The sequence below is a fragment of the Pseudomonas izuensis genome (assembly GCF_002356535.2).
GTDB lineage: Bacteria > Pseudomonadota > Gammaproteobacteria > Pseudomonadales > Pseudomonadaceae > Aquipseudomonas > Aquipseudomonas izuensis.
The window spans coordinates 115,001-172,671 of the sequence record NZ_AP017423.2; the positions used below are offsets into that span (position 1 = coordinate 115,001).

Here is a 57,671-nt window from a genome sequence, read left to right on the forward strand (position 1 = left end):
TAGGTAGCGCCTCATGTATCACTGTAGGGGGTAGAGCACTGTTTCGGCTAGGGGGTCATCCCGACTTACCAAACCGATGCAAACTCCGAATACCTACAAGTGCCGAGCATGGGAGACACACGGCGGGTGCTAACGTCCGTCGTGAAAAGGGAAACAACCCAGACCGTCAGCTAAGGTCCCAAAGTTATGGTTAAGTGGGAAACGATGTGGGAAGGCTTAGACAGCTAGGAGGTTGGCTTAGAAGCAGCCACCCTTTAAAGAAAGCGTAATAGCTCACTAGTCGAGTCGGCCTGCGCGGAAGATGTAACGGGGCTCAAACCATACACCGAAGCTACGGGTATCACGTAAGTGATGCGGTAGAGGAGCGTTCTGTAAGCCTGTGAAGGTGAGTTGAGAAGCTTGCTGGAGGTATCAGAAGTGCGAATGCTGACATGAGTAACGACAATGGGTGTGAAAAACACCCACGCCGAAAGACCAAGGTTTCCTGCGCAACGTTAATCGACGCAGGGTTAGTCGGTCCCTAAGGCGAGGCTGAAAAGCGTAGTCGATGGAAAACAGGTTAATATTCCTGTACTTCTGGTTATTGCGATGGAGGGACGGAGAAGGCTAGGCCAGCTTGGCGTTGGTTGTCCAAGTTTAAGGTGGTAGGCTGGAATCTTAGGTAAATCCGGGATTCCAAGGCCGAGAGCTGATGACGAGTTACCCTTTGGGTGACGAAGTGGTTGATGCCATGCTTCCAAGAAAAGCTTCTAAGCTTCAGATAACCAGGAACCGTACCCCAAACCGACACAGGTGGTTGGGTAGAGAATACCAAGGCGCTTGAGAGAACTCGGGTGAAGGAACTAGGCAAAATGGCACCGTAACTTCGGGAGAAGGTGCGCCGGTGAGGGTGAAGCACTTGCTGCGTAAGCCCACGCCGGTCGAAGATACCAGGCCGCTGCGACTGTTTATTAAAAACACAGCACTCTGCAAACACGAAAGTGGACGTATAGGGTGTGACGCCTGCCCGGTGCCGGAAGGTTAATTGATGGGGTTAGCTAACGCGAAGCTCTTGATCGAAGCCCCGGTAAACGGCGGCCGTAACTATAACGGTCCTAAGGTAGCGAAATTCCTTGTCGGGTAAGTTCCGACCTGCACGAATGGCGTAACGATGGCGGCGCTGTCTCCACCCGAGACTCAGTGAAATTGAAATCGCTGTGAAGATGCAGTGTATCCGCGGCTAGACGGAAAGACCCCGTGAACCTTTACTATAGCTTTGCACTGGACTTTGAATTTGCTTGTGTAGGATAGGTGGGAGGCTTTGAAGCGTGGACGCCAGTTCGCGTGGAGCCATCCTTGAAATACCACCCTGGCAACTTTGAGGTTCTAACTCAGGTCCGTTATCCGGATCGAGGACAGTGTATGGTGGGTAGTTTGACTGGGGCGGTCTCCTCCTAAAGAGTAACGGAGGAGTACGAAGGTGCGCTCAGACCGGTCGGAAATCGGTCGTAGAGTATAAAGGCAAAAGCGCGCTTGACTGCGAGACAGACACGTCGAGCAGGTACGAAAGTAGGTCTTAGTGATCCGGTGGTTCTGTATGGAAGGGCCATCGCTCAACGGATAAAAGGTACTCCGGGGATAACAGGCTGATACCGCCCAAGAGTTCATATCGACGGCGGTGTTTGGCACCTCGATGTCGGCTCATCACATCCTGGGGCTGAAGCCGGTCCCAAGGGTATGGCTGTTCGCCATTTAAAGTGGTACGCGAGCTGGGTTTAGAACGTCGTGAGACAGTTCGGTCCCTATCTGCCGTGGACGTTTGAGATTTGAGAGGGGCTGCTCCTAGTACGAGAGGACCGGAGTGGACGAACCTCTGGTGTTCCGGTTGTCACGCCAGTGGCATTGCCGGGTAGCTATGTTCGGAATAGATAACCGCTGAAAGCATCTAAGCGGGAAACTAGCCTCAAGATGAGATCTCACTGGAACCTTGAGTTCCCTGAAGGGCCGTCGAAGACTACGACGTTGATAGGTTGGGTGTGTAAGCGCTGTGAGGCGTTGAGCTAACCAATACTAATTGCCCGTGAGGCTTGACCATATAACACCCAAGCAATTTGCGAACTCGAAAGAGACCAGATTGCGGTGTGTGAAGACGAAACGAACCGAAAGTTCGACGCTCGCAAAACACCGAATTCTATCACCTGCCCAATTTGCTGAAGCGCGGCCCGCTGGCCACGATTCGGTACCCGAATTTCTTGACGACCATAGAGCATTGGAACCACCTGATCCCATCCCGAACTCAGCAGTGAAACGATGCATCGCCGATGGTAGTGTGGGGTTTCCCCATGTGAGAGTAGGTCATCGTCAAGATTAAATTCCGAAACCCCTATCTGCGTATGCAGGTAGGGGTTTTGTTTTAGTAGAAGTCACCAATTTTCACCGGAACGTTATACTTGTAACGGGCTGGTCACAGAATTTCTTGACGACCATAGAGCATTGGAACCACCTGATCCCATCCCGAACTCAGCAGTGAAACGATGCATCGCCGATGGTAGTGTGGGGTTTCCCCATGTGAGAGTAGGTCATCGTCAAGATTAAATTCCGAAACCCCTGTCTGCTTGCGCAGACAGGGGTTTTGTCGTTCTGGGCTGCAAAAAAGCCAACCCTTGTTCAGCGGTTGGCCTTGTAGAGAAAACCGGGTGCCTGGACCCGGTAGCTCACCATCGCAGTGACATTACGCTCTGCCTTAAGCAAACATCTTCAACACGTTGTTCATCGCATCATCGGCAAAGCCCTGTACGAAATCCTTGAACCCCGGCAGAGCTTCGGCGCCTCCCTGTGCCGGTTCTGCGATGATGGTCCAGGTCGCCTCGGATTTGCCCGCACCCAGCGATTTAACCTGCATCGCCGCCCACAAGTTTGCGACACCCAACGTGTTGTAGATGGTGGTCCAGGTCATGTTCAGGGCCTGGTCGTCGCGGGAGTTGAGTTGCTCGACCACCAGGTTGCCGTCCTTGAAGAACTTCTTGCGCAGGGACGACACGCCCTCACCGGTCATCTCGATGTGCGACAGTGCAGGGATGAATCGATCGAAGCCGGCAAAGTTACCCACAACGGCCCAGACCTGCGTGGTGTCGGCAGGGACTTCCACCGAAGACACAACGTGGCAGCCTTGCGGATTCTTGATCAGGGTATCGGGTTGCAGTGTGCTCATGGTTTTGCTCCGTTCTTGGTTGGGGTGGATCAGATGAAATTGATTTCTTTGAGGTAGTCGCAGCCGCGACGCAGGAGCGCCGGGGATTTTTCCGGATAGCACGCGCCCATCTGCCGCACGCCGGCCTGGGCGTTGTCGTGGCCGATCATCGAGATGTCCCCGATGTCTTCCTCGAAGCCGTTGAGGTAGAAACCCAATACGCCAAATAACGCGTTGTCGCTGTCGACCCTGCCCAGTTGTTGCTGCCAGTCGGCGACGCTGACCATGGAAAACGCCCGACCGGCTTCACGAAAGGACGCCACATAGTTGTCCCAACTCAGTGGCTCGGGGTTGTGCAGGTTGAACACCGCTTTTTCCGGCTGATAACGGCTGGCATGGAAGGCAATGAAGCGGGCGAGGAAGTCCACCGGCATCAGATCGAAGTTCAGCGTGAACTCCGGCACCTGACCGAGCTGGATCGAGCCCTTGAGCATCAGCATCAAACGGTTCTTGTGCGGCTGGCACACACCTGTGAGGCTGTTGAAGCTGATGTTGCCGGGCCGATAGAGATTGACCCGCACACCGCGCTCCCGCGCGCGCTCGAGGACCCGCTCGCCCACCCATTTGGACAGGTTGTAGCCATTCTTGATGTAGATCGGCGGGGTTTGCGCGGCGGGCAGCTCAAGCACCTTGCCATCGGCGGACATCGTGCTGGAGGCCGAGAGTGTCGAGACGAAGTTGAAGATCTTTTTGCTGCGTCCTTCACACAATCGCAGGCACTCGAAAATCGGTTCGACGTTGTCCCGTGCCAGTGACTCATAATCGAGCACGTGATTGACGTTGGCGGCGTTGTGCACCAGTGCACCGAACTCACGATCAAGGCGCTCGTAAACTTCGTCGGTCAGCCCCAGTTGCGGGCGCGTGATGTCCGCCGCGTAAACCCGCACCCGACTCAAATCCAGATGCTCCAGCCGGTTCTCCACTAACGCCTGAGCGAAGCGCTCGGCAGCCGATTGCCCGTTACCGTCTCGGACCAGGCAGGCAACTTCGGTGGCACCCCACGCCAACAGTGCTTCGACGATGTGGACGCCGACAAAGCTGTTGGCACCGGTGACGATCACCTTATGCACATCGCCCATGCGGCTGACGGGCAATGGCTGCACCTGAAGCTCGCGCGAGGCATCGGCCAGGGCTCTTTCGCTCAACACCTCTTCGCTGCCGGAGCCACGCACCAGTGTTGCCAGTTTCGCGATGGTAGGCAGTTCGATGAAGCGGTTGATCGAAATGCTGCGGCCGAATTCTTCGCTCAAGCGCAGGAGCATTCGTGAAAGCAGGATCGAATGACCGCCGAGATTGAAAAAACTTTCGTCAGTGGAAATATCGCTGGCCGGCAACTCCAGCAGCTCGGACCAGATCTCCAGCAACAAGGTTTCATCGGCGCTGACGGGCAAGCGGCGCGTAGCCTTTTCACTGATGCTGACCGGCAGTTCCAACAGCGCCTTACGATCGACCTTGCCGCTGCTGGCGTACGGCATGCTCGCCAGCTCGGTCCAGGCGCCGGGCTGCATGTAGTCCGGCAGATAGTGCAGGGCGTGGGCCTTCAGCGCTTCGCGAGCGGCGCCGGGCCGGTTCTCTCGAGGTTGGGCGAGGAAAGCCAGAATCCGTCGCTGGCTGTCGATCACCACGGCCACCTGACCGTACAACTGGCTGTCGCGCAGGCAGCGCTCGATCTCTTCCGGCTCGACCCGAAAGCCGCGAATCTTCACCTGATTGTCGCGCCGGCCGCACAGTTCGATTCCGCCAGTGGTCCACTTCGCCATGTCGCCCGTGCGATAGGCGCGCAGGCTCTGGCCATCGGGCAGGGTCAGTTGCAGGTAGCGTTCGGCGGTTTGTTGCGGGTTGTTCAGGTAACCCAGGCATACTCCGGGCCCGACGATGAACAACTCACCGACGGTCTGCTCGATCACCGGTTGCTTTTCCTCATCGAGAATCAGCACTTGGCTGTTGGCGATCGGACCGCCCAGGGTTCGATTGTGATCGCCGGCCTGCAGTTGCCGTGCGGTAATCAGCACGGTGGCTTCGGTGGGGCCATAGAGGTTGTAGAGTTGGCCCTGACGGGTCAATTGCTCGATGACCCAGGGCTCGCAGACATCACCTCCCGTCATCACGTGATCGAGGTTGCACAGTTGCTCCAGCGGCAGAACGCTCAACAACGCGGGCGGCAGAAAGGCGTGGCTCAGGCGTTGGTGACGAATCAGATCCACCAGTTGCAGCGGATCGCGCCGCTGGTCTTCACTGGGCACGATCAATTCGGCACCTTGCAGCAAGGTCGGAAAAATATCGATCAGCGACGAGTCGAAACTCAACGATGAAAATTGCAGCGCCCGACTCTGTTCGGTGAGCTGCACATAGTCGACGTACCACGCGGTGAAGTGCGCGAGGTTGGCCTGGCTGAGCAGCACGCCCTTGGGATGGCCGGTGGTGCCCGAGGTGTAGAGCGCCATGCACGGCGCGTCGAGATCGGGGCGATGGCGCATCAGCGGTTGATCAGGATTCAACGCTTCGGCGTCGATAGCGCTGATATCCAGGCTCGGCATCTGCGCCGCCAGCGGATGCTGCCCATCATGCAGCAGCAATACCGCACCGGCGTCCGACAGGATGTACTGCTGGCGTTGCAGTGGATGGCTCGGCTCTAGAGGCAGGTACACCGCACCGCTACCCAAAATCGCCAAAATCCCCGCATACAACGCACTGCATTTCGGCAGGCAGATGCCGACCACTCTCGGGCCGTCATGCTGATCGAGCAAAGGTTGCAACCGCTGCTGAACCGCGCGGCTCAGGGCATGCAACTGGCGATAGTCGAGAGCGCTGCCGGCTACGTTCAATGCCGGTCGCCCGGCGAACTGAATGAAGCGCTGTTCAAGGCGCTCGATCACTGGCACCCGGGCGAGCTCCAGCAGCCGAGGATCTGCCGTTGCATTGAGCTGATGGACGAAAGCCAGGCTGTCGAGAAACAGCAGGTTTTCGACTCTTTCGAAATGTATGGAGGTGAGCGGTTCGGCAAGCCGAAAATACTCGGCGTCCCGCGAGTAGCGGCTGACCAGCAACGCCACATGGTCCACCAGTTCCGCCACAGCGCGCAGGCGCAGCACCTGACCGTTGCCTGAAGGTTCATCGGCGATCGGCACGCGAGTGAGCAACGTGGAATCGGCAGTGCATAACAGATCCAGCGATGGCAGGCCCGAAGCGCGTGGCAGGTCGATGCCCAGTTGCAACGTCAGGCGCGGTACATCAATGAATATCTGCCCATCCACGCTGGCATCGTCGATCACAAGGTCGGCGCGGGCCGGTGCCTGCTCGTCCAGCGCCTTCATCCGTGTCAGTGCATGACCGTGTTGTTCGAGCTCCAGCCTCAGGTCGGTCAAGGCCTGGCTTCGTCCAATGAGCAAAATATCGAGACGTCTCATGGTGTGCTCCTCGTCAAATCAGGTAGTCGTCCAGGGTGCTTTGCACGCACGGCGAATCCAGCAGCGAACTGCTACGGAAGAACCGCACGATGTTGGCCACCAGCGGATGATGGCGATTGATCGGGAAAGCCAGCCCCGACACCTCGCTCCTGAGGGCGTGGCGTGCGGCGGCGCTGATCGGCAAGGCATCGATCAGGCGGAAGTCGAAGGACTTCTGGATGTCGTTGGTCAGGTAATGGCCGATGAACACCGGCAGGATTTGCGCGATGCACTGGCGGTCGTCCTCACTCGCGGTGTGCCAGTAGATGCGCACCATCCGCGCCCAGAATCCGGAGTGCCGGCCTTCGTCGAGCAAATGGTCGGCCATCAAGCCCTTGATCGATTGCTTGACGGTGTCGTCCTTGGCGAACGCGGCGACATCGCCAGTCACGGTGTTCTCGGCAATCGCCACGCAGATCAGCTCCACGGCGCTGCGCAGGTGGGGTGGCGCAAGTGCGACGGCCGCTGGAATTGCCCGGCTCAGTTCGATTTCGTCGGGCAGGTCGATCGGTGTAATACCCGTCATGGCGATGGTCTGCTGCATGAAATCCATGGCCACCAGCGCGTGGTAATCCTCATCCACCACCACGGTCATGGCGTCGTAACGGCAAGCGAGCGGAAAGGGCACGTCGAAGCGATTCTTGGCGATGCTGCGGGCAGTCTTGTCGACGATCTCGGTTTCGAAAATCACCACGTCGTTGATGAATTTGTAGAGTGTCTGCACCAGGGCAAAGTCGCGCTGTTGCGGGCATTCGCGCAGAAACGTCTGGCTGAGCACCAGTGGTTGGCGGCTCAAGGGGTAGATCAGCTTGTCATCGTTCTCCAGCACGCGACGCGGGCGGGTGCGGATGGTGGCGCGGCTTTCCCAGGCGTCGGCGAACGACAGGTAGTCGGCAGCGTTCATGCGTTCACCTCCGCCAGTGGTTCGCTCATGCTCAGGCGTAAGCCATCCCACAAGGCGATACGACTTTCCACCGCGGCGATGGCGCTGGCATAGACGTCTTCCTCCCGTTGCGGGTCGCCATCGACCAGCCGGGCGAGAAGTTTTTCCGCGGCAGGACCGTGGTCTTCGGCGTCGACCTCAATGTGGCGTTCGAGGTAGTAGCGAAAGGTCGGGGCCTGTTCGATGCCGATGCCCCAGTCATCGAGGATGCGTTGGAACATCTGCGGAATCACACTTTCGCGACCATGCAGAAACGCTGCCGCGACGCTGTGGCCCGGGGCATGCAGCGCGGTGTGCAGCGTATGGCGCACGAATCGCGCCGCCGCCGGGTCGACGTCGACACTTTGCAGCGCTACGTCATAACTCACGCCTTCCTGTTGCAGCGCCACGAAGCGTTCGACGGCGGCGGTGCTGGCACCGACTTCACGCATGGCATCCAGGTACAACTCGAAATGGCTGTAGTGTCCCCGGGTCGGGCGGTCATCGGACTCTTCACCCAGCACGATCTCATTGATCAGTCGCGCTGCCTGCGGATCACTCGGTGGCAACCAAGGCAGGTGCGTGCAGGTCAGCTCCTGTTGCAGTCGCTTGGTTAATGACATGAAGTCCCACACGGCAAAGACATGGGTTTCCATGAAGCGTTGTAAGACGGCCAGCGAGTGGATTTCGGAGAAAATCGGGTGTGCACTCAATTCGGATTTTTTTTGTTCGAGATATTCTTTAGTGGGTTTCATGAGCAAGCCTTTTAAATAGTCGAATGTCAGCGGTGATCACGGCTGGTTGATGTTTTAAGTTTTCTGCTGGCGAGCGGGTGCCTCAAACCAATCGATCTCTGATAGTTGGTTTCAGAACGGGTATTAATGGTTGTTCGGCCAGCATTCATTGGCGGCGTAGAAAAGTTAGTACACAAATAAAGTGCTGATCAAGTTATTTTATTAATATTTATTTGTTTAACTTTCTCTGGCGTGACAAGTTCCAATAAAACTTTTCATATAAGTTTTATTTGGGTGTAGTTACTCCTTCCGTCTTATATAAGCCAGAATTTAAATGAAGAGTGAATGCCTCACTCGAAGCAACTTTCCAATGGAATCCGTCGAGGTGATCTGAGGGGGATGGAAGTTGGCCGGGGCAATGCCGTGTTCTTCCGTTCCCGTGACAAGGCTCCTTCCGTAGGTTCCTGGTGCGGGGACTGCGCCACTGTTGCGGTGCGTCACCCATTCATTGGTTGTCGGCACCCCAAGAGTGAGCGTAATTCAAGGCAGCCGCTATCACCGGGGCGTGCGAGTCGGGGGAGGGTTTATAGGAGGGAAAAATGTAAGCGGATAGTTCGCCGAACTGGTTTTTTGCAGGAGCAAGCGGTGCGGCGATCCGACTTGCTTCTGCAGGTTCGGGGCGTGTGCTCTACTTCGAGGTGTTTCTGTTCTTGGCTTCAGGGCTATTGAGGTAGCGTGTAATGACCTCGACCCCTCGATTGAGATGATTTTCGAGCAGTTTCACGGAACCTTCGACGTCCCGGTTTTCGGCGGCGCGCAACAGGGCCCGGTGATCTTCCTGGGATAACTTGCCCAAGCCCATGGCTTCCAGATTGAAGCGCAGAAAACGTTCTTCCTCGTTCAGCCCATCTTCGACCAGTTTCAGCAGCCGTTTATTGGGTGCCTTGCAGTACAGTGACATATGGAAAAGACGGTTGAGCCGGCCGATTTCCGTGTAGTCGTGTTCCGTTTCCAGCTCGTCGATGTAGCGGGCTGATTGTTCGAGATCCGCCGTATCCAGCAGCGGGACCGACAGCCTCAGTGCCTCGGACTCCAGCAGGATCCGCAGGGCATAGGTTTCCGCGGCATCGCCCTGAACCAGTGGTGCGACCACGGCGCCTTTATGGGCAATCACGTTGAGTAATGCTTGTGCTTCGAGTTGGCGCAAGGCTTCGCGCACCGGCATGCGGCTGACACCAAACAGGTCGGCCAGATCTTGTTGGCGCAGTGCAATACCGCAAGGCAGGCGGCCATCGAGAATAGCCGAACGCAAGGTTTCTTCGATAACCGAGCGAGCCAGGTGCGCGGGAATCGGCCCGTTGACCTTGATACTGCTGAGAGGGTTGGGCTTTTGTGTCACTACAACGCACCCTGATTGACTGAATAATTTTGGATCCAACTGACACTAGTAACAGCCTGACGGCTTGTCAAACGCGCAACAGAGCGCCTTTCCTTCAGTTTAGCGCGCCATCGATGATCTCACCGTGCCATTGTTTTTTAACAGGCTACCCTACACCATCAACCGACTCCCATTTGCCTACCCTGGATGCCTTCCGTTGGCGGTATGTTTCCCTGCTTCCCGGATTTTGCGTTGGCTGTGCGGCGCATTGCTGCTGGCCGGTGTGATGCTGGGCGATGTACTGGGCGATGGGCAGGCCGATTGGGACTTTTCCCTGATCAGCCGCCGGGCGCAGGCATTGTACGGGCCTTTGGGCGAAGGACAGCAGCGTATTGATGATTGGAAACACTTGTTGGCCTCCCAGAAGCAGGTCAGCGAGCTGGAGCAACTGAACCGGGTCAACCGGTTCTTCAATCAGCGAATGCGCTACGTCGAGGACATCGACCTCTGGCACCAGGTCGATTACTGGGAGACCCCGATCGAAGCCTTGTGGAAAGGTGCCGGCGATTGCGAAGACTACGCGATCGCCAAGTACTTCAGCCTGCGCCATCTCGGCGTTGCCAGCGACAAGTTGCGCATCACCTATGTAAAGGCGTTGCGCCTGAATCGCGCGCACATGGTGTTGACCTACTACGCAAGCCCCGACGCCATGCCGCTGGTGCTCGACAGCCTGATCGACACGATCCAGCCGGCCAGCCAACGTACGGATTTGCTGCCGGTCTACGCTTTCAATGCACAAGGGTTGTGGTTACCGGGTGCCAAGGGCAACCAGAAGGTCGGTGACACCAAGCGCCTGTCTCGCTGGCAAGACGTGTTGAAGAAAATGCAGGCAGAAGGATTTCCGGTCGAGACGATTAATTAGGAGCACGCCCACAGATGTCTTTGTTCAAACAGCTGTTGATCGCAATCTGTCTGTTCCTGGTCGTCGCCTTCACCGGCAGCTTCATGGTCAGCCTGGAGAGTTCTCGTACTCAGTACGTCAACCAGTTGCGATCCCACGCCCAGGACGCCGCGACGGCGCTGGCGCTGTCCCTGACACCGAACATCGATGACCCGGCAATGACCGAATTACTGGTCAGCTCGATCTTCGACAGCGGTTACTACGCGAGCATCCGGGTGGTCGACCTCTCCAACGACAAGACGCTCGTCGAGCGCAGCGGTATCCCGGCAGATACCCGTGTACCGGGCTGGTTCGTCCGAATGATCGGCCTTGAACCTGCCGGCGGCGATGCGATCGTCAGTCGCGGCTGGGAGCAGGCTGCGCGGGTCGAGGTGGTCAGCCACCCGATGTTCGCCCTGGCCAAGCTGTGGCAGAGCGCGCTGGGCAGTCTGGTGTGGTTACTGATCTGCGGCGTGGTCAGTGCGATTCTGGGGGCGCTGTTGTTGCGTCGGCAATTGAAACCGCTCGATTACATGGTCCACCAGTCCCATGCCATTGCCCGCCGCGAATTCCTCAGCCTGCCGCAACTGCCGCGCACGCCTGAACTGAGGCGAGTGGTGCAGGCCATGAACCAGATGGTCGAGAAGCTCAAGGCATTGTTTCAGGAGCAGGCCGAACGCAGTGAAAAACTGCGGGTCGAGTCCTATCAGGACAACCTGACCGGGTTGGCCAACCGTCGCTATTTCGAGATGCAATTGAACGCTCGGGTGAGCAATCCTGAACAGGCCAGCTCTGGTTACTTGCTGCTATTGCGGGTTCAGGATCTGGCGGGCCTCAACCAGCGCCTGGGCGGCCAACGCACCGACGAATTGTTGCGGGCGGTTGGCGAGCAGCTGTCGCGCGAATGCGCCCGCTATCCGGCAACGCAAAACCTCGTTACGCGGATTCGGGGTGGCGAATTTGCCGTGCTGGCGCCGGGGCTGATGCGCGAAGAAGCGCTGCAGCTGGCGCAGCACCTCGACACGGCCCTGACCAGCCTGCATGCGACCGGCGCCACCGACGTGGCCTCGGTCGCCGCGATCGGGTTGGCGCCGTTTGTCCATGGTGATGCGCCGCAAGCGGTGCTCGGGCTGGCGGATCAGGCATTGGCGCAGGCCGAAAGCAAGGTCGATTCGAATTGGGTCTGTCTGGATCATAGCGCCCTGGCCGGTGTCGGCGATGATCATCATGCCTGGCACAACCTGCTGGATCGGGCGCTGAAGCAGCGGCAGTTCGCATTGTTTTTCCAGCCGGTGGTGGCCAGTCAGGACACACAACAGGTCCTGCACCACAAAGTACTGTCGCGCCTGATCGACGATCAGGGCCAGAGCATACCGGCGGGGCGCTTCCTGCCGTGGCTGCAGCGGTTCGGCTGGGCCGCGCGGCTCGATCGTCTGATGTTGGAGCTGGTGCTCGAGCAAATGGCCGATCATGAAGAGTCGCTGGCGCTGAACCTGTCTTCAGCCACCCTGGAAGATCCGCAGGCATTGAATGCGCTCCTTGAGCTGCTGCGTTCGCATTCCAGCCTGGGACCACGGCTGACCCTGGAAATCGGTGAAGAACAATTGCCGGGGCAAGCCATGCTTGAGGACCTGACGCGGCGATTGCGTGGGCTGGGGTTCTCGTTGAGCCTGCAACATTTCGGCGGGCGTTTCAGCATGATCGGCAATCTCGCCCGGCTCGGGTTGGCGTATCTGAAAATCGACGGCAGCTACATCCGCGCAATCGATCAGGAAAGCGACAAGCGCCTGTTCATCGAAGCCATCCAGCGTGCGGCGCATAGCATCGATTTGCCGTTGATTGCCGAACAGGTCGAAACCGAAGGTGAGCTGGCGGTGATTCGGGAGATGGGGGTGTATGGGGTTCAGGGGCGGTTGGTGGGGGGGCCGAAGCCTTGGCAGTAAGGCTTGGAATTTGAGCCGCATGTGATGCCGCCATCGCGGGCGAGCCCGCTCCCACAGATTTTGCGTCGAACACAAGTCCTGTGATCGCCACCACTCCCTGTGGGAGCGGGCTTGCCCGCGATGGCGACGGCACAGTCAGCGAAGAAGTTGAAACCTTCAGATATACCCCTCTTCATCATCATCAACCAAATGACTCAACCCGCCCAACGCCTCCCGGGCCTGGGTCCGGTCCATGAGCTTGGCTTGTGCAGGATCCGGCAAGTCAGTGACCAGGATCACGCCTTTGCTGATCAACACTTCGATCAAGTCGTCGAGTACCCGGATCATTTCCAGGTCGCTCTGCTGGAGCTGCTTGAGTTGTTTAATCTGCTTGAGCTGTTTGAGGCTGGTGGCCATGACTTCATTGGCGAACCAGGCCTGGAGGTCAGGGTGGTCGGTCGGCAGCGTTTCCGTGGATTCGGCGTAGGCTTGTGTTTCGACGCGCGTCAGTTTTCCTTCTGCATTGCGTTGCACGTAGAACATGGAGCATCCCTCGGAAGTGAATCGCGTCATGCTGTCAGCCAGCATAGTCAATATCGCGCCAGTAAATGGCACCTCTCACATCCCGCTCAATAACTCTCGCACTAAAGGTTCGCGGATCGTTGCTGTCTGTTTATAACTAACACATTGATTTAAAACATATATGTCTAAACCGCCAAAAACGACACCTATAACGATAGTTCAAATGGTCCGCGAATTGCTTTGCAGGTTCACGTTATCTTCGGATTGCCGTCCATCCACCGGACTGCCATCTGGCGTAAATCATGTGCGCCGTTGTAAGCCTTGCCGGATAATCCCGCGCCGCCGCTCAGCCCCTGTATTCAGCAGCCTGTAGCGAATGCGGGGCCGCCGACTCCAGGCAGGATGCGCCAAATAAAAATAGGTGGGTTCGTCAATTTTATGGCGATAAAAAAGGTTTTTTTAATCGCAACCAACTATTACACTTGCAGCATTCAAAATATTGACGATATCATTTTGATGGCTTGCTTCGATGAACTTGAGCGACCTGCTCCCTAATATGCCAGCGCCTCGGATAGTCCTTTTATGAATCGTACAGACGATATATCGAATCTATTCAACAGGTTCGGAGCAAGTGCGGACAGTTATCTCGAGTTCGGCAGTCATTTCGAATACAAGGAAAAGCCGCTGGCGCTGGTCCCGACCGCGCCGGAACCTGCACCTGTCGTTGAAATCGATCAGCCGCTTGCTCAGCTCGACGATGCAGCGCCCGTGGTTTCGATCAAGGGTGCCGAGGCGCAGTTGTTGTCCGTTAAACCCCGGCAGGCCGGTGCGCCGCTTCGCCATTTGCTGGCCGAAGTAGCGCTGGCGCGTGAGGCTGAAGCGCAAGCACGCAATGAGGAGGCGCTGCGCCAGGCACTGCCACACGGTCGCCCAGCCAAGACCCGAGCCCACGTTATTGCGCTCGTATCGGCCAAGGGCGGCGTGGGTAAAAGCACGCTGGCCTCCGCGCTGACCACCTCATTACGGTTGGAAGGCGGCCAGACACTGGCCATCGATCTCGATCCGCAAAATGCCTTGCAACATCATCTGGGCGCCGAGCCGGATGTTTCAGGCATGGGCAATGCCAGCCTCAAGGGTGAAAACTGGAAGGCGCTGCTGCTGGCGGGACCTGCAGATTCGTTACTGCTGCCGTACGGTTCGGTGACCGAAGACGAGCGACGGACGCTGGAACGTTATATGGAACACGATCGTTACTGGCTGGCGCGCCAATTGGCGAGCATGGACCTGGGCGAAAACGATCTGGTGATTCTCGATACACCGCCAGGTCGCACCACTTACCTGGATCAGGCCTTGACGGTGGCGGACCAGGTGCTTGTCGTCGCGACTGCCGATGCGGCGTGCTTCGTTACGCTGGACCAGACGGAACGTTTACTGGGCGAGCGCGTGGCTCGCGACATGGCGCCACTGTGCAGCTACGTGATCAATCAGTTCGACAGCTCTCGCCAGTTTTGCCGGGATATGCACGAAGTGTTCAAGCGTCGCCTCGGTTCACAGCTGCTGGGCGTCGTGACACTCGACCACGCCATCGGCGAGGCATTGGCCTATGGCCAGAACCCGCTGCTGGAGGCCGAGTCGTCCCAGGCCTGCCAGGACATGCTGACGCTGGGTGACACACTCAAGGCGCAGTTGAAGTCGATGGACGTTGCAGAGTCGTTTGCCTCGTGATGAACACTTCAGTTCCGGATGCGGCCGTCCAGAGCCGCCCACAGCACTGGGCTCAAGCTGTCTCTGATCGGTTGAGCAGTCTGCCAACGATATGGCGTCGGGTGTTGATCGCAAGCATGACCGTGTTTTGCGGTCTGCTAGTGCTGTTCATCATCACGGTACCCTTCGAGCTGTATTCACAGTGCATTTTTGCCCTTGGCTGCTTTATCGCGGCCATGGTGTTGCGCAAGATTCCCGGACGCCTGACGGTGCTGATGCTCATCGGGCTGTCGCTGACGGCTTCCCTGCGCTACATGTACTGGCGACTCACCTCTACCCTTGGGTTCGAGGGCTGGGTCGACATGTTGTTCGGCTACGGCCTGGTCCTGGCCGAGTTGTACGCCTTGATCGTGCTGCTGTTCGGTTACCTGCAAACCGCGTGGCCGCTGCGCCGTAAACCGATCTTGATGAGCGGCCCTCCCAGTGAGTGGCCGACCGTCGATGTATTCATCCCGTCCTACAACGAAACCCTCGACATCGTGAAGGTCACGATCTTCGCTGCCCAGGCCATCGACTGGCCCCAGGACAAACTGCGCGTCCATGTGCTCGATGACGGTCGCCGCGAAGATTTTCGCGAGTTCTGCGAGCAAATTGGCGTGGGTTACATCGTTCGCGACAACAACCGCCATGCCAAGGCAGGCAACCTCAATGAAGCGCTGAAGGTCACCAGCGGCGAGTTCGTGACGATTTTCGACGCAGACCACGTGCCGACGCGCTCTTTCCTGCAGGTCTGTGTCGGCTGGTTCATCAAGGACCCGAAGCTGGCGATGCTGCAAACGCCGCACTTTTTCTTCTCGCCCGACCCGTTCGAGAAAAACCTCAACACCTTCCGTTCCGTGCCGAACGAGGGCGAGCTGTTCTATGGGCTGGTGCAGGATGGCAACGACCTGTGGAACGCGACGTTCTTCTGTGGATCCTGTGCGGTGATCCGTCGGGCGCCGTTGCTGGAAGTCGGTGGCGTGGCCGTCGAGACCGTGACCGAAGATGCCCACACCGCACTCAAACTGAACCGTGCCGGCTACAACACAGCTTATCTGGCCATTCCTCAAGCGGCTGGCCTGGCGACCGAAAGCCTGTCGCGGCACATCAGCCAGCGGATTCGCTGGGCACGGGGCATGGCGCAGATTTTCCGCACCGACAATCCGTTGTTCGGCAAAGGGCTGAGCCTGGGGCAGCGGGTGTGCTACGTGAACGCGATGCTGCACTTTTTCTACGGCCTTCCGCGCCTGGCGTTCCTTACAGCGCCCTTGGCCTTCCTGTTTTTCGATGCGCAGATTTTCCACGCCTCGGCCTTGATGATCACCGCCTATGTATTGCCGCACATTCTCCATGCCAGCCTGACCAACTCCAGCATTCAGGGGCGCTTTCGCCACTCGTTCTGGAACGAGGTCTACGAGACAGTACTGGCCTGGTACATCATGGGCCCGGTGCTGATGGCGCTGATCAATCCCAAATTCGGTGGTTTCAACGTGACCGACAAGGGCGGGGTGATCGACAAGAAGTATTTTGAATGGAAGTTGGCCCGACCCTACATCGTCCTGCTGCTCCTGAACTTCGGCGGCCTGATCTATGGCGGTATGCGCCTGATGGAGGGCGCCGAAGGCGCAACGACCACGATCCTGATCAACCTGGCGTGGACGGTCTACAACCTGATCATCACCAGCGCCTCGGTGGCGGTAGCCAGCGAAACCCGGCAGGTACGTTCCGAGCCTCGGGTGGCCGCTGTCTTGCCGATGCGCCTGACCCGTGCCGATGGCACTACGATCGAAGGCACGACCCAGGACTTCTCGCAAAAAGGACTGGGTTTCCGTTTGCCCGATGACCTCGACCTTCCCAAGGGTGAGCGCGTACAGATCTCGCTTTTCCGCAATCAACGACTCAGTGTGTTTCCCGCCGTGATCGTGTTCAGTCGCGAGGGGTTGTTGGGGGCGCAGTTCGATCAATTGTCCCTGCGTCAGCAAAGTGAGCTGGTACGCCTGACGTTCTCGCGAGCCGACACCTGGGCTGCGACCTGGGGCAGCGGTCAGGTCGATACGCCACTGGCCGCCTTGCGGGATGTCAGCAGCATTGGCCTGCGCGGTATCTACGAACTTTTCAAAGCAACGCTCATGGAAGTGCAGCACCTGTTCCGCAGTCGCCGAGCCTCCCCGCCCCCCCTGGAAAACGTTTTGGACAAGTGATGAATTCGAAGTCTTTCGCTTTCGGTATCCTGCGCGACCGCGCATTGACACGCCTGACGTGCGCCTTCTTGGCGTTGGGTGGGGCTGCTACGGCATTCGCCGAGACCGCGCCGGTGGGTGTTGCGCCGGGGGGCAATGGTTACAGCGTGAGCCTCAAGCAGTTGGGCCGCAACTATCCGATGAGCCTGCACGGCGTGGAGTCCACCGATAGTGTCAATTTCGATGTGCGTGCCGATTCGATCGTGACCGGCGCCAAATTGAAGTTGCAGTACACCTATTCGCCGGCGCTGCTGGCCGATCTGTCGCAGATCAACGTCATCGTCAACGATGAAGTGGCTGCAAGCCTGCCCCTGCCCAAGGAAAACGCCGGGCAACTGCAATCGCAGGTGGTCACTATTCCGGCGCACCTGATCACTGAATTCAATCGCTTGAGCCTGCAATTCGTCGGTCACTACACCATGGGGTGTGAAGACCCTCAGCATTCCAGCCTGTGGGCGAAGATCAGCAACGCGACGGAGCTGAGCATTGACGTGTCACCGCTGGCCTTGCCCAACGACCTGTCGATCATGCCGCTGCCGTTTTTCGATCGCCGCGATGCTCGTACCTTGAGCCTGCCATTCGTGTTCGCCGGTGCACCGGACAACACCGCCCTTGAAGCCGCTGGCGCACTGTCGTCGTGGTTCGGTGCCCAGGCCAGTTATCGCGGCGCGACGTTCTCGACGCGCTTCAACCAGATTCCGGTCAGCGGTAATGCCGTGGTCATGCTCAGCGGGCCGGACGCACTGCAGCTTGGCGCGCTGAACCTGCCTGCGGCCAAGGGCCCGACCCTGACGGTCATGACCAACCCCAATGACGCCAACGGCAAGTTGCTGGTGATCACCGGTCGCGATACCCGTGAGCTCAAGACCGCGGTCACGGCATTGGTCCTCGGCAGCCAGGCGCTGTCGGGCAGCAGCGTGGTGATCGATCGCCTCGATACGGTGCAACCGCGCAAGCCTTACGACGCCCCGAACTGGTTGCCGAGCGATCGCCCGGTCAAGCTCGGCGAGTTGCTGCCGGCCAAGCAATTCAACGTCTCCGGCTACAACCCGGGCGACATTACCGTGCCGCTGAATTTCCCGCCGGACCTGTTTACCTGGCGTGACGAAGGTGCGCCGCTGAACCTCAAATACCGTTACACGCCGCAGGAAAAATCGACCAATTCCTCGTTCATCGTCAGCTTCAACGATGGCTTGATTCAGTCGCAAAACCTGTTGTCCCAGGACAAGCTCGACAGCGGCGTACTCAGCGCCCTGAAAGGCAATGACACCCTGGGTCGCGAAACCCGCGTGCGCCTGCCATTGAACTCGGTGGCCCTGCAATCGCGCCTGCAACTGCGCTACATGTTCGATTACATCAAGCAAGGCGAGTGCGGCGACATCATCATCGACAACATGCGCGGCAGCGTCGATCCGGAATCGACCCTCGACTTGAGCGGCTACGACCACTTCATGGCGATGCCGAACCTGGGCGTGTTCAAGGATGCAGGTTTCCCATTCACCCGCCTGGCCGACCTGTCGCAAACGGCCGTGGTGCTGCCGGATAACGCCGGCGCGCCGGAGCTGGATGCTTACCTGACGGTGCTTGGCCGCTTTGGCCAATCCACGGGTTACCCGGCAACCGGCGTGTTGGTGACGCAGGCCGCGCAGCTCCAGGCAGCCGCCGACAAAGACCTGCTGGTGCTGGCTTCCGGCACAAACCAGCCGTTGCTGACACAGTGGGCTGATCACCTGCCGGCAACCGATGCCGGCGGCCAACAGAGCTTCCATCTGTCTGACCTGCCAATGCGCATACGTGACTGGATCAGCCCCGACCCGGACGCCAATCAGCGCAAGGCGCGTCTGGCCATGGCTTTCTCCGGGGGTGAGCGCAGCACTTATTTGACCGGTTTCGAATCGCCGCTCAAAAGCGGTCGCAGCGTCGTGGTGATCGCCAGCGGTCAGCCGGCAGGCCTGGCTGAAGCAACCAGCGCCCTGATCGGCGGTGAAGATTACGCCCAGTCGATCCAGGGCAGCCTGGTGGTGGTGCGTGGCAAAACCATCGAGCCACTGGTGGCGGAAGAGCAGTACTACGTTGGCAACCTGGGGCCGTTCAAGTCCGTGCAATGGCTGTTGTCGCGCCATGTGGTGTTGACGATGCTGCTGACCGGTCTCGGAGTGCTGTTGCTCAGTTGCCTGGCTTACCTGGCGTTGCGTTCCCGTGCCAAACAGCGGTTGGGTCACTGAAATCGCCATGACCACCCTCGTCACCCACCGTTGCAAACTGACATTCGTGCGCCGCTGGCGCCGGGCCGCGCTGTGGCTGGCGGGCGCGCTGGTGTCACTGAGCCTGACGCCGGCCATGGCGGCTGACGCGGCCGCGTGCACCAGCGGCGACTGGCCGCTATGGCAAACCTATGCCGCACGCTTCGTCCAGAACGACGGGCGCCTGCTGGAATCCAGCCTCGAACGCAATCACAGTACGTCCGAAGGCCAGTCCTACGGCATGTTGTTCGCCCTGATCGGCAATGACCGCGCGCGCTTCGATGCCTTGTGGAAATGGACCGCCGACAACATGGCCGGCTCTGACATCAACAGTCGTCTGCCAGGCTGGTTGTGGGGGCAGGGCAAGGACGGCGCCTGGCAATTGCAGGACGCCAATTCGGCATCGGATTCGGACTTGTGGATTGCCTACGCCCTGCTCGAAGCCGCGCGGTTGTGGCAGCGCCCGGACTATCGCGAAGACGCCTTGCACCTGCTCAAGAACATTGAAGGCCAACTGGTAGTGAACCTGCCGGGTCTGGGAAGAATGGTGCTGCCCGGACCGGAAGGTTTCGTACAGCCCGATCATCTATGGCGCCTGAATCCGAGCTATTTGCCGCTGCCGCTGCTGCGCCGACTGGCCAAGGAAGCGCCAACGGGGCCGTGGAAGGAAATCGCCGAAAACACCTTGAAGATGGTCAGCGCTTCGAGCCCCAAAGGCTATGTGGCGGACTGGATCGGTTACCGCGCGACCGCACCGAAAGCGGGGTTGTTCGTGGTCGATCCGGTCAAGGGCGAGTTGGGCAGCTATGACGCCATTCGTGTCTACCTGTGGGCCGGCATGACGCCCAAGTCCGATCCGTTGGCTGCCCCGCTGCTGGCGCGTCTGGAAGGCATGTCGAACAGCACGGCCTCCACCGGTGTACCGCCGGAAAAGGTTCACGTCATCAGCGGCGCGCTCGAAGGTCAGGGGCCGTTCGGGTACTCTGCGGCGCTGATTCCTTACTTCCAGGCCAAGGGCCAGCCGTGGTTGGCCGAGCAGCAGCAACGTCGCGTCGAAGAAGCTTTGAATGCGGCGCTGGCCAAGGCCGACGGCGAACGGGCCGAACCGCTCTACTACAACGCCATGCTCAGCCTGTTCGCACTGGGCTGGGCTGAAAAACGCTATCAGTTTCGTGATGACGGAACACTCAAATTGTCTTGGGAGACGTCATGCACCCGCGCCGTCACACGCTAGCCATCGGTATTCTCACCGCCCTTATCGGCACCGCTGCCCACGCAGAGACCAACGAGGTGCAGGCGCGGCTGATCGAGCAAGGCCAGTACTGGCAGACCCGCGATAACGCATCGCGTGCCGCCGAGGCCTGGGAAAAAGTCCTGCGCCTGGACCCCAACCAGGCTGACGCGCTTTACGGCATGGGCCTGATCGGCGTCAAACAGAACAAACCCGAGCAGGCTCGGCAGTACCTGGCACGCTTGCAGGCGTTGTCACCACGACCCTGGCTGGCGGCGCAGCTGGAACAGGACATTGCCCTGACCGATCCGCAGAACATGGCCCTGCTCAATGAAGCCCGGCGCCTGGCCGATGGCGACCAGCGTGACCAGGCCACCGTCGTGTTCCGCAAGCTGTTCGCCGACCGCATACCCGAAGGCAAGGTCGGCCGTGAGTTCTACACCAACCTGGCTTTCAACGACGCCAGTTGGCCCGAGGCGCGCGCGGGACTCGAACGGTTGCTGCGCGAAACGCCGAATGACTCGATCGTGGCGTTGTTCCTGGCCAAGCATCTGGTGCGCCACGAAGACAGCCGCCCGGAAGGCATTCGTGCCCTGGCCAGGCTGTCGACCCGCACGGACATTGCCGGTGACGCCGACGAGAGCTGGCGCCTGGCATTGGTCTGGACCGGGCCGCCGAACGCCGCGCAGGTGCCGTTGTTCGAAGAGTTCCTGAAGGCGCATCCGGACGACCAGGAAATCCGTGATTTGCTGAACAAAGGCAAATCGCAGTCGGCCACCGCCGGTGGTTCGGGGTGGCAGCAAGATCCACTGGTGGCGCGTGGGCTCCAGGCGCTGGAGAAGGGGGATCAGGCCGGAGCCGAGCAGGCGTTTGCCGCCCGCTTGAAAAACAAACCCGACGACGCCGATGCCCTCGGCGGCCTGGGCGTGGTGCGTCAGCAACAGAACCGTTTCGGTGAAGCCGAGCAGTTGCTCAACCGCGCCATCGCCAATGGCGGGACGCGCTGGAAGCCGGCCCTGAACAGCGTGCGCTATTGGGCATTGCTGCAACAGGCCCGCGACCAGGCCAGGACGCAACCGGCCAAGGCACAAGAGAGCATTGCCCAGGCCATGCGCCTGAACCCCAACGGTGTCGATGCACGCCTGACCCTCGCCGACATCCAGGCCCAGGCCGGGCAACTGGATGCCGCGCAGGCCAATTACCGCCAGGTGTTGAACGTGCAGCGCGGCAACCCTCAGGCCGTTCAGGGGCTGGTCAACGTGCTGGCGCAAACCGGTCAGGCGGATGAAGCCCTGCGCTTGCTCGACACCCTGACACCGGACCAGCAGGCCGAGATGGGCGGCAGCGCTCGTCTGCGCGCATTGCGCTCCACGCAAGCGGCCAAGCTCGCTGAACAACGCGGTGATACACGTGCTGTCCAGCAAGCCCTGGCGCAAGCGGTGCTGGACGACCCGGACAACGTCTGGACCCGTTTCGACCTCGCGCGTCTGTACCTCAAGGCCGGCGAATCGCAGAAAGCCCGCGACCTGATCGACAGCTATTTGAAGGCCCATCCGGGCGACATCGATGCGCTGTACACCAGCGCCTTGCTCTCGGTGGAAATGGAGCAGTGGAACGCTGCGCAAGCGAGCATCAGCCGTATTCCGGCCGAGCGCCGCACTGCGGACATGAATGCGCTGGCCGACCAGATCACCCTCACGGTGCAGATCAAGCTGGCGTCGAGCATCGCCAAGCGTGGACAGCGCCAGGAAGCCCTGGCCTTGCTCGATCGTTTGCAGCCCGTGGCCAGCCGCAGCCCCGATGGCATGGCGACCCTGGCATCGGCCTATGTCGATGCCGGCGATTCGGCACACGCACAATCGATGATGCGTGACGTGATTGCCCAGACGGCGACGCCGTCCGCGGACCTGATGCTGCAATACGCCAACCTGCTGCTCAAGACCGGCGACGATGCGCAGGTCAATTCGATCCTGCACGGTCTGCAAAACCAGCAGATGAGTGTGGCCACACGCAAGCGCTTCGATGACGTGCTGTATCAATACCGAATCCGCCAGGCCGATATCCTGCGCGAAAACGGTGACCTGGCGGGCGCCTATGACACCCTGGCGCCGGCGCTGGCCTCGCGCCCGGGGGACGTGGGTGCCGTTTCGGCGCTGGCGCGGATGTATGCCAGCAATGGCAACAATGCCAAGGCATTCGAGTTGTACAAACCGCTGTTGCAGCGTCAGCCCAACGACCCGCAAATTTTGCTGAATGCCGCCGATGCGGCGGTGCAGGCCCACGACATCGGCTATGCCGACCGTGCGCTGGAGCAATTCCTCAAGCTGGAAACCTACGATCCGCAATCGCTGACCGAAGCGGCACGGATTTACCGCAGCATGGGCAAGTCCAGCCAGGCGACCGAGTTGCTGCGCAAGGCCGTGGCCATCGAACAGAGCGAGCAGAAACGCAGCCTGACGGCCCAGGCCAGCAGCCTGAATGTCGCGCCGAACCCGTTCGTGGGCCAGCCGGGCCAGCGCAATCAGGTGAGTCGCGTGCCCGTGGATACCATTCCAGCCCCGGCGCAGGCGCAACTGGAAGGTGCGGCGCCGGTCCTGCTCGCCAGCAATGGCGCGGTACCCGCCGATGCCTATCCGGGGCAGGCGCAACCGCGTGTGGCGGCCACAGGTACCGGACGCCAGGCGTTGCCCGCCGGACGCTTCGCCGGTGCCACGGGTAACCCGTTCGCACCGCAGGGAACGGTCAACGTGGCCGTCGATCAAGTCAGTTCGGCCCAACGCGCCCTGGACAACATTCTTCAGGAGCGCAGCGGTTACGTGACTCAGGCCGTGACGATTCGCAGCAATGACAGCGAGTCGGGGCTGAGCAAGATGACTGACGTTGAAACGCCGCTGGAGATCAACCTGCCGTCCGGTGAAAACCGCTATGCCGTGCGTGTAACGCCGGTGTCACTGAATGCGGGCAGTGTCGGCAGCGATTCGGCCGCCCGATTCGGTGGCGGTGGCGCATCGCCCGACGGCACCGGTTCCCAGCGCGATAAAGGGGTCGGTCTGAGCGTGGCCTATGCCCGCCCGGATGAAGGTATCAAGGCCGATGTCGGCACCACGCCGATCGGCTTCAAGTACAGCACTGCGGCCGGCGGTGTGAGCGTCGATCGGCCATTCTCCGACAACGCCAACATGCGCTACGGCGTCAACGTCTCGCGGCGTCCGGTGATCGATAGCGTCACCTCATTCGCCGGCGCCACCGACAAACGCACCGACCAGTCGTGGGGCGGTGTGACGGCCAACGGCGCCCGCGCGCAGCTGAGCTATGACAACCAGGAAGTGGGTAGCTATGGCTACGGTTCGTGGCACAAATTGCTGGGTCACAACGTGGCGTCCAACAGCCGCACCGAACTGGGCGGGGGCGTGTACTGGTACTTGCGCAATGCCGAGGACAGCAAGCTGACCCTGGGCCTGAGCGCCACGGGCCTGAGTTTCGAAAACAACCAGGACTTCTTCACCTACGGCCATGGCGGTTACTTCAGCCCGCAAAGTTACTTTGCCCTGGGCGTGCCGGTCACTTGGGCGCAGCGCACGGAGCGGTTCTCCTACCAGGTCAAGGGCTCGGTGGGTGTGCAGTACTTCGAGCAGGACGCGGCGGATTACTTCCCCAACGACAAAGACCTGCAGGCGGCCAACAACCAGCGTTACAAAGGCCAGAACAAGACAGGCGTGGGTTACAGCCTGAGCGGTGCCGGCGAGTACAAATTCGGTTCGAGCTTTTTCCTCGGCGCCAATCTTGGCCTGGACAACGCTCAGGACTACAAGCAATTCACTGGGGGCATGTACCTGCGCTACATGTTCGAAGACATGAACGGCCCGATGGAATTGCCGGTCAGCCCCTACCGTTCCCCTTATTCCAACTGATTTCCGGAGACTTCAATGCCTTCTTCCGTTCTTGCCGGTATGACCCTTCTGGTTCTTGGCGAAAGCCACATGAGCCTGGCGGACCACTTGATGGAGCCGCTGCAAGCCAACCTGACCCAGCAAGGCGCGATCGTGCACTCGATCGGCGCGTGCGGCGCCAGTGCCGGCGACTGGCTGATCACCAAGAATGTCGATTGCGGCGCCGAGCAAAAAGGCAACGGCAAGATTGTCATCAAGGGGCGCGAAGCGACGACCACGCCGATCAAGGATCTGATTGCCGCCGACAAGCCGGACCTGGTGGTGCTGGTGATCGGCGACACCATGGCCTCCTATGACAAACCGGTGTTCCCGAAAGCCTGGGCCTGGCAGAACGTGACCGCTCTGGCCAAGGAAATCACCGCCAATGGCGCCAAATGCGCCTGGGTCGGTCCTGCCTGGGGCAAGGAAGGCGGCATGTACAAGAAGAACGACGCGCGTACCAAGTTGATGTCGGCGTTCCTGGCGAGCAACGTGGCGCCTTGCACCTACATCGATTCGTTGAGCTTCTCCAAACCGGGCGAGTGGGTCACGACTGACGGTCAGCATTTCACCGTGGCCGGTTATAAATCCTGGGCGACTGCCATCGGTGGCGCGCTGGCCAAACTGCCGGCCGACGCGGTCAGCAACAAGGGAGCCAAGCAGTGATGCGCGCACTCTCTGCTGTGTGTGCCGTGGCGGCGCTGTGCTCCAGCGCCAATGCCCTGGCTGCCGAATTTGCCTTGTACCCCACCGGCCCCAGCGAAGACGCAGCCTTCATCCGCTTCGTCAACGCGAGCACCGCGCCACTGGACGTCATCGCCCAGGCCGGGCAACCGCCGATGCGCCTGGAAGCGGCGCAACCGGTCTCGTTGTTCTTCCCGGTGCAGTCGAGCAGTGCGGTCAAGGGCACCCTGGTCAGTGGCGCACAAAAACTGGCCATGGACCTGAAAATCGAGCCCGGTGAATTCGCCACGGTGGTCGCGCTGCCCGACGGTGCGGGCATCAAGCAAGTCGCGGTGCGCGAGCAACCTGACGACTTCAATGGCCTGAAGGCGTCACTGGCGTTCTTCAACGTCGATGCCGGGTGTGCCGAGGCGAGCCTGCGCCCTGCAGGGCGAACCGCCGATCTGTTCAAGGCGGTGCCCGTCGATAGCTTGCAACGCCGGTCGATCAACCCGGTCACCCTGTCGGTGCAACTGGTGTGCGCGAACGCCAATGTCGGTGCCCCGCTGGACTTGGGCGAACTCAAGGCGGGCGAGCGTTACAGCGTGCTGCTGGTGCCTTCGGCCAGCGGCCCACGACTTCTGAACGCCACGGACACGCTGTCCCACTGATCGGATTCTGTCGCCGCCATGGTCTTCGCCTCACTTGAGTTCCTGACGCTTTTTCTGCCTGTGTTTTTACTGGCATATGCCCTGGGCAAGCCGGCCTGGCGCAACGTCATCCTGCTGATCGGCAGTTGGCTGTTCTACGGTTGGTTGAGCCCGCTGTTCCTGAGCCTGCACGTGGTGTTGACCATCGTTGCCTGGGTCGGCGGGCTGTTGGTGGACCGCGCCCGCGAGGGTTCGAAAGGGCGGGTGAGGTTGCTGATTGCATTGATCGTGTTCAACACGGCCGTGCTGTGCTGGTACAAGTACGCCAACATCCTGGCCGGCACCTGGAACGAGCTGATCACCTACTACGGCGCCATGCCGTTGGAGTGGCAACGGGTGGCGTTGCCGGCGGGGCTGTCGTTCATTGTCTTGCAGGCGATTTCCTATCTGGTGGACGTGCATCGTCATACGGTGCCGGTGGAACGCAGCTTCATCAATTACGCGACCTATATTTCGATGTTCGGTCACTCGATTGCAGGCCCCATCATTCGTTATGACTGGGTGCGTCGCGAGCTGACCCAGCGCTATTTCAGCTGGCAGAATTTCTCTCTGGGCGCGCGCCGTTTCATGATCGGCATGTGCATGAAGGTGCTGGTGGCGGACACGTTGTCGCCTTTGGTGGACGTCGCGTTCCATCTGGAAAACCCGTCCTTCGTCGATGCCTGGATCGGGTGCCTGGCCTACTCGCTGCAATTGTTTTTCGACTTCGCCGGTTACAGCGCCATGGCCATCGGCCTGGGCCTGATGCTGGGCTTCCACTTCCCGGAAAACTTCAACCGGCCGTATCTGGCCAGCAGCATCCAGGACTTCTGGCGACGCTGGCATTTGTCGCTGTCCAGCTGGCTGCGTGACTACCTGTACATCGCCCTCGGCGGCAACCGCAATGGCGCGTGGAAGACCTATCGCAACCTGTTCCTGACCATGGCCATCGCCGGTCTGTGGCATGGCGGTGACAGCTGGAACTACCTGTTGTGGGGCTCGGCACATGGCATTGCCTTGTGCATCGACCGGCTGTGGTCGCGCTCCAGCCTGCCAGATATCCCGCCATTGTTGTCGCATACCCTGACGCTGCTGTTCGTGTTCCTCGCCTGGACGCTGTTCCGTGCCCCGGACTTCCATACCGCGCTGACGATGTACGCCGGTCAGTTCGGCCTGCACGGTTTTGCCCTGGGTGATGCCTTGGCGGTGACCTTGCGCCCGGCCCATGGCCTTGCGGCTTTGCTCGGCGTGGTGTGCGTCGTCGCGCCGTTGTTGCACAACCGTTGTGAACAACGGTTTGGCGGCTATGGATTCTATGCACCGATGGCGGCCCTGTGGCCGGTGGCGGGTTTTCTGCTTTCGTTCGCGTTGATCGCGAGCCGTGAAGCGGTGCCTTTCCTGTACTTCCAGTTCTGATGGCCGCGCCCATGTCCTCTTCCTCTCACGTACCGGTCCCACCGAGTGAATTCAATGCCCGAATCAGCAAGGTGGCGGGTGTTGTGTTTGTCGCGTTCCTGGCGGTCGGCTTTGCGTCCTGCGCCTGGCTGTTGCTCAGCGGCAAGGTCGAGATGCTGCCGCCCAAGCTGAGCGTTGATGACGTGCTGCATGGCGAGGTGACCCACAAGATCGCCAAGCAATTGTCCAAGGGCGCGGTGCCCGAGCAGGCGGCGAACCTGGAGCGCGGCGGCAGTTGGCTGGCGCTGCACGATACCGGTCCACGGGTACGTTCCGGCTGCCCGGGCTGGCTGTTCCTGACCGACGAGATGCGCATCAACCGTCACGCCCAGGCCAATGCCGAAATCAAGGCGGGTGTGGTGCGCGACGTCCGCCAACGTCTGGCCAAACGCGGCATCACGCTGCTGGTGGCGGTGGTGCCGGACAAGAGTCGTATCGCCAGTTCGCAATTGTGCGACCTGCGTCGTCCGGTGCAGTTGCAGGCGCGTGCGGTGGCTTGGGTCGATGGTTTGAACAAGGCCGGTGTCGCGGCGATTGACCTGGCGCCGACCCTGCAACCCCTGGGCGCCGAGGCGTACCTGCGCACCGATACCCACTGGAGCGAAACCGGTTCTGCGGCGGCGGCCAAGGCGGTGGCCAGACAAGTGCAAGCCATGGGCATCAGCGCTACGCCGCACAAAGACTTCGAAATGAAGGTGCAAGACCCGGCACGCCGTCCTGGTGATCTGGTGCGCCTGGCTGGCCTTGAATGGCTGCCTGTGACCTGGCAACCGACGCCGGAAACCGTGGCCGCCACATTGATCAACGAGAAGGCCGCCGAGGCGCAAAGCGGCGGCGATAACCTCGACGATCTGTTCGGCGACGACAACCTGCCCAACGTGGCGTTGATCGGTACTTCGTTTTCGCGCAACTCCAACTTCGCCGGTTTCCTGCAACAGGCACTGGGTGCGCCGATCGGCAATTTCGCCAAGGACGGTGGCGAGTTCTCCGGTGGCGCCAATGGCTACTTCAACAATCCGGCGTTCAAGCAGACGCCGCCCAAGCTGATCATCTGGGAAATCCCCGAGCGGGATTTGCAGACCCCGTACGGCGAAGTGATTGAGTGGGCCAAGTAGGTTTCAGCGAATGCGTTGAGGCGGATGGCCCCATCGCTGGCAAGCCAGCTCCCACAGGGGGCTGTGTTGAGCACAATATTGGGGTCTGACATGGAATTCTGTGGGAGCTGGCTTGCCAGCGAAGGCGACCTCAAAATCACCTCATCTCAAATGCCATATGGTTATTCTCTAACGGTATTTAAATTACCGTTCTTATATCTATAAAGTCATATTTCTGCGTACCTGCCGACCAATCGGCGCGCCGCACGACACAAACCAACACGGGACCTCCGTGAGTTTTTGATCGACGCGCGCGCCCTTGAGCGTGCCGTGCGTGGGAGTGATTTATGTCAGCCGTTTCAGCATCGCCAGCCATCGCGCCACAATCCTTTGAAATCCGCCCGTTCAGCGGTGCGGTGGGCGCCGAAATCATCGGCCTCGATTTGTCCCGCCCCATCAATGATCAAGACTTCGCCCGCATTCACCGCGCGCACCTGGATCATCACGTGGTGGTGTTCCGCGACCAGCGCATTACCCCTGCGCAGCAAATCGATTTCAGCCGCCGTTTCGGCGTACTGCAGATCCACGTGCTCAAGCAATTCCTGCTGGCCGGGCATCCGGAAATCCTCATCGTTTCCAACATCGTCGAGAACGGCCAGAACATCGGCTTGGGCGATGCCGGCAAGTTCTGGCATTCCGATCTGTCCTACAAGGAACTGCCGAGCCTGGGCTCGATGCTGCATGCCCAGGAGCTGCCATCGGAGGGTGGCGACACCTTGTTCGCCGACATGCACAAGGCCTGGGACAGCCTGCCCGAGGCGCTGCGCAAAGCGGTTGAAGGCCGCTCGGCGGCGCACTCCTATACGGCGCGTTATAGCGAGACCAAATTCGAAGGCAACTGGCGTCCGACCCTGACCCCGGAGCAACTCGCCCAAGTGGCTGAAGTGGTGCATCCGGTGGTGCGGACTCACCCGGAAAACGGGCGCAAGGCCTTGTTCGTCAGCGAGGGTTTCACCACCCGCATCGTTGGCCTGCCGGAGGACGAGAGCCAGCAGTTGCTGGCCGAGCTCTACGCCCACAGCGTGTTGCCGCAAAACATCTACCGCCATCAGTGGCAGCCCCATGACCTGGTGTTCTGGGACAACCGTTCGCTGATTCATCTCGCCGCCGGTTGCCCCAGCCATCTGCGCCGCAAGCTGTATCGCACCACCATCCAGGGCGACGCGCCTTTCTGATTTGTCGGAGATTTGAACATGTCCAAACGTCTTCCCTTTGCACCACTGGCCGCCGCCATCGGCCTGGGTTTGAGCCTGATCGCCGGCAGCCTGGTGGCGCCGACCGTGGCCCACGCCGAAGGTGAAATCCGCATCGCCGAACAGTTCGGCATCGTTTATCTGCTGCTCAATGTGGTGCGCGATCAGAACCTGATCGAGAAGTACGGCAAGCAGGAAGGCATCGACATCAAGGTCGACTGGACCCAGCTCTCCGGCGGGGCGGCGGTCAATGATGCATTGCTCTCTGGCTCCATCGATATTGCTGGCGCCGGTGTCGGCCCGCTGCTGACCATCTGGGACCGCACTCACGGCAAGCAGAACGTCAAGGCCGTGGCATCCCTGGGTAACTTTCCGTACTACCTGGTGAGCAACAATCCCAAGGTCAAAACCATTGCCGATTTCACCGAGAAGGACCGCATCGCGGTGCCAGCGGTGGGCGTGTCGGTGCAGTCGCGCTTCCTGCAATACGCCGCCGCCAGGCAGTGGGGCGACAAGGAATTCAACCGTCTCGACAAGTACACCATCGCCGTTCCGCACCCCGATGCCACGGCGGCGCTGATTGCGGGCGGCACTGAGCTGACCGGTCATTTCTCCAACCCGCCGTTCCAGGATCAGGCACTGGAAAACAAGAACGTGCACGTGGTGCTGAACACCTATGACCTGCTCGGGCCGAACTCGCCGACCGTGTTGTTCGCCACCGAGAAATTCCGCGATGAGAACCCGAAAACCTACAAGGCTTTCATCGACGCCCTGACCGAAGCGGCGCAATTTGCGCAGAACGACAAAGGCGCGGCGGCGGACACGTACATCCGCGTGACCAAGGCAAAAATCGACCGCGCCGCGTTGCTGAAAATCATCGACAACCCGCAGTTCGAATTCAGCGTCACGCCTAAAAACACCTACCCGCTGGCCGAGTTCCTCTACCGCGTCGGCGCGATCAAAAACAAACCGGATTCGTGGAAGGATTACTTCTTCCAGGACGCCAAACCGCTGCAAGGGAGCTGATTTTTATGAACGCCCCTTTGCAAGGCCACACGGTCAGCAAATCGATCGCGGCAGCCCAAGCGCTGCTGTCGGTCGATAACGTCAGCCTGGAATACCGCACGCCGCAGCGGGTGGTGCGGGCGACCCATCAAGTCAGTTTCGAGATCGATCCGGCGGATCGCTTTGTCCTGCTCGGCCCATCCGGTTGCGGTAAATCCACCTTGCTCAAAGCCGCTGCCGGGTTCATCCAGCCGGTTGAGGGTGAGATCCGTTTGCAGGGCCAGCGCGTCGATGCGCCGGGGCCGGACCGGATCGTGGTGTTCCAGGAGTTCGATCAACTGCCGCCGTGGAAAACCGTGAAGCAGAACGTGATGTTTCCACTGTTGGCCTCCAGAACCCTGAAGAAAAAAGAAGCCGAAGAACGAGCCCTGCACTACCTGGAGAAGGTCGGTCTGGCTGCGTTTGCCGATGCCTATCCGCATACCTTGTCCGGTGGCATGAAGGCGCGGGTTGCCATCGCTCGCGCGCTGGCGATGCAGCCGAAAATCCTGCTCATGGATGAACCCTTCGCCGCCCTCGACGCACTGACCCGACGCAAGATGCAGGAGGAGTTGCTGCTGCTGTGGGAAGAAGTGCGTTTCACGCTGCTGTTCGTCACGCACTCCATCGAAGAGGCGCTGGTGGTGGGCAATCGCATCCTGTTGCTGTCGCCGCATCCGGGGCGGGTACGGGCAGAAGTCCACAGCCATCAATACGATTTGCACAGCCTCGGCGGCGTGGCGTTTCAGGAATCGGCGCGGCGTATTCACCGGTTGTTGTTTGATGAAGGCCAGTCGCCGGAAACCGAGCGCGTACTGGATTTCACCGACATCCGCATCGCTTATTGAGCCAGTTGAGAGGAGGGCCCGATGAGCCATCTATCATCCCCGCGTGAAGAATTCGAAACCGTACTGCAGCCACTGACCAGCGTGCCGCTGGAACGCGAACTGCCCCTCGGCCAGCGACTGTGGCAGCAAGGGTGGCTGCGCAAAAGCCTGATCCTGATTCTGCTCGCTGTGCTGTGGGAAGCCGTCGCCCGTTATCAGAACAACGACCTGTTGCTGCCGAGCTTCGTGCAAACCGCTCACGCGCTATACGACGGCCTGCTCAGCGGCGAACTGCTGGGTAAGGTATGGATTTCCCTGGTCGTATTGCTCAAGGGTTACCTGATCGGCATCGTCCTGGCATTCGGCCTGACCACCCTGGCGGTATCCACCCAGTTCGGTCGCGACCTGCTGAGTACCCTGACCTCGATGTTCAACCCGCTCCCGGCGATTGCCCTGCTGCCGCTGGCGTTGCTGTGGTTCGGCCTGGGTCAGAACAGCCTGATTTTCGTGCTGGTGCACTCGGTGCTCTGGGCGCTGGCGCTGAATACCTACGCCGGCTTCCTCGGCGTCTCCGAAACCCTGCGCATGGCCGGTCGCAACTACGGCCTCAAGGGCATGCGCTTCGTGCTGTTCATCCTGATCCCGGCTGCACTGCCCTCGATCCTCGCCGGGCTGAAAATCGGCTGGGCGTTTGCCTGGCGCACGTTGATTGCGGCTGAGTTGGTGTTTGGCGCGACAAGCGGCAAGGGTGGGTTGGGCTGGTACATCTTTCAGAATCGTAATGAGCTGTACACCGACAAGGTGTTTGCCGGGTTGGCGGTGGTGATCCTGATTGGGTTGTTGGTGGAGAATCTGGTGTTTGATTCGTTGGAGCGGGTGACGGTGAAGCGGTGGGGGATGCAGCGGTGAGGGTGGCCTCACCGCGCTATTTTTTGGACGGTGATTAACTTCCCTTTCGAAGGGCGGTGACACGCTTGGTTGGTCCCGTCGTGCCTGTAATCCGTAGACCATTTCCAGCTCCAGGAGCAAGCGGAGTCTGCTGAACTCTGACTGAATTAGGCCCTGTATATGGGTTTGGTTGGGTGACGATGTGATTCGATGGTGGTTGTTGTTTAAATTTTGGAGGCGGAGGGCCTAGTTTTTTTAGGGCTTTAGGATCAAACAAAAAATTGTCGGCAAAGGCTTTTTTTGCACTTTTTGCAGCACCTAAAACCTGCGAAACGCCACTATTGGCGAGGCTTGCGGTCTTTCTGAGCACAGGAGTAGCAACGGTTTGCACTGCGTCCGTCAATGCCTGCACGAAGCGTGAAAACGCCCATGGCAAATGCCCCGTCGGATCCGAATTCATCATCGGCTCCCCACCGCAATACGTATACGCATTCCTCCCGCCCCGACCAAACGGACTCAAACTGTCCGGGCTGTGAAAGCGCATCAAGCTCGGGTTGTATGCACGGTAGCCGTTGCCCAGCAAATACCATTCGGGATTCGCCTCGTTCAGTTCACCGTTGAAGCCTAACCGCGTCATGACTTCAACCTGCGACGATTGCTGGCCGTAGGGTGAATACGCAATGCGATTAGGATTACCCGCGTCGATTTCAGCGAGTATCGAGTTTTTGAGATCCGTTGCCAGCAGTACCGTGCGTTGCCGAGTCGGATTCTGTTGATTGGGTTGAGTCATACCGAATGCCTTTGCGAGAGGATAAAGGCGAGTGTCTGGTTTAGTTTTACGCGCGACGGACAAGGTTGAGAACTAGCAGAACTGATAGTGGCGGCGGTGACAGTGCGGACGCCTTCGCGAGCAGGCTCGCTCCTACAGGGGGAGGTGTTTTACACAAAATCTGCATCTACGGGAGATCCATTGTGGGAGCGAGCCTGCTCGCGAAGAGGCCGGAACTGCTAGCGCATCATTCGGCGGATGTTTGCTAGCATTGCGCCTGAATCAATCCTGATCGCTAACGAGTGCTCGCCATGCAACTCCCGGACATGAACCTGCTGATCGCCCTGGACGCACTGCTCGACGAAGGCAGCGTCGTGGGCGCCGCGCGGCGGATGAACCTCAGCCCGGCGGCCATGAGCCGTACCTTGACGCGCATCCGCGAAGCCATCGGCGATCCGATCCTGGTGCGTGCCGGCCGTGGTCTGGTGCCCACGCCCAAGGCGTTGGAGTTGCGCGAGCAGGTGCGGGATCTGGTGGAGCAAGCCGCGCAGCTGTTCCACTCGGCCCGTGTCGTAGACCTGGGCAGTTTGCGGCGGCGGTTCAGTATCCGGGCCAACGATTTCTTCATCGGCGTCTACGGCGGCAAGTTGTCCGACGCCATGGAGCGTCAGGCGCCGCATTGTGAATTGCGCTTCGTCCCGGAGGGCGATGGCGATGACGAGGCTTTGCGTGAAGGCCGCATCGATCTGAATGTCAGCAACACTCGCCCGCCGATGCCGGAAGTGAAAGTGCAGAACCTGTTTTCCACCCAGTTTGTCGGCCTGGTGCGTGAAGATCATCCGTTGCTCGATGAAGAAATCACCGCGGAACGCTTTGCCGGGTTCTCTCATATCAGCATGTCCCGCAGAGGGATCGCTCGTGGGCCGATCGATACAGCGCTCAACGCCCTGGGGCTGGAGCGGCGAGTGGCAGTGATTGCACCGAGTTTTCATGCGGCGATGTTCGCCTTGCCCGATTCCGATCTGATTCTGCCGGTGCCCAGGGAAACGCTGCTGAGCGTACGTCGCCTGGGGCTGAAGTTGCGCTCGTTCACTCTGCCGATCCCCTTGCCAACCATCGTGCTGAGTCAGGCCTGGCACCCGCGCTTTGACAATGACCCCGCCCACCGCTGGCTGCGCGAAACCGTGAAAAGCTGTTGCGACGAGACGTGGCTGGCGGCCCAATCCTGAGACCTGTAGGCGCCGACTTGCTGACGATGGCGGCCCATCAGTTGGCAAAAATGGCGCCTGACACACCGCTATCGCCAGCAAGCCGGGTCCTGCAGGTTCATACCTATGGATGGTGGTTCGCCTGATACGGCGGTGTTAGTTTTCCCCATCGTTTCTGCGCAAGACAGACCTCTGTTCTCGTCCGTTTTCATCGTTCGATTGCTGCGTCCGACGCACTTATAAATTGCCGATAAGTCAGTTTTCGTCAGTGATGCGCCTTCGTAGACTGCCACCTCAATTATTTCGGAGTTGTGAACCGATGACCTCCCTGACGGCCTCGGTGCCTCTGGCCGCGCCCGCGCCGGCCGCCGCGCCAATGGCTTTTGGTCCGCGGATCATCATTGGCCTGGTGGGTGTGCTGCTGGCGGTGCTGGTTTCGGGCCTGAACGAGACGGTGACCAAGGTTGCCCTGGCCGACATTCGCGGTGCTTTGGCCATTGGCTACGACGAAGGCACCTGGCTGGTCGCCAGCTACACCGCGACCTCGGTGGCCGCCATGGCCTTCGCGCCTTGGTGTGCGGTGACCTTCTCTTTGCGCCGCTTCACCCTGTGCGCCATCAGCGCGTTCACCCTGTTGGGGGTGTTGTGTCCGCTGGCGCCGAACTATGAAAGCCTACTGATCCTGCGTACGTTGCAAGGCCTGGCCGGCGGCGCACTGCCACCGATGCTGATGACCGTCGCCCTGCGTTTTCTGCCGGCCAATGTGAAGCTGTACGGCCTGGCCGGTTACACCCTGACCGCCACTTTCGGTCCGGAGCTGGGCACGCCGCTGGCGGGGTTGTGGACCGAGTACGTCGGCTGGCAATGGACGTTCTGGCAAGTCGTCGCGCCCTGCCTGATCGCCATGGTGGCGGTGGCTTATGGCATCCCCCAGGACCCGCTGCGGCTGGAGCGTTTCAAGCAGTTCAACTGGCGTGGCTTGCTGCTGGGGTTTCCCGCGATCTGCATGCTGGTGGTCGGCATCCTGCAGGGCAATCGGCTGGACTGGTTCGAGTCGAGCCTGATCAGCGGCTTGCTGGCGGGAGGCGCGTTGTTGCTGGTGCTGTTTCTAATCAACGAATGGTCGCAGCCAACCCCGTTTTTCAAGATGCAGATGCTCGGCATCCGCAACCTGTCGTTCGCATTGCTGACCCTGGCCGGGGTGCTGGTGGTGCTGTCGGCGGTGATCATCATTCCATCCGGTTACCTGGCGCAGATCCAGGGTTATCGCCCGGTGCAAACCGCGCCGATCACCTTGCTGTCGGCGCTGCCACAGTTGATCGCGCTGCCGTTGGTGGCGGCGTTGTGCAACCTGAGGTGGGTGGATTGCCGCTGGGTGCTGGGGATCGGCCTGAGCATGCTCGCCCTGTCCTGCCTCGCCGGATCGCAGCTGACCTCGGCGTGGATTCGCGATGATTTCTATGGGCTGCAACTGCTGCAGATTGTCGGCCAGCCCATGGCCGTACTGCCACTGTTGATGCTGGCGACCGGCAGCATCAACCCGATGGACGGGCCGTTCGCGTCGTCCTGGTTCAACACCGTGAAAGGCCTGGCTTCGGTGATTGCCACCGGCGTGCTGGAAACCTTGACCACCGCGCGGTTGCACTTTCACTCGACGATGTTGGTGGATCGCCTCGGCAACTCACCCCTGGTCGATGCAGGCAGCCCCGGCCTTGCCCATCGGCTGCACGAGCAGGCGGTGGTGCTGACCTCTGCCGATCTTTACCTGTGCATGGCCGGCATCGCTGTAGCGCTGATCCTGCTGATTTTCTGGCTGCCGACGCGGATCTTTCCGCCGCGCGCACCGACCTGAATGCTCCACTGAAACAGAAGGTTTTTATGACGACTCAATCGAAGCAAAAAGTGGCCGTGGGCGTTGCCGTCGTAATCGCGGTGGGCGTGCTGATTTATGTGCTGGCGCCCGGACTGTTTGGCCAGCGCACGCAACAGAGCACCAATGATGCCTATGTTTCGGCGGACTACACGCTGGTGGTGCCGCGCGTGGCCGGGTTCATCAAGCAAGTGCTGGTGGAAGACAACCAACAGGTCAAGGCCGGGCAGTTGCTGGCGCTGATCGACGACCGCGATCTGCGCGCCGCCGCTGAAGCGGCGGCGGCCGAAGCCCTGATGGCCCAGGCGCAACTGCAAAATGCCCGGGCGACCCTCGAACGCCAGGCATCAGTGATCGCCCAGGCGCAGGCGACCGTGGTGTCGGCCAAGGCTGAAATGGCCTTCGCCGAACATGAACTCAATCGCTACGATCATCTCGCCGGGGTGGGCGCCGGCACCGTGCAGAACGCGCAACAGGCGCGCACGCGCATTGATCAGGCCAGCGCCCGGTTGACCAATGTCACGGCGGTGCTGGCGGCGGAACGCAAGCAGGTGGACATCCTCACGGCCCAGCGCGATGGGGCGGAAGGTGGCTTGAAACGGGCGCAGGCGAAGCTGGAAATTGCCAGCTATGAACTGTCCTATACACGCATCGTCGCGCCACAGGACGGCATGGTCGGCGAGCGTGCGGTGCGGGTTGGCGCCTATGTCACGCCGGGCAGCAAGCTGCTGGCGGTGGTGCCATTGGCGCAGGCTTATGTAGTGGCCAACTTTCAGGAAACCCAGTTGACCCATGTACAGCCGGGGCAGGACGTGCAAGTGCGCGTCGACACCTTTGGCGGTGCAGCACTGACCGGGCGCGTGGAGAGCATCGCACCGGCCACTGGCGTGACCTTCGCCTCGGTCAAACCGGACAACGCGACCGGTAACTTCACCAAAGTCGTGCAGCGGATTCCGGTGAAGATTGTGCTGGAGCCGGGGCAGCCACTGGCCGAGCGGTTGCGGGTGGGGATGTCGGTGGAGGCGAGGATTGATACCTCGAATACCGGCGTCGAGCATGAGGTTGCGCAGCGATGAGGATTTTTGGTGATTGGTCTGACGCTTTCGCGAGCAGGCTCGCTCCCACAATGGGTCGGTGTGATACACACAATCTCTGTTCAAAAGGCGATCCCCTGTGGGAGCGAGCCTGCTCGCGAAGAGGCCGCTCAATTCAACGGACCTTTTGTGCCTTACTGGTCATGAGCCTTTCCGCTTGCACTGTTGGCCCCGACTTCCAGAAACCCGAGGCTCAACCAGTCACCGAATGGTCAAAACCCTCAAAAGCTGTCGCCAGCCAGGCCACCGACGAGACCCTGAACGAACGCTGGTGGGAAGTGTTCAACGACCCGAAACTCTCGGCCCTGAGCCAGCGTGCCCTGACCGACAACCTCGACCTGAAACTCGCCAGTAGCCGTTTGCAGCAAAGTCGCGCCGTGCGTCAGGTGATCACCGCCGACCGCTACCCGACGACCGCCGCCACCGGGAGCTATGCACGCAAGCGCAACAGCAGCGATGGCTTGATGGACCCCTCGGGGCACAACGGCGATTCCGCGTTCAACCTGTGGGACGCCGGCTTCTCCGCATCCTGGGAGCTGGATTTCTGGGGCCGGGTGCGCCGCGAAACCGAAGCGGCCGACGCCACGCTGGAAGTCGCGGAAAACGACCGTCGTGGCGTGTTGCTGTCGGTACTGGCCGAAACCGCCCAGGACTACATTCAACTGCGTGGTGTGCAAAACACCCGGGCCGTCACCGAACAGAACCTTGAGGTCGCTCGCCACAGTTTGAAGTTGTCGCAACTGCGCCTGGCCGACGGTGTCGCGACCGACCTGGATGTCGCCGAAGCCGCCGCACAAGTCGCCGCCATCGAATCGCGCCTGCCGGCGCTGGAGCAGCGCCAGGCACAACTGATCAACGCCTTGAGCCTGCTGATGGGCGAACCGCCCCAAGCGCTGACGGCCGAGTTATCCACCGACGCGCCGGTGCCACAAACGCCGCGTCAGGTCGCCATTGGCTTGCCGTCGCAACTGGCCGAGCGCCGCCCGGACATTCGCCAGGCCGAGGCCCGCCTGCATGCTGCGACAGCCAGCATCGGCGTGGCCAAGGGGGATTTCTATCCACGCATTACGTTGTCCGGCAATGTCGGTTCGCAAGCCATGCAGTTGGGTGATTTCGGTTCGTGGGGTTCGCGTGCGTTCGGCATCGGCCCGCAATTCACCCTGCCGTTGTTCGACGGCGGGCGCTTGCGCGGTGTGTTGAACCTGCGCGAAGCCCAGCAACAGGAAGCGGCTATCGCCTACCAGCAAACCGTGTTGCGCGCCTGGCATGAAATCGATGACCAACTGAGCGCCTACAACGCCAGTCAACTGCGCCGTGACAGCCTCGCCGAAGCGGTGCGCCAGAACCGGATCGCCTTGCAAACCGCCCAACGGCAATATGTCGAGGGCGTGGTGGATTTCGTCAACGTGCTCACCGTACAAGGCGCATTGTTGGCAACCCAGGAGCAATGGGTCGAGAGTTCGACCGGTGTGTCGCTGGCAGCGGTCGGGTTGTACAAGGCGCTGGGCGGCGGATGGCAGTCGGTTTATCCGCTGACGGCGCAACGCTGAGCCGCACTGCTCACTTCATCGGATCGCTGGCCTGGGCATCGACGTCGCAATGGGCGGTAGCCTAGAGTGAGCAACATGTTTTGTCATTGCAGGTGAATAAGTGGTCATGGGGGTGGACATCAAAGAGCCGTTGGCCAGACGCCAGCAATCTCGTGCGGACCAGGGATTGCCTGGCAAAAAGGAGTGGTCACAGGCCTGGGTCGGCGGGCTGATTGTCCTGGCGGTGGCTGCCCTGACCCGGTTTTACGACCTGACCGCTGCGGCCATCTGGGGCGATGAGGGCTCGAGCCTGTTGATGAGTCGCTACGACCTGGCCGGCATTTGGGTGCATGCCGCTCATGACGTGCACCCGCCGTTGTATTTCATGCTGCTCCATGGCTGGATCGAATGGTTTGGCGACGGTATTTTTTCGATACGCAGCTTGAGTGCGTTGCCGGGAATTGCCGCGGTCATGCTGGGCATGTGGCTGGTCCGATTAATGGCCGGCCCTCGCGCGGCGCTGCTGGCCGGGCTGTTGCTGGCGCTTTTGCCCACAGCGGTGCGCTATAGTCAGGAAGTGCGGATGTACTCGTGGCTGGGCATGTGGTTGCTCGGCGCCACGATTGCACTGGTGTACTGGGTCAAACAGCCCCGCCACACGCAGGCGCTGGTGATGTATGCGCTGCTGATGACCGCCGGGTTTTACACCCACTATTTCACCGCGCTGTGCGTGATTGTCCATTGGACGTATTTGCTGGTGCTGCGCTTGCAGCCGGCTCATCCCCTGAAACTCATCGACCGCCCGGCGTGGTGGCTGACGAATGCCGCTATCGTGCTGCTGTTTGCCCCGTGGATTCCCGGCCTGGTCGATCTGATCCAGCACATGGACCAGCTCAAGGCCAACGGTGATGTGGGTTGGGAGCTGCCGGTCACGCTCAGTTCACTGCCCTCGATGGTGTGGGATTTTCTGATTCAGGACGATGGGGATAACCTGCCCCGACTGCTGTTCAGTACAGTGCCGATGCTATTGCTGGCCGTGATCCTGATGACGGTCTTTCGTGATCGCAGTCGCTATCGCTGGAGTGTCGTGCTGGCGCTCTACACGCTGTTGCCGCTGTTGCTGGTCTATGGGGTCTCGTTTATTTCGCCGGTGTTCATCGAGCGTTATCTGAACGCCTATGCGCTGGGCCTGCCACTGATCATGGCGCTGGCCATTGACCGCTTGCTCCATGGTTTTCGCATATGGGCGTTTGGGTTGTTGGCACTGTTTGTCGGCGCCGAGCTGGTCGGGCTGAAAACCAATGCCACGGTCGATGTGAATGACCAGACCAGCGTGATGGTCGAGTTCGTCAACCAGCATTACGTGGCCGGTGACCGGATCGTCATCAGCGACATGCTCTGGTGGATGCCTTATGTCTATTACAACCGCACCGATGCGCTTCCGCTGCTCTATACCCCGCCCCTGGCCAACGGTAGTTCCAGTCGCCCGAATGATTACGGTTTCGGCACCCTGGTCAATGGCGACGCGCATAGGATCTATCTCGATCACCTCAGCCAATTGCCCCGGGGAACAGGTCGCGTCTGGTTGATCAGCACGGCCGACCAGCCGGACGAATTCGCCCCGCTGCCCGATGGCTGGCAAAAAATCAGCGAGACCGAGGCGGGCAATAACCGGGCGCGGTTGTTCATTATGGGATCAGAGCCGCATTGATTGTGGGAGTGAGCCTGCTCGCTCCCACAGGGTGGCGCTTATGTTTTCGGCGACAGATCCGCCATGCCCTTGAGCAATTCGATCGGCAACGGAAAGACGATGGTTGAACTCTTGTCGCCGGCAATCGAACTCAGCGTCTGCATATAGCGCAGTTGCATGGCGCCGGGTTGGCGGCCAAGCATTTCGGCGGCTTGCATGAGTTTTTCCGACGCCTGCAATTCGCCTTCGGCGTGGATCACCTTGGCCCGGCGTTCGCGCTCCGCTTCGGCCTGTTTGGCGATGGCGCGGATCATCGATTCGTTGAGGTCCACGTGCTTGATCTCGACGTTGGCCACCTTGATGCCCCAGGCGTCAGTCTGGGCGTCGAGCACTTGCTGGATGTCGATGTTCAGCCGTTCGCGCTCGGCCAGCAGTTCATCGAGTTCGTGCTTGCCGAGCACCGCACGCAAAGTGGTTTGCGCCAATTGGCTGGTGGCCATGAGAAAGTCTTCGACCTGGATGATTGCCTTCTGTGGGTCGAGGACGCGGAAGTACAGCACGGCGTTGACCTTGACCGATACGTTGTCGCGGGTGATCACATCCTGCGCCGGCACGTCGAGGACCACGGTGCGCAGATCGACGCGGACCATTTGCTGGATCACTGGAATCAACAGGATCAGGCCCGGGCCCTTGACCTGCCAGAAGCGTCCGAGCTGGAACACCACCCCGCGCTCGTACTCGCGCAGGATGCGAAAAGTCGCTCCTGCCAAGGCGATCAGCAACAACAGGAGCGCGACAAAACCCAGCTGCAAACCCATGGCTATTCTCCAACCGATACCGCGTCAGTCGCGGCCACTTCCAGCATTAATCCCTTGCGTGCCACCACCCGGACCCGCTGCCCGATCTGCAATGGCTTGGCGCTCGACACTTGCCAGCGCTCGCCCTGCAAATGCACCCAGCCGTGACAGGTATCGCCGGCCTGTAGCGACAATACCGGCGTCACGCTGCCCAGCAGGCCGGCATCGCCGCTGACGGTATGGCGCGGTCGGGTTTTCAGGGCGCGGATCAGCAGGAAAATCAGCAGCACTGCGCTGATCAGCCCAAGGCCGATCATCAACGGCACGGGCATTTGGGCATTGGTCAGGATCACCGCGCCGATCACGAACATCACGATCCCGCCCAGGCCAATCACACCGTAATTGGGCAGGGCCGCCTCGGCGATCAGAAACGCGATGCCGAAGGTGATCAGCCACATTCCGATGGGGTCGGGAGGCGGCATTCCGACAGTGTCCGCGGCGAAGGCGCAGGTGCTCAACGCCAACAGCCATGCAATGGCAAAACAACGCGTTTTCACATGACCCTCCAGGAGAGTCGCGGGTGGTTCTGTATACAGTTTAGTTGACGCGCCGGTTGTCTGGATTTTGCTCGAATGTCGACTCTCCGATGGGCGGATTTCCCTCCTGATTGCCCCGGCGGGCCTAGACTTTCACTACGTACAAAAATGTTAATCATCGTCCGCCAGGCGTTAATGCGGACACCGAGGTGCATCATGCGTATGGCAAGAACCGTGCAGAGAAGCCTGGAAAAGGCTCAATGCGACTATGACATCCTCACCCATCCCCATTCGGCCAGCAGCCTCGAAACGGCACGGGTCGCGGGCATTCCCGCCGAACGGGTGGCAAAATCGGTCATCCTCGACGACCACCACGGGCACTACCTGATGGCCGTGCTGCCCGCCAGCCGTCACCTGGACCTGAGCAAAGTCCGTAGCAGTGGCCAATGGCAGGTCTCCCGGGAAAGCAACTTGCCGCACCTGTTCGATGATTGCGAACGCGGCGCCGTGCCTGCCCTGGGCGAAGCTTATGGACTGGATGTGGTTATCGACCCCCTGCTGACCCGGCAGAAAGACATCTATCTGGAAGCCGGCAACCACATCAACCTGCTGCACATGAACATGCCGGACTTCCTGAAAATGGTGCCCCATGCGGAAGTGCGGGAGTTGAGTGATTGAGTTTTGCAGTGCCGATGACATCGATTCGCGAGCAGGCTCGCTCCCACAGGGGATCGCGTTTCTCCTGTGGGAGCGAGCCTGCTCGCGATTGACCGCGCAGCGGTCGCCCTTAATGGTTACCAGGAGCCAGCCATGGAAAACCCAACCCACAGCCTCCCATCCCTGTTCAAACAACTCGGCCTGCCTGACGACGCCGAAAACATCGACAAATTCATCGCCACCCACTCACCGCTAAAACCCGAATTGCATCTGGCGGACGCCTTTTTCTGGAGCCCGTGCCAGGCGGAACTGTTGCGCAATGAAATTCTCGATGACGCCGATTGGGCGGAGGTGGTGGATCAGCTGGATGTACTGTTGAGGAAGGGTCGGGGAGGGTAGTCGATTAAACGCATTTGATCTTCTGCAGGAGCGAGCTTGCTACAGGCAGAAGATTTGTTTCAAAACTTGACGGAAAATCCCTTCCAATGCCATATTGATAGTTAGCAAACTAACAGTGTGTGTTTTCCCTCGTGCCGAATAATCTCGACGCTCTGCAGATGAACATCAGCAGCTCCATGGTGGTGGCCGCCCGGCATTGGCGAAAGATCTGCCAGACGACGCTGGTCAACTATGGAATATCCGAAGCCTGTGCCGTCCCGTTGCTGATGATCGGGCGTCTGGGCGATGGTGTCCGGCAGGTGGCCGTGGCGCAGGCGTCCGGGATGGAGAGTCCGTCGCTGGTGCGACTTCTGGACCAGCTGTGCCATGCCGGTCATGTCTGCCGCACTGAAGACACCCAGGACCGCCGCGCCAAATGCCTGAGCCTGACCGATACGGGTCGTATGCTGGTGCAAACGGTCGAGATGGAACTGGTGCGATTGCGCAATGAAGTGCTCGAAGGCATCGACCAGCGTGACCTGGAGGCTGCGTTGCGTGTGTTGAAAGCCTTCGAGTCGGCGGGCCAATTGCCGGTGACCTACTCTTGAACGGTTTCTTTTCCGGCATGCCCCCGGCGCGCGACTGGTTCTTCGGTGTGCGAACCTTCGCGGCGTCGATGATCGCGCTGTATATCGCCCTGCTCATGCAAATGCCGCGTCCGTACTGGGCGATGGCCACGGTGTATATCGTTTCCAACCCCTTCGTCGGCCCCACCAGTTCCAAGGCGTTGTACCGTGCGATCGGTACCTTTCTGGGCGCCGCGGCGGCGGTGTTGTTCGTGCCGATGTTTGTCCAGAGCCCTTATTTGCTGGTGCTGGTCATTGCACTCTGGACGGGGATCTTGCTGTTCCTGTCCCTGCATTTGCGCACCGCCAACAACTACGCCTTGATGCTCGCCGGTTACACCTTGCCGCTGATCGCCTTGCCGGTGGTGGATAACCCGCTGGCGGTGTGGGACATCGCCGAGTCGCGCACCGAGGAAATCTTCCTCGGCATCGCCGTCGCGGCGGTGGTCGGCGCGATGTTCTGGCCCCGGCGGCTGGCCCCCGTGTTCAACGATTCGGTGAGCAAATGGTTTGCCGATGCGTCGACGTACAGCCAGCGGTTTCTCAGCCGCAATGTGCAACCGGATGAAGTCAGTGGCTTGCGCGCGTCGATGGTCGCGACCTTCAACAGCCTGGAATTGATGATCGGCCAGTTGCCCCACGAGGGCTCGCGACCGCAAACCGTGCGTAATACCAAGGAACTGCGCGGGCGCATGATTCACTTGCTGCCCGTCATCGATGCCCTCGACGATGCGCTTTACGCCCTCGAACGGCGCACTCCCGAGCTTGTGGACAAATTCGCGCCACTGCTCGGCGCCACCACCGAATGGCTGCAGCATAAAGACGCCGACATTGGCCGATGGCAGGCGTTGAAGGATCAGCTCGAAGCCCTGCAGCCCAGTGCCGAGGCGCTGGAGGATCGCAAGCAGCTGCTTTTCTCCAACGCCCTCTATCGTCTGGGCGAATGGATCGATCTGTGGCAAGACTGTCGCAGTCTGCAAATCGCCATCCAGTGCGAAAACCAGGCCAGCTGGCGCGCGGTGTATCGCCATTGGCGGCTGGGGCGGCTGACGCCGTTTCTGGATCGTGGCCTGATGCTTTATTCGGCGGCGTCCACCGTGACCGCGATCATTGTCGCGTCGGTGCTGTGGATTCTGCTTGGCTGGACCAACGGCGGCAGCGCGGTAATTCTGGCCGCCGTTGCGTGCAGCTTCTTCGCCTCGATGGACGACCCGGCACCGCAGATTTACCGGTTCTTTTTCTGGACGGCGATGTCGGTGCTGTTCGCCAGCCTTTACCTGTTTCTGGTGCTGCCTAACCTGCATGATTTCCCGATGCTGGTGCTGGCGTTTGCCGTGCCGTTCATTTGCGCCGGCACCCTGACGGTCAAGCCGCAGTTTTACCTGGGCATGCTGCTGACCTTGGTCAACACCTCGTCCTTCATCAGTATTCAGGGCGCCTACGACGCGGATTTCCTCAGTTTCGCCAACTCCAACCTGGCCGGTCCCATCGGCTTGCTGTTTGCGTTCATCTGGACCCTGGTTGCCCGGCCATTCGGCGCCGAACTGGCAGCCAAGCGCCTGACCCGTTTCAGCTGGCGCGACATTGTCAGCCTCACTGAGCCTGCGACGCTGGCCGAGCACCGGCAGCTGGGTGTGCAGGTGCTGGATCGCTTGATGCAGCATTTGCCTCGCCTGGCCATGACCGGCCAGGACACCGGCATCGCCCTGCGAGAAGTGCGTGTGGCGCTGAATCTGCTGGACGTGCTCGCCTATACGCCACGGGTTCACGGCGTACCGCAGGCACTGTTGCGGCAGGTGGTGGCGGAGGTCGGCGAATACTTCAAGGCGTGCCTGAAGGCCGGCGAACGCCTGCCGGCGCCGAGCCCGCTGCTGATGACCATGGATCGCACCCGCCGCGCCCTTGCAGGTGCGGGTGACGATGAAACCCGTCTGCATCTGCTGCACGCCTTGAGCGGCCTGCGCCTGGCGTTGTTGCCCGGTGTTGAATTTGTCGGTTCCGTCGAGCTCGAAGAACCGCTTCCCCATGGCATCGATGGAGCGCCTTTATGATCGGTGATCTGGATATCGGCGGGGTGTTCCTGCCTACGCTGCTGGTGCTGATGGGCATTACGTATGTGTTGTACCTGCTGGTGCACGGGGTGCTGACGCGCTTGCACTTTTACCGTCTGGTCTGGCACCGGGCATTGTTTAACGTGGCTCTCTACGCCTTGCTGCTTGGCGTCGTGAATTCACTCAGTCGATACCTGATGACATGAAAAAACCCTTTTTGACCATTGGCCGTGTGGTCCTGACCCTGTTGATCGTGACCTTCGCGGTCGTCGTGGTCTGGCGCATGGTGATGTATTACATGTTCGCCCCCTGGACCCGCGACGGGCACATCCGTGCCGACATCGTGCAAATCGCCCCGGACGTGTCCGGGCTGATCCAGCAGGTGGAAGTGCGCGATAACCAGTTGGTCAAGCGCGGGCAAGTGCTGTTCAGCATTGACCCGGATCGATTCAAACTGGCCTTGCGTCAGGCGAAAGCGGCGGTGGCCGACCGCGAGGAAACCCTCGCCCAGGCCCAGCGCGAAGCCAAGCGCAACAAGGGCCTCGGCAATCTGGTGCCGGGCGAACAGCTGGAAGAAAGCCAGTCCAAGGTAGCCCGCGCCCAAGTGGCGTTGATGGAAGCCCAGGTGGCCGTCGACAGTGCTCAGCTGAACCTCGACCGCTCGGTGATCCGCAGCCCGGTGGACGGCTACGTCAACGACCGCGCGCCGCGTACCCAGGAGTTCGTCAGCGCCGGCCGGCCGGTGCTGTCGGTGGTCGACAGCAATTCCTTTCACATCGATGGCTATTTCGAAGAAACCAAACTGGACGGTATTCAGGTTGGCCAAAGCGTCGATATTCGTGTGATTGGCGACCGCGCGCGGCTGCGTGGCCACGTGGAAAGCATCGTCGCCGGTATCGAAGACCGGGATCGCACCAGCGGCAACAACCTGTTGCCCAACGTCAACCCGGCGTTCAGTTGGGTGCGGCTGGCCCAGCGGATTCCGGTGCGGATCGCTTTCGATGACGTACCGGCGGACTTCCGCATGATCGCCGGGCGTACGGCCACCGTGTCGATCATTGACGACCAGAAACGGGAGCCAGCGCAATGAACAAGGCCTCGGGTTTGATGGTTGCCGGTTTGGGCTTGCTGCTGTCGGCGTGTCAGGTGGTCGGGCCGGATTATCACCTGCCGGACGAGGCCGCGATCCACCGTGAAGACTTGCAGGGCAAACTGGCGGTCGATGGCAAGCCTGTGGTTTCGGACCCGGTGCCTGCCGATTGGTGGCGTCTGTATCGGGATCCGCGACTTGACCAGATGATCCAGCAGGCCATGGCGTCCAATACCGATTTGCGCGTGGCAGCGGCCAACCTGCAACGGTCCCGCGCCCAGGTCGACGAGGCCGAGGCGGCAGGTGGGTGGAGCGGTGGCGTGAAGATGGGCGCCCAGCGTTTGCAGGAGTCCGGTGAAGCGTTCTTGCTGCCGGAGAAGGTGCCGGTGGCCAACATCGGTGAAATCGCCATCAGCGCGTCGTACCAATTCGATCTGTTCGGCAAGCTGCAGCGCGGCATCGAAGCGGCCAAGGCCAGTGCCGATGCGACCCAAGCCGCCGCCGACACAGCACGCATTACCGTGGTGGCCGATGTGGTGCGCGCCTACACCCAAGTGTGCGCGGCCAACGAAGAGCGGGAAATCGCCCAGCATTCCCTGGATCTGCAAGCCCAGAGCACCACATTGATCCAGCGTTTGCGCGACGCCGGGCGTGGCGATGAAACCCAGGTCACCCGCTCGCAAACCCAATTCAAATCCTTGCGCGCCGACATGCCGCGTTATGAAGCGGAGCGCCAGGCCGGGCTGTTCCGCCTGTCGATGTTGTTGGCTAAACCGGTGGATCAATTGCCGGCTGGGACCGATAGCTGCGCCGAACTGCCGAAAATCGCCCAATTGGTGCCGGTGGGCGATGGCGCTGCGCTGCTCAAACGCCGTCCCGATGTACGGCAAGCGGAGCGCCGATTGGCGGCTTCGACCGCGACGATCGGCATCGCCACGGCTCAGTTGTACCCGGACGTCAGCATCGGTGCGACGGTCGGCACCGTGGGTATTCTGGAGAACCTCGGTGAGCCCTCCACCAACCGTTGGGGCTTCGGGCCTTCGCTGACCTGGACCGTGCCGACCAACGGCGCCCGCGCGCGAATCCGCGAAACCGAAGCGGCCACTCAAGGTGCCCTGGCGCAGTTCGACGGTGTGGTGCTCAATGCGATCCGCGAAACCCAGACGAGCCTTGCCCAGTATTCCGCTTTGTTGCAACGCCGTGACGCCCTGGCGGACGCCGAGCAATCGGCGAAACTGGCCGCCGACCAGACTCACCGTTTCTTTCAGGCCGGTCGCGCCTCGTTCCTCGCCGACTTGCAAGCCACCCGAACCTACACCGATGTCCGCGCGCAACTGGCTGCTGCCAATACCCAGGTGGCCGCTGGTCAGATCAATCTGTTCCTGGCATTGGGTGGCGGTTGGGAAAGCGGACGAACGCAAGCGTCGAACTCCGGCAAACCCTGAGGCCGTTGCTATGCTTTGAAGTGTTGAAAGGGCGTTCGTGAAAAACGCCCCTGCTTCGTACAAGGCTTGCGCAGGTCATGGGGAAACCAATAATGAAAAACCCTTATGCTCTCGGCTTCTGGTGTGCCGTCGTGGCGTTGGTGCTGCTCACGGCGACGTATTTCTACGGCATCATGCTGGCCCATCAGATCGACAAGGCGCTGGTGTTTCTCGACAGTGCCGTCGCGCTGATTGCCGCCATGTCCATCGCGGTGGTGGCCTGGGCGTCGGTCCAGACTCAGCGGATCAAGAAAAGACAACTCGAACAAGGCAAGACCCTGGTGCTGATCTGGGACACCAAGGTCGCGCTGCGCCGTGTCGAAACGGTGTTCGACCGCTATTTCTGGGGCAGTTACTGGCAACCGGGGCGTACGTTCCAGGAGGTCATGGGCGAACTCACCGGCACGCCGCTGGAAAAAAGCCTCGAAACCCTGAAGAAGCAATGCCTGGAGCTGGACAGGCAAGTGGCGGACGACGGCCGGCACTGGCTCAACAATGCCCGGGAACTGGCTGATGTTGCCACCGCCATGGCCCGCGAACGCTATCAGCTGGACTTCTGCGACCCCCGTGGGGAAGTGACGGGCGGTGCGGTGATCAACCGGGATTTTGAAGTGCTGGTGTACACCTGGACCGCGCGGCTGAAAACCTTTGATCATCAGCTGGATGAGATCGAAGTGCAGTATTCCTGATTCTGTGTTGGCAGGACTGACGCCATCGCTGGCAAGCCAGCTCCCACAGGTTTGGGTGATCCCTGTGGGAGCTGGCTTGCCAGCGATGGCGATCTCATGAACGCCAAAACCCTCACCCGCCTATGACACTCTTTCACCTTTAATCATTGGGCCGCCCCGCGCGCCGGGTGCTAATCTGCACCCCACTTCGAGCGCAGTCGTGACCGCCACCCGTCATGGGTTCAGGGAAGACGACCACACCTTCAACAACGGACATTGATCGGGTCATTCATGAATAAATCAGCAGGCGTGCTTCTGGGCATTGTTGTCGCCATTGGCGCAATCAGCGTCGGCGGGGCGTGGTACACCGGCACCAAAATCGAAAGCGTGCTGAACACCTCCCTGGTCGACGTCAATCAGCAATTGCAGGCCGCGCTGGTCGGGCATAAAGGCACGGCGACGGTAGAACTGGTGTCGCTGGAGCGCCACGTATTCAGCAGCACCGCGCACTATCGCCTCAAGGCTGAAGGGGAAATGTTCGGCGAGGCGCCGGTCGAGCTGCTGTTCGTCGATCGCCTCGAACATGGGCCGCTGCCGTTCTCGCGCCTGGTGTCGCTGAAGTGGTTGCCGGTCTTGGTCACCAGTCATTACGAGCTGGAAAAAACCCCGGCCACGGAAAAATGGTTCGCCGCCGCCCAGGCTGCTTCGCCGCTTAAAGGCGTGGTGAACATCGGCTACGACAACTCCACCAAAGGCTCGCTGGAATTGCTGCCGCTGGAAACGGCGCTGGATGACAAGTCCAGCATGAAATTTTCCGGTCTGAAGATTGACGTTGCGGCCTCTGCCCAGGCGCAGAAGGTCAAGGCCGACGGTTATATGGACAGTCTGAAACTGACCACCGTTGCCGAAGACCAGACTCCGGTGCAGGTCGAGTTGAGTGGCCTGACCCTGGCCAGCAACCTGAGCAAAAGTACCTACGGTTACTACACCGGCGAGAACACCGTCGTGCTGAGCAACAGCAAGACCACCTTCGGCCCGAAACAGTCGGTACTGGGCTTCAAGAATTTCGAAATGAAGAACCAGACTTCGGAATCAGGCACCAACGCATCGGGACGCGCCGATTACAAGATTGGCGAAGTGTCCCTGAACGGCAAGGCTGTCGGTTCTGCGCAGATGGCCTTGAGCCTGAAGAACCTCGACATTCCTTCCGCCATGGCGTTGATGCAGATTTACCAGACCCGACTGCAACCGTATGAACAGGCCGTTGCCGAGGCGACCGCGGCGGGCCAACCGGCACCGGAGCTTCAACTGACCGAAGCCGAAGAGGCGCAGCTCAAGACCCAACTGGAGCAATTGCTCGCGGCCGGTCCGCAGGTAGCGCTGGAGAACCTGTCGTTCAACACCACCAATGGCGAAAGCCGCGCCAACCTGGTACTCGACCTGACCAAGCCGCAAGCGATCGACCTGCCGGCCGATCAACTGGTCCGGCAGTTGATTGCGTTACTGGATTTCAATCTGCAAGTGTCCAAACCGATGATCATTGACGTGCTCACCGTGCAGTCGCAAATCGACGGACAGACCGACGCCAAACTGATCGCCGATCAGGCCAGCGCTACGGCCGACATGTTCAGCAGCATGGCCGTCGGTTCGCAGTTGGCCAAACTGGAGGGCAACAATATCGTCAGCAAATTGCACTACGCCAACAACCAGGTGGAGTTCAACGGCCAGAAAATGACCGTCGAAGAATTTGTCGGGTTCCTGATGAGCAAGTTTGGCGGCACTGGCGAAGTCCAGTAAAAGCCGAGCCGCTCAAAGCCCTGTAGGAGCTGGCTTGTCGGATCGCCGCAGCGCAGCGAAAGCGGTGGATCAGTCGACACATTTATCGTCTGAAAGAATGCTTTCGCTGGCGAGCCAGCTCCTACAGGGGCGGCGTCGTGTCGCGTTTCATCCGCGAATCAAGCGCCACGCCTCATCCACCGGCAGCGGCTGTTTCATCCGTTCGGCGAGCATCGCCATGGTCTGCTCTTCATCGCAGGCCACGGCGGCCGTCACCACGCCGTTTTTGCCGAACAACCCGATAAAGGGCGGGTTGAAAGGATCACCCTTGAATTCGACTTCGTCCCACGCCTGGGCGTAGCCGAGGTAGTCGTAGTTTTTGCCGAAGTGCCAGGTCCAGAAATACGGTACGTCCAGATAGTGCTCGTCGCCACCGAGCATGTTCGCCGCGGCGATCCGCGCCTGTTGCTGGGCCAGGCGCCAGTGTTCGATGCGCAGGGGCTGGCCGTTGAGCGGGAAGGTGGCGATATCACCGGCCGCCCAGAGGCCGTCGGTCACGCGCATGCCGCCATCAACCCGCAGCGAGTGATCTTTTTCCTTCGGCAGGTCGGTGAACGCTTTGGTCGCCGGGCTCACGCCAATGCCGACCAGCACCAGATCCGCCGGTAACCGTTTGCCATTGTCCAGGTGCACGGCTTCGACCTTGTCCGTTCCTTCGATCTGCGAGGCTTCACCCTGGATATACACCACGCCATTGGCCTGATGAAGTGCAAGGATCGCCTTGCCGACGGTTTCGCCGAACTGCCTGGCGAACGGCACCGGCTGACGGGCCAGCACGGTAACGTCGAGGCCGTATTGGCGCAGGGACGAAGCGGATTCCATGGCGATGAAGCTGTCGCCGATGATCACCGCCCGCTGGCCGGGCTTGGCGCCTTCGAGGATCTGCCGGGCATGATCCCTTGAGCGTAAAACAAACACGTGCGGCAGGTCGGCACCGGGCAGGGCCAGGGGTTTGGGCGTGCCGCCGGTTGCCAGCAGCGCGGCGTCATAATCGAGCGATTGTCCGTCGCTCAATTGCAGTGTCTGGTTTTCGGCATCCAGGCTCGTCACTTCAGCGGTGATCCGCTCAATGCGTTGCTCTTTATAAAAGTCTTCATCGCGCAGGGGTGGGACGTCGTCCGGCGGCGTCTCCCCGGAAATCACAAATTTACTCAATACCGTACGGTCGTAACCGGCACCGGTTTCCCGGTCGATCAACAGCACCCGCCCGCCGAAGCCTTTTTCCCGCAGTGCCGCCGCCGCTGCCGTGCCGGCGGCGCCGGCACCGATAATCACGAAGGTACGCTCGTCATCGGCCGGCGGCGTGTGGGCATCCGCCAGTGGTTGATCGTCTACCCAGACCTCGCCGTCACGCACTTCGAGCGGGTAGCGCTTGAGGCTGTCGAGGGCTGGCGGTTCACACAATCCGCCGTCTTCGATGCGAAACTGAGCCTTGTGCCACGGGCAGGTCAGGCGTCCATGGCAAAGCGCGCCCTCGGCCAGCGGCGCCCCGGCGTGAGGGCATTCGCCTTGATAGGCACGCAATTGATCGCCGACTTTCAGCAGAAGGATTTTGCTGTCCTCGATCTTGACTTCAAGGCCGCGGTTTTCGGGGACATCGGCGAAACGGGCGACGCGATGCAGGGTCATGATCGCTCTCCAGGCAGGCGTTTCACTTAAGAGTTTGGCCCTATTCTTGAGGTTCAGCCAAATCCCACTGCCACGGCGCGAACGGTCCAGCTATAGTTTGCACGCCGACGACGGCCCCACCCGCTTAAGGTGCTCCGGTATGACCCGATTGACCTCTCTGAACCCTTGGCTGGCGGCAGTAGCAGTCGCCCTTTGCGTGCAATTTCCGGCGCAGGCGGCCCAGGAACGTTTCACCCTGAACATCCCAGGCGTATCGGATGACCGTTTGTTCACTTCGGCCGCCGCCAGCGATGCCCAGGGTTGCGGCGGGAAAAATCTTTCGCCGGCGTTGAGCTGGAACAGCGGCCCGACCGGCACGCTGAGCTACGCCATCGTCATGCACGACCCGGATGGTCAGAAAGGGCAGGGCAGCGATCACTGGATTCATTACGGCATCAAGGCCGCCACCCGCCAGATTCCGGCCGGTGTCGGCGCCAAATCCGCGCTCGAAGGCGTGGGCGGCACCAACAGCAAAGGCACCACGGGTTATGTCGGTCCTTGCCCACCGGTTGGCGACAGTGCACACCATTACATCATCCAGATCTACGCCCTGGACCTGGCCCCGGATGCCTTGCCCGCCGGCCTGACCCGCGCGCAGCTGCTGGAAAAAATCAAAGGCCATGTGCTGAGAAACAGCAGCGTGGTGCGGCGTTATCACCGCTGAAAGATTTTTCGCGCGGGTTAACCCGAAGCATTTGGGCTGTCCGTCTCAGAGGATGAATGGATCAACTTCCTCCTGAGGTCAGCCCCCATGCTCCTTCCCCTGCATTTTCTCCGCCCGGCCGTCCAGGGGTTCGCCACTGGGCTGCTGCTGGCAATAGCCGGTTGCGGTGTTTCGTCCAAACCCGAGTCCGCGGCGGTACCGCCACCGGCCCAGTCTGAGCTGAAAACCGAAGTGCTCGTGCATCACGAAGCTGTCATGGCAGACGGTACAGTGGCCAAGCGCAGTGCGAGCGGGGCACCCTTGACCAGTTTCGCGCCGATGCCAGCCGTTGAATCTTATCCACAGGGCTATCGCGACGAACAACGTGAGCAATACCAGGCCCTGGCTGACAACCCGATCCACAGCGTCGCCGAAGCACCGGTCTCGACCTTCAGCGCCGACGTCGATACCGGCGCCTACGCCAATGTCCGCCGTTTGCTCAACCAGGGGCGCCTGCCTCCGGAAGGCGCGGTGCGACTGGAGGAAATGGTTAATTACTTCCCTTACGACTACGCCTTGCCCGCGGATGGCTCGCCCTTCGGCGTGACCACCGAACTGGCGGCGTCGCCATGGAACCCGCATACCCGCTTGCTGCGCATCGGCATCAAGGCGTCGGACCGTGCAGTGGCGGAGCTGGCCCCGGCGAACCTGGTGTTTCTGGTGGACGTGTCAGGCTCCATGGACCGCCGCGAGGGTCTGCCGCTGGTCAAAAGCACGCTGAAATTGCTGGTCGATCAACTGCGCGAACAGGATCGGGTGTCACTGGTGGTCTATGCCGGCGAATCCCGTGTGGTGCTGGAGCCCACTTCCGGACGGGAAAAAGCGAAGATTCGTACCGCCATCGACCAATTGACCGCGGGCGGCTCCACCGCCGGAGCCTCGGGCATTGAGCTGGCTTATCAAATGGCGCAGCAGGCGTTCATCCCCAAAGGCATCAACCGCGTCCTGCTGGCCACCGACGGAGACTTCAACGTTGGCATCAGCGACTTCGACAGCCTCAAGCAAATGGCTGTGGATAAGCGCAAGACCGGCGTATCCCTGACCACCCTGGGTTTTGGTGTGGATAACTACAATGAACACCTGATGGAACAACTGGCCGACGCCGGCGATGGTAACTATGCCTACATCGATAACCTGCGCGAGGCGCGCAAGGTGCTGGTGGATCAACTGGGCTCGACGCTGACGGTGGTGGCGAAAAACGTGAAACTGCAGGTGGAGTTCAACCCGGCGCAGGTCAGTGAATATCGACTGCTGGGCTATGAAAACCGCGCGTTGAAGCGTGAGGATTTCAGCAATGACAAAGTCGATGCCGGTGAAATCGGAGCAGGGCATACGGTAACGGCGCTGTACGAAATTGTCCCCACGGGCGAGAAGGGCTGGCTGGAGCCGCTGCGCTATGGTCAACCGGGTGCGGCAGTTGCCGGCAAGATTGGGGAGTTGGCGATGCTGCGTGTGCGTTACCAGCTACCGGAAGGTGGGAAGAGTCGCCTGATCGAACGACCCATCACCGATAGCGTGAAACCCGCCAGTGACGATCTGCGCTTTGCCGCTGCCGTCGCCGCGTTTTCCCAACAGCTCAAGGATGGTCGCTACACCGGCGAATTCAGCCTCAAAGACACAGAAGCGCTGGCCCGTGAGGCACGAGGCGATGACCGCTTCGGCCTGCGTAGCGAGTTCGTGCAGTTGGTGGAGCTGGCGCAGAGCCTGCGCAGCACCACGGCATCGAATCCAACCGCCACTGACCGACGGATTGAATAGTGAGCCGACTCAAAGGGTTCATCAGCCAGCTGTTTGCACCTGCGAACAGCGTTGAGGCCAGCAGCGACGAATCGTTGCTGGCCCGCTATCGCGAGGGCGACGGCGCGGCGTTCGAGATTCTGTACGCACGCCACCGTCAGGGGTTGTACCGGTTTCTGCTGGGGCTCAGCGGCAGCGCGGAGCGGGCCGAGGAGGTGTATCAGGAAACCTGGTTGAGCCTGATCCGCAGTGGCAGCCAGCCACAAGGTCGGGCGACTTTTCGTACGTGGTTGTACCAGATTGCCCGCAACCGCTTGATCGATCACTGGCGCAAGCACGGTGTCCATCAGCCATTGCATGACAGTTATGACGAGCAGACTCATTCGGTGTCCGATGAATCATCCGATCCAGAACAACTGCTGAGCCTGAGCCGCGACAGCCAGCGCCTCGAAGCCGCCTTGCAAGCGTTGCCCGCCGACCAGCGCGAAGTGTTCCTGCTGCGCGCCTACAGCGATCTCGACCTGCCGCAGATCGCCACCCTCACCGAAACACCGCTGGAAACCGTCAAGAGCCGCTTGCGTTACGCCCAGCAAAAACTGCGTCGGCTGCTGGCCGAGGAGGTACTGACATGACTGACGCCCGCCCGACACCCGAAGAGCAAGTGCTCGAACACTACCGTGAACACACAAGTGGCGAACCACCGGCGCATCTGGACGCTTTCATCCTGGCCTCCGCGCAGCGCGAAGTACCCGCACCGAAGCCAACCCTGTGGCAACGCTGGGTTCGCGCCTGCCAGAAACCCCGCTGGCAAGTGGCATTCGCCAGCCTCGTCGGCGTCGCGTTGATGCTGGCGTTGGTACAACGTTCACCCGAACAAGTGCCGAGTTACGACTTCGCGCCTGCGCCCAAAGCCACCGCTCCGGTCGTCAAAAAAGAAGCCGAGCCGACAGCTGCCCGCTCACTCTCCGCCCCGGCCGGCGCAATGCCTGCACCCATGGCGGAATTGGCAGCCCCTGCTCAAAGCGAATCCTTCAGCGCCGACATGGCGGACGAAGCCAAAGTCAGCAAGCGCGCAGCGGCACCGGTGAAATCGCTGGACGAGCAGCTACGCGAAGTCCTGCGCCTGCAAAAATCCGGACAGACGCAAGCCGCTGACAAGCTGCTGGCAGACCTGCACAAACGCTTCCCCAACGAAAACCTCACCACCCGACTCAAGGCCCTGCAAAAAAACTGACCTGCCCAACCCCCGGCGATTTGGCATCCGCGTCCGAAAGCGCGCACTATCAAGCCATCGCCGATGGGGTTGGAGGAAACCGTGGCAAAAAAAATCGACCGCATCGCCCAAATGCTCAACTGCCCGGAAAAGGGCGAGGAACTTCGGCGCGCGATTACTGAGAGTCGTAAGGATTTTCTGCTGAATCGGCCGGAAGAAGGTGAGGTTGAGGAAGAGGACGTTCTTGACGAGGAAGAGTTCGAGGACGACGAGGATGATGAGTACGACGAGTTTGATTGGACGACGGAATGACAAAAAAGCCGCTTTGGCGGTTTTTTTATTAGCCCGTCATTCTGACTACCCTGAAATATAGATCGTGTTAACGAGATATCCTCAATCCCTATAATCGCCTACAACACGGCCCCTGCCGGTTGATGCGCCTCGGTGCTGAGACTGCTCAGGGGTTTTTTATTGCCTGAATTTTTCTGCTTACCAATTCAGCGGCGACCTGTTCTGGTGTGCTGTTACGGGCCCAACTGGCTAGCTAGGCTTCTAGCCCGATGAATAGATCCAGGTCGCTGGGTAACTGCTCGTTAATCGCGGTCGCAATCCGCTGACATTGGTCGCCTGTAAGCAGCCATTCGCCGTCAGGGCTTTCTGTAAGGCTTGGCCACCCCAGCACTTCTAGCACCGCTGGCTCAAACTGCGACGGTACGTCTAGTTCATATTTCAGCGAAGAATCATCGCTGTCGCCCGATAAAAAACCTGTGATGCATAGGTGCATGATTTTCCCCTAAATTACTTTGGAGTTGTTCTGCCAGGCTCGGCGTCCTTGGTCCGCTCTCCTGTGTCAGGGTTGAATTCTCCCAGATGCTTTCCTTGTTTGTCGTATAGCTCAACCCTGCCATTTTCAGAGTCCCACTCATAAATACGGCCTTTACGATCTTTCCAGCGTCTACGCAGACCGCCCCCGCCCTTTACAGAACTCTTTGACTTGTCTTTCACTGCATCTGGGAAAGCTGTCAGCCCTTTGGGAGCTGGGTGATAGTTGTGATCGCCGCCAATAGGCTGGGCAAACACCACATACATCGACTTCAGCCGACATTCCTTATCAAACGCATGGCGTTCCCTTTGGTTAACTCCTCGGGGAGGCATTCTGGAGAGCGTGAAGCGCGCCGGGCAAAAAAGAGTTTTGCGGCATTTGTCCGAATCGGAGGGCGGTTTTATCCGGGGATTCTTCCGCGTCTAGAAAAACGAACAAAGATGTTCAGTATTCTATTCATCGGTCGATACAGCTCGTGCCAATCAACAATAACGCCTTCGTGGACACGACCCGTTATGAATAAAAACCTCCGATTCAGCCACAAGATCCTTTTTGCGGCGTCGCTGATCGTGGTAGTCGCCTTCGCGCTATTCACGTTGTACAACGACTACCTCCAGCGCAACGCCATTCGCAAGGATCTGGAAAACAACCTCCATGAAATGGGCGATGTGACGGCGGCCAACATCAAGAACTGGTTTGACGGTCGCACTTTGCTGGTTGAAAACCTGGCGCAAAACGCGGCCTTGAACCCGGAGATGGCCAGCATCACCACGTTGATGGCACAGAAAACGCTGGTGTCGAGCTTCCCCAGCACCTACGTCGGTACCACCGCAGGCGAGTTCGCCATCCTGC

Annotated in this window: 46 protein-coding genes, 3 rRNA genes and 1 pseudogene (2 of these 50 running past the window's edge); 38 read left to right on the plus strand and 12 right to left on the minus strand. The window is 60.2% G+C overall.

All coding sequences use genetic code 11. The features are described from left to right. The 3 genes from LAB08_RS00575 to rrf (LAB08_RS00585) form a co-directional block, all read left to right on the plus strand. Nucleotides 1-2,074 (plus strand): 23S ribosomal RNA (locus LAB08_RS00575) (it extends 818 nt beyond the left edge of the window). 156 nt (nucleotides 2,075-2,230) lie between these two features. Beyond that, nucleotides 2,231-2,346, plus strand: a 5S ribosomal RNA gene (gene rrf, locus LAB08_RS00580). 108 nt (nucleotides 2,347-2,454) lie between these two features. Continuing rightward, nucleotides 2,455-2,570 (plus strand): 5S ribosomal RNA (gene rrf / locus LAB08_RS00585). 152 nt (nucleotides 2,571-2,722) lie between these two features. On the opposite strand, the gene LAB08_RS00590 is transcribed toward rrf (LAB08_RS00585), so the two are convergent. The 5 genes from LAB08_RS00590 to LAB08_RS00610 all read right to left on the minus strand — a co-directional run bounded on the left by LAB08_RS00590 (nucleotide 2,723) and on the right by LAB08_RS00610 (nucleotide 9,730). Further along, complete coding sequence (locus LAB08_RS00590; protein WP_096514024.1) at nucleotides 2,723-3,190, minus strand: SRPBCC family protein; 468 nt, start codon at nucleotides 3,188-3,190, stop codon at nucleotides 2,723-2,725. Between the two features lie 29 nt (nucleotides 3,191-3,219). Continuing rightward, nucleotides 3,220-6,636: a non-ribosomal peptide synthetase gene (locus LAB08_RS00595; protein ID WP_096514023.1), complete on the minus strand. Its 3,417-nt coding sequence runs from the start codon at nucleotides 6,634-6,636 to the stop codon at nucleotides 3,220-3,222. A 13-nt stretch (nucleotides 6,637-6,649) separates the two neighbouring features. Beyond that, the gene (locus LAB08_RS00600) at nucleotides 6,650-7,579 is read right to left on the minus strand and encodes a diiron oxygenase (protein ID WP_096514022.1); all 930 of its coding nucleotides are present in this window, start codon (nucleotides 7,577-7,579) and stop codon (nucleotides 6,650-6,652) included. Beyond that, on the minus strand, nucleotides 7,576-8,352 hold the full coding sequence (locus LAB08_RS00605) for a DUF3050 domain-containing protein (RefSeq protein WP_096514021.1): 777 nt from the start codon (nucleotides 8,350-8,352) through the stop codon (nucleotides 7,576-7,578). The genes LAB08_RS00600 and LAB08_RS00605 overlap by 4 nt, the downstream gene beginning before the upstream one ends. 667 nt (nucleotides 8,353-9,019) lie before the next feature. Beyond that, nucleotides 9,020-9,730 carry a GntR family transcriptional regulator gene (locus tag LAB08_RS00610; protein ID WP_096514020.1) on the minus strand — a complete coding sequence of 237 codons (711 nt, stop codon included), beginning with the start codon at nucleotides 9,728-9,730 and terminating at the stop codon, nucleotides 9,020-9,022. Nucleotides 9,731-9,965: 235 nt separating this feature from the next. Between LAB08_RS00610 and lapG the strand changes: the two genes are divergently transcribed. Further along, on the plus strand, nucleotides 9,966-10,631 hold the full coding sequence (gene lapG, locus LAB08_RS00615) for a cysteine protease LapG (RefSeq protein WP_436799349.1): 666 nt from the start codon (nucleotides 9,966-9,968) through the stop codon (nucleotides 10,629-10,631). Between the two features lie 14 nt (nucleotides 10,632-10,645). After that, nucleotides 10,646-12,592, plus strand: a complete 1,947-nt coding sequence (lapD, locus tag LAB08_RS00620) for a cyclic di-GMP receptor LapD (RefSeq protein ID WP_096514018.1) — start codon at nucleotides 10,646-10,648, stop codon at nucleotides 12,590-12,592. Between the two features lie 156 nt (nucleotides 12,593-12,748). On the opposite strand, the gene LAB08_RS00625 is transcribed toward lapD, so the two are convergent. Next, nucleotides 12,749-13,114: a tryptophan synthase subunit beta gene (locus LAB08_RS00625; protein ID WP_096514017.1), complete on the minus strand. Its 366-nt coding sequence runs from the start codon at nucleotides 13,112-13,114 to the stop codon at nucleotides 12,749-12,751. Between the two features lie 561 nt (nucleotides 13,115-13,675). Between LAB08_RS00625 and bcsQ the strand changes: the two genes are divergently transcribed. The 13 genes from bcsQ (at nucleotide 13,676) to LAB08_RS00690 (ending at nucleotide 32,413) form a co-directional block, all read left to right on the plus strand. Further along, the gene (gene bcsQ / locus LAB08_RS00630) at nucleotides 13,676-14,818 is read left to right on the plus strand and encodes a cellulose biosynthesis protein BcsQ (RefSeq protein ID WP_096514016.1); all 1,143 of its coding nucleotides are present in this window, start codon (nucleotides 13,676-13,678) and stop codon (nucleotides 14,816-14,818) included. Next, a complete protein-coding gene (gene bcsA / locus LAB08_RS00635; protein WP_436799341.1) occupies nucleotides 14,815-17,037 on the plus strand; it encodes a UDP-forming cellulose synthase catalytic subunit in 2,223 nt (740 codons plus the stop codon). Before bcsQ ends, bcsA begins: the two co-directional genes overlap by 4 nt. Then, entirely contained in the window at nucleotides 17,037-19,301 is a 2,265-nt protein-coding gene (gene bcsB / locus LAB08_RS00640) for a cellulose biosynthesis cyclic di-GMP-binding regulatory protein BcsB (RefSeq protein ID WP_096514014.1), read from the plus strand. Before bcsA ends, bcsB begins: the two co-directional genes overlap by 1 nt. A 7-nt stretch (nucleotides 19,302-19,308) precedes the next feature. Continuing rightward, nucleotides 19,309-20,553 carry a cellulose synthase complex periplasmic endoglucanase BcsZ gene (gene bcsZ, locus LAB08_RS00645; RefSeq protein ID WP_096514013.1) on the plus strand — a complete coding sequence of 415 codons (1,245 nt, stop codon included), beginning with the start codon at nucleotides 19,309-19,311 and terminating at the stop codon, nucleotides 20,551-20,553. Beyond that, the gene (locus LAB08_RS00650) at nucleotides 20,529-24,461 is read left to right on the plus strand and encodes a cellulose biosynthesis protein BcsC (protein WP_096514012.1); all 3,933 of its coding nucleotides are present in this window, start codon (nucleotides 20,529-20,531) and stop codon (nucleotides 24,459-24,461) included. The genes bcsZ and LAB08_RS00650 overlap by 25 nt, the downstream gene beginning before the upstream one ends. 15 nt (nucleotides 24,462-24,476) lie before the next feature. Then, nucleotides 24,477-25,145 carry an SGNH/GDSL hydrolase family protein gene (locus LAB08_RS00655; RefSeq protein WP_096514011.1) on the plus strand — a complete coding sequence of 223 codons (669 nt, stop codon included), beginning with the start codon at nucleotides 24,477-24,479 and terminating at the stop codon, nucleotides 25,143-25,145. Next, on the plus strand, nucleotides 25,145-25,813 hold the full coding sequence (locus LAB08_RS00660; protein WP_157755749.1) for an alginate O-acetyltransferase AlgF: 669 nt from the start codon (nucleotides 25,145-25,147) through the stop codon (nucleotides 25,811-25,813). The genes LAB08_RS00655 and LAB08_RS00660 overlap by 1 nt, the downstream gene beginning before the upstream one ends. An 18-nt stretch (nucleotides 25,814-25,831) precedes the next feature. Then, a complete protein-coding gene (locus LAB08_RS00665) occupies nucleotides 25,832-27,247 on the plus strand; it encodes an MBOAT family O-acyltransferase (RefSeq protein WP_096514009.1) in 1,416 nt (471 codons plus the stop codon). 11 nt (nucleotides 27,248-27,258) lie between these two features. Beyond that, the gene (locus LAB08_RS00670; protein ID WP_096515606.1) at nucleotides 27,259-28,401 is read left to right on the plus strand and encodes an alginate O-acetyltransferase AlgX-related protein; all 1,143 of its coding nucleotides are present in this window, start codon (nucleotides 27,259-27,261) and stop codon (nucleotides 28,399-28,401) included. Between the two features lie 326 nt (nucleotides 28,402-28,727). Next, entirely contained in the window at nucleotides 28,728-29,615 is an 888-nt protein-coding gene (locus LAB08_RS00675) for a TauD/TfdA dioxygenase family protein (RefSeq protein WP_096514008.1), read from the plus strand. 18 nt (nucleotides 29,616-29,633) lie between these two features. After that, nucleotides 29,634-30,659, plus strand: a complete 1,026-nt coding sequence (locus tag LAB08_RS00680) for an ABC transporter substrate-binding protein (protein WP_096514007.1) — start codon at nucleotides 29,634-29,636, stop codon at nucleotides 30,657-30,659. Between the two features lie 5 nt (nucleotides 30,660-30,664). Continuing rightward, nucleotides 30,665-31,525 (plus strand): ABC transporter ATP-binding protein, encoded by an 861-nt coding sequence (locus LAB08_RS00685; RefSeq protein WP_096514006.1) that lies wholly within the window; start codon nucleotides 30,665-30,667, stop codon nucleotides 31,523-31,525. Between the two features lie 21 nt (nucleotides 31,526-31,546). Then, nucleotides 31,547-32,413, plus strand: coding sequence for an ABC transporter permease (locus LAB08_RS00690; RefSeq protein ID WP_096514005.1), 867 nt, complete (start codon nucleotides 31,547-31,549; stop codon nucleotides 32,411-32,413). A gap of 34 nt (nucleotides 32,414-32,447) precedes the next feature. Here the strand turns inward: LAB08_RS00690 and LAB08_RS00695 are convergent, their stop codons facing one another. Beyond that, nucleotides 32,448-33,182 carry an RHS repeat-associated core domain-containing protein gene (locus LAB08_RS00695; RefSeq protein ID WP_096514004.1) on the minus strand — a complete coding sequence of 245 codons (735 nt, stop codon included), beginning with the start codon at nucleotides 33,180-33,182 and terminating at the stop codon, nucleotides 32,448-32,450. Between the two features lie 290 nt (nucleotides 33,183-33,472). Here LAB08_RS00695 and LAB08_RS00700 point away from each other — a divergent pair, with 290 nt between their 5' ends. The 5 genes from LAB08_RS00700 to LAB08_RS00720 all read left to right on the plus strand — a co-directional run bounded on the left by LAB08_RS00700 (nucleotide 33,473) and on the right by LAB08_RS00720 (nucleotide 40,573). Next, a complete protein-coding gene (locus tag LAB08_RS00700; RefSeq protein WP_096514003.1) occupies nucleotides 33,473-34,390 on the plus strand; it encodes a LysR family transcriptional regulator in 918 nt (305 codons plus the stop codon). 298 nt (nucleotides 34,391-34,688) lie between these two features. Then, on the plus strand, nucleotides 34,689-36,221 hold the full coding sequence (locus LAB08_RS00705) for an MFS transporter (RefSeq protein ID WP_096514002.1): 1,533 nt from the start codon (nucleotides 34,689-34,691) through the stop codon (nucleotides 36,219-36,221). Between the two features lie 26 nt (nucleotides 36,222-36,247). Further along, complete coding sequence (locus tag LAB08_RS00710; RefSeq protein WP_096514001.1) at nucleotides 36,248-37,315, plus strand: HlyD family secretion protein; 1,068 nt, start codon at nucleotides 36,248-36,250, stop codon at nucleotides 37,313-37,315. Beyond that, entirely contained in the window at nucleotides 37,312-38,883 is a 1,572-nt protein-coding gene (locus tag LAB08_RS00715) for an efflux transporter outer membrane subunit (RefSeq protein ID WP_096514000.1), read from the plus strand. The genes LAB08_RS00710 and LAB08_RS00715 overlap by 4 nt, the downstream gene beginning before the upstream one ends. Before the next feature lie 106 nt (nucleotides 38,884-38,989). Next, nucleotides 38,990-40,573, plus strand: a complete 1,584-nt coding sequence (locus LAB08_RS00720) for a glycosyltransferase family 39 protein (RefSeq protein WP_096513999.1) — start codon at nucleotides 38,990-38,992, stop codon at nucleotides 40,571-40,573. Between the two features lie 38 nt (nucleotides 40,574-40,611). Here LAB08_RS00720 and LAB08_RS00725 read toward each other — a convergent pair whose 3' ends face one another. Both LAB08_RS00725 and LAB08_RS00730 read right to left on the minus strand, forming a co-directional pair. After that, the gene (locus tag LAB08_RS00725; protein WP_096513998.1) at nucleotides 40,612-41,370 is read right to left on the minus strand and encodes a slipin family protein; all 759 of its coding nucleotides are present in this window, start codon (nucleotides 41,368-41,370) and stop codon (nucleotides 40,612-40,614) included. Between the two features lie 2 nt (nucleotides 41,371-41,372). Next, a complete protein-coding gene (locus LAB08_RS00730; protein WP_096513997.1) occupies nucleotides 41,373-41,906 on the minus strand; it encodes an NfeD family protein in 534 nt (177 codons plus the stop codon). A gap of 195 nt (nucleotides 41,907-42,101) precedes the next feature. On the opposite strand from LAB08_RS00730, the gene LAB08_RS00735 reads away from it, so the two are divergent. The 9 genes from LAB08_RS00735 to LAB08_RS00775 all read left to right on the plus strand — a co-directional run bounded on the left by LAB08_RS00735 (nucleotide 42,102) and on the right by LAB08_RS00775 (nucleotide 50,636). Further along, a complete protein-coding gene (locus LAB08_RS00735; protein ID WP_096513996.1) occupies nucleotides 42,102-42,563 on the plus strand; it encodes an aminoacyl-tRNA deacylase in 462 nt (153 codons plus the stop codon). A gap of 132 nt (nucleotides 42,564-42,695) precedes the next feature. Next, on the plus strand, nucleotides 42,696-42,941 hold the full coding sequence (locus LAB08_RS00740) for a DUF2789 domain-containing protein (RefSeq protein WP_096513995.1): 246 nt from the start codon (nucleotides 42,696-42,698) through the stop codon (nucleotides 42,939-42,941). Between the two features lie 158 nt (nucleotides 42,942-43,099). Further along, the gene (locus LAB08_RS00745; RefSeq protein WP_096513994.1) at nucleotides 43,100-43,528 is read left to right on the plus strand and encodes a MarR family winged helix-turn-helix transcriptional regulator; all 429 of its coding nucleotides are present in this window, start codon (nucleotides 43,100-43,102) and stop codon (nucleotides 43,526-43,528) included. After that, entirely contained in the window at nucleotides 43,525-45,597 is a 2,073-nt protein-coding gene (locus LAB08_RS00750; protein ID WP_096513993.1) for an FUSC family protein, read from the plus strand. Before LAB08_RS00745 ends, LAB08_RS00750 begins: the two co-directional genes overlap by 4 nt. Further along, nucleotides 45,594-45,803, plus strand: coding sequence for a DUF1656 domain-containing protein (locus LAB08_RS00755; protein WP_096513992.1), 210 nt, complete (start codon nucleotides 45,594-45,596; stop codon nucleotides 45,801-45,803). The genes LAB08_RS00750 and LAB08_RS00755 overlap by 4 nt, the downstream gene beginning before the upstream one ends. Continuing rightward, nucleotides 45,800-46,687 carry an efflux RND transporter periplasmic adaptor subunit gene (locus LAB08_RS00760; protein ID WP_096513991.1) on the plus strand — a complete coding sequence of 296 codons (888 nt, stop codon included), beginning with the start codon at nucleotides 45,800-45,802 and terminating at the stop codon, nucleotides 46,685-46,687. The genes LAB08_RS00755 and LAB08_RS00760 overlap by 4 nt, the downstream gene beginning before the upstream one ends. Then, nucleotides 46,684-48,132, plus strand: a complete 1,449-nt coding sequence (locus LAB08_RS00765; RefSeq protein ID WP_096513990.1) for an efflux transporter outer membrane subunit — start codon at nucleotides 46,684-46,686, stop codon at nucleotides 48,130-48,132. Before LAB08_RS00760 ends, LAB08_RS00765 begins: the two co-directional genes overlap by 4 nt. Nucleotides 48,133-48,224: 92 nt before the next feature. Next, a complete protein-coding gene (locus LAB08_RS00770) occupies nucleotides 48,225-48,860 on the plus strand; it encodes an NADH:ubiquinone oxidoreductase subunit N (RefSeq protein ID WP_096513989.1) in 636 nt (211 codons plus the stop codon). A 270-nt stretch (nucleotides 48,861-49,130) separates the two neighbouring features. Beyond that, nucleotides 49,131-50,636 carry a YdgA family protein gene (locus tag LAB08_RS00775; protein ID WP_096513988.1) on the plus strand — a complete coding sequence of 502 codons (1,506 nt, stop codon included), beginning with the start codon at nucleotides 49,131-49,133 and terminating at the stop codon, nucleotides 50,634-50,636. A gap of 147 nt (nucleotides 50,637-50,783) precedes the next feature. Here LAB08_RS00775 and LAB08_RS00780 read toward each other — a convergent pair whose 3' ends face one another. Further along, on the minus strand, nucleotides 50,784-52,304 hold the full coding sequence (locus tag LAB08_RS00780) for an FAD-dependent oxidoreductase (RefSeq protein WP_096513987.1): 1,521 nt from the start codon (nucleotides 52,302-52,304) through the stop codon (nucleotides 50,784-50,786). 139 nt (nucleotides 52,305-52,443) lie between these two features. Here LAB08_RS00780 and LAB08_RS00785 point away from each other — a divergent pair, with 139 nt between their 5' ends. The 5 genes from LAB08_RS00785 to LAB08_RS00805 all read left to right on the plus strand — a co-directional run bounded on the left by LAB08_RS00785 (nucleotide 52,444) and on the right by LAB08_RS00805 (nucleotide 56,308). Next, nucleotides 52,444-53,007 carry a YbhB/YbcL family Raf kinase inhibitor-like protein gene (locus LAB08_RS00785; protein ID WP_096513986.1) on the plus strand — a complete coding sequence of 188 codons (564 nt, stop codon included), beginning with the start codon at nucleotides 52,444-52,446 and terminating at the stop codon, nucleotides 53,005-53,007. An 87-nt stretch (nucleotides 53,008-53,094) separates the two neighbouring features. Further along, a complete protein-coding gene (locus LAB08_RS00790) occupies nucleotides 53,095-54,804 on the plus strand; it encodes a vWA domain-containing protein (RefSeq protein WP_096513985.1) in 1,710 nt (569 codons plus the stop codon). Next, nucleotides 54,804-55,415, plus strand: a complete 612-nt coding sequence (locus LAB08_RS00795) for an RNA polymerase sigma factor (RefSeq protein WP_096513984.1) — start codon at nucleotides 54,804-54,806, stop codon at nucleotides 55,413-55,415. Before LAB08_RS00790 ends, LAB08_RS00795 begins: the two co-directional genes overlap by 1 nt. Continuing rightward, complete coding sequence (locus LAB08_RS00800; RefSeq protein ID WP_096513983.1) at nucleotides 55,412-56,017, plus strand: hypothetical protein; 606 nt, start codon at nucleotides 55,412-55,414, stop codon at nucleotides 56,015-56,017. The genes LAB08_RS00795 and LAB08_RS00800 overlap by 4 nt, the downstream gene beginning before the upstream one ends. Nucleotides 56,018-56,098: 81 nt before the next feature. Continuing rightward, nucleotides 56,099-56,308 (plus strand): hypothetical protein, encoded by a 210-nt coding sequence (locus LAB08_RS00805; protein ID WP_096515604.1) that lies wholly within the window; start codon nucleotides 56,099-56,101, stop codon nucleotides 56,306-56,308. Nucleotides 56,309-56,540: 232 nt separating this feature from the next. Here the strand turns inward: LAB08_RS00805 and LAB08_RS30230 are convergent, their stop codons facing one another. Next, a complete protein-coding gene (locus tag LAB08_RS30230) occupies nucleotides 56,541-56,780 on the minus strand; it encodes a pyocin S6 family toxin immunity protein (protein ID WP_096513982.1) in 240 nt (79 codons plus the stop codon). A gap of 14 nt (nucleotides 56,781-56,794) precedes the next feature. Then, nucleotides 56,795-57,151 carry a colicin E3/pyocin S6 family cytotoxin gene (locus LAB08_RS00810; protein WP_096513981.1) on the minus strand — a complete coding sequence of 119 codons (357 nt, stop codon included), beginning with the start codon at nucleotides 57,149-57,151 and terminating at the stop codon, nucleotides 56,795-56,797. Between the two features lie 327 nt (nucleotides 57,152-57,478). Between LAB08_RS00810 and LAB08_RS30655 the strand changes: the two are divergent. Further along, nucleotides 57,479-57,671 (plus strand): annotated as a pseudogene (locus LAB08_RS30655) (HAMP domain-containing protein) (its annotated part continues 695 nt past the right edge of the window); the annotation flags it as partial.

Coding starts and splice junctions, on each gene's coding strand:
- LAB08_RS00590 (WP_096514024.1), bottom strand. CDS start 3,190: ATGAGCACACTGCAACCCGATACCCTGATCAAGAATCCGCAAGGCTGC.
- LAB08_RS00595 (WP_096514023.1), bottom strand. CDS start 6,636: ATGAGACGTCTCGATATTTTGCTCATTGGACGAAGCCAGGCCTTGACC.
- LAB08_RS00600 (WP_096514022.1), bottom strand. CDS start 7,579: ATGAACGCTGCCGACTACCTGTCGTTCGCCGACGCCTGGGAAAGCCGC.
- LAB08_RS00605 (WP_096514021.1), bottom strand. CDS start 8,352: ATGAAACCCACTAAAGAATATCTCGAACAAAAAAAATCCGAATTGAGT.
- lapD (WP_096514018.1), top strand. CDS start 10,646: ATGTCTTTGTTCAAACAGCTGTTGATCGCAATCTGTCTGTTCCTGGTC.
- LAB08_RS00625 (WP_096514017.1), bottom strand. CDS start 13,114: ATGTTCTACGTGCAACGCAATGCAGAAGGAAAACTGACGCGCGTCGAA.
- bcsQ (WP_096514016.1), top strand. CDS start 13,676: ATGAATCGTACAGACGATATATCGAATCTATTCAACAGGTTCGGAGCA.
- bcsB (WP_096514014.1), top strand. CDS start 17,037: ATGAATTCGAAGTCTTTCGCTTTCGGTATCCTGCGCGACCGCGCATTG.
- bcsZ (WP_096514013.1), top strand. CDS start 19,309: ATGACCACCCTCGTCACCCACCGTTGCAAACTGACATTCGTGCGCCGC.
- LAB08_RS00650 (WP_096514012.1), top strand. CDS start 20,529: ATGCACCCGCGCCGTCACACGCTAGCCATCGGTATTCTCACCGCCCTT.
- LAB08_RS00655 (WP_096514011.1), top strand. CDS start 24,477: ATGCCTTCTTCCGTTCTTGCCGGTATGACCCTTCTGGTTCTTGGCGAA.
- LAB08_RS00660 (WP_157755749.1), top strand. CDS start 25,145: ATGCGCGCACTCTCTGCTGTGTGTGCCGTGGCGGCGCTGTGCTCCAGC.
- LAB08_RS00665 (WP_096514009.1), top strand. CDS start 25,832: ATGGTCTTCGCCTCACTTGAGTTCCTGACGCTTTTTCTGCCTGTGTTT.
- LAB08_RS00670 (WP_096515606.1), top strand. CDS start 27,259: ATGTCCTCTTCCTCTCACGTACCGGTCCCACCGAGTGAATTCAATGCC.
- LAB08_RS00675 (WP_096514008.1), top strand. CDS start 28,728: ATGTCAGCCGTTTCAGCATCGCCAGCCATCGCGCCACAATCCTTTGAA.
- LAB08_RS00680 (WP_096514007.1), top strand. CDS start 29,634: ATGTCCAAACGTCTTCCCTTTGCACCACTGGCCGCCGCCATCGGCCTG.
- LAB08_RS00685 (WP_096514006.1), top strand. CDS start 30,665: ATGAACGCCCCTTTGCAAGGCCACACGGTCAGCAAATCGATCGCGGCA.
- LAB08_RS00690 (WP_096514005.1), top strand. CDS start 31,547: ATGAGCCATCTATCATCCCCGCGTGAAGAATTCGAAACCGTACTGCAG.
- LAB08_RS00695 (WP_096514004.1), bottom strand. CDS start 33,182: ATGACTCAACCCAATCAACAGAATCCGACTCGGCAACGCACGGTACTG.
- LAB08_RS00700 (WP_096514003.1), top strand. CDS start 33,473: ATGCAACTCCCGGACATGAACCTGCTGATCGCCCTGGACGCACTGCTC.
- LAB08_RS00705 (WP_096514002.1), top strand. CDS start 34,689: ATGACCTCCCTGACGGCCTCGGTGCCTCTGGCCGCGCCCGCGCCGGCC.
- LAB08_RS00710 (WP_096514001.1), top strand. CDS start 36,248: ATGACGACTCAATCGAAGCAAAAAGTGGCCGTGGGCGTTGCCGTCGTA.
- LAB08_RS00715 (WP_096514000.1), top strand. CDS start 37,312: ATGAGGATTTTTGGTGATTGGTCTGACGCTTTCGCGAGCAGGCTCGCT.
- LAB08_RS00720 (WP_096513999.1), top strand. CDS start 38,990: ATGGGGGTGGACATCAAAGAGCCGTTGGCCAGACGCCAGCAATCTCGT.
- LAB08_RS00725 (WP_096513998.1), bottom strand. CDS start 41,370: ATGGGTTTGCAGCTGGGTTTTGTCGCGCTCCTGTTGTTGCTGATCGCC.
- LAB08_RS00735 (WP_096513996.1), top strand. CDS start 42,102: ATGCGTATGGCAAGAACCGTGCAGAGAAGCCTGGAAAAGGCTCAATGC.
- LAB08_RS00740 (WP_096513995.1), top strand. CDS start 42,696: ATGGAAAACCCAACCCACAGCCTCCCATCCCTGTTCAAACAACTCGGC.
- LAB08_RS00745 (WP_096513994.1), top strand. CDS start 43,100: ATGAACATCAGCAGCTCCATGGTGGTGGCCGCCCGGCATTGGCGAAAG.
- LAB08_RS00755 (WP_096513992.1), top strand. CDS start 45,594: ATGATCGGTGATCTGGATATCGGCGGGGTGTTCCTGCCTACGCTGCTG.
- LAB08_RS00760 (WP_096513991.1), top strand. CDS start 45,800: ATGAAAAAACCCTTTTTGACCATTGGCCGTGTGGTCCTGACCCTGTTG.
- LAB08_RS00765 (WP_096513990.1), top strand. CDS start 46,684: ATGAACAAGGCCTCGGGTTTGATGGTTGCCGGTTTGGGCTTGCTGCTG.
- LAB08_RS00770 (WP_096513989.1), top strand. CDS start 48,225: ATGAAAAACCCTTATGCTCTCGGCTTCTGGTGTGCCGTCGTGGCGTTG.
- LAB08_RS00775 (WP_096513988.1), top strand. CDS start 49,131: ATGAATAAATCAGCAGGCGTGCTTCTGGGCATTGTTGTCGCCATTGGC.
- LAB08_RS00780 (WP_096513987.1), bottom strand. CDS start 52,304: ATGACCCTGCATCGCGTCGCCCGTTTCGCCGATGTCCCCGAAAACCGC.
- LAB08_RS00785 (WP_096513986.1), top strand. CDS start 52,444: ATGACCCGATTGACCTCTCTGAACCCTTGGCTGGCGGCAGTAGCAGTC.
- LAB08_RS00790 (WP_096513985.1), top strand. CDS start 53,095: ATGCTCCTTCCCCTGCATTTTCTCCGCCCGGCCGTCCAGGGGTTCGCC.
- LAB08_RS00800 (WP_096513983.1), top strand. CDS start 55,412: ATGACTGACGCCCGCCCGACACCCGAAGAGCAAGTGCTCGAACACTAC.
- LAB08_RS30230 (WP_096513982.1), bottom strand. CDS start 56,780: ATGCACCTATGCATCACAGGTTTTTTATCGGGCGACAGCGATGATTCT.
- LAB08_RS00810 (WP_096513981.1), bottom strand. CDS start 57,151: ATGCCTCCCCGAGGAGTTAACCAAAGGGAACGCCATGCGTTTGATAAG.